Genomic DNA, 56,315 nt, shown 5'->3' on the forward strand with positions numbered 1-56,315 from the left:
GCGATCTTCTGGAATTGCGCGCGGGCGGCGTCGCCTTGCCCGGCTTCACGCAGGGCGCGGCCGTACCAATATGTCCAGACACCGTCCTCGCGCAGGGCGGCGGGCATCGCTTCGATGCCCGTGCGCACGAGATTCCAGTCACCCGCGCGCAGTGCCGCGCGAATCTTCCATTCCTGTGCCGTATTCGAGAGTTTGGCGCTGCCGGCCTGGCGATACCAGCTAATCGCCATCGGGTTCTGCGACAACGCACCGCGCATACCGATGACGCCCCAGCCGATGGCGCGCTCTTCCTGCGACAAACTACCCGCCACGCTCGAGAAGCTGCTCGCGGCAAGCATGGCGTCGCTGCGGGCCATGCGCACGGTGGCGAGCAGCGCCAATTGGCGCGACGCCTCCGAGCCGTCGACGCCACGCGCGAGGATCTGTGCCGGACGCGTTGCCGCCATATCGAGCAGGCTGTCGTCCGGCCGCACGGCGCCGAGCGCATCGGCAATCTGCTTGCCCAGCGACGTGTAGTTTTCCTCGTAGGCCAGGCGAATCTGGTGCCAGACTTCCTTGCGCGGCAACTGACCGCTTGCGGCCAGCGTATTGATCATGTCGACGCAGCCCTCACCGTAGTACTTCGGCGTGGTCAGCAGATCGGTAGCGGCCTGCGTGACGTTCTCGCCACGTGCGGCACGCGACATCATCGAGTAGCACTTGACCTGGGTGTCGTCGTCGAGCGCGAACTTCGGATACTCGGCGTCGAACGTCTGCCAGTCGTGGCGTTTGCCCAGCACCAGCAGCCAGTCGTTGCGCATCCGGTCGGCAATCGCCTGACCGTCATACGTGCGCAAGAAGGCGCGGATATCGTCGTCGGGCGCATCGATGAGCGCCTTACCCGAACGATCGAACATGCGCGGCTTGATCTGGAAGTACTGGACGTACGACGGCACGTCGTAGTCGGTGAGCATCGCGGCGAGCGCGGTGGCGCGCGGTGCGTCGTTCGCGCGGGCGGCTTCGCGCAACTGCACGAAGATGTCGTCGGGCGAGCGCTGCGAGAGCAGGTCGGCAGATGTCGCCGAGCGGCTTGCCGCAGATTGCGCCTTGGGGCGGCCGGTCGCCTGGGTCGTGCTGCAGGCGACAAGCGCGGCAGCGGTCAGGGCCAGCGCAGTGGCGCGATATACTCGGGTCAAACGTTCTGACATCTTCGGGGGAGCGTCGGTTAAAAGGTGAATTCAAGCATAGCACGGGACTCCGCCCTATCGGCGGCCCAAACCACCGGAAATGGGATGGAATCGACCACCGGGAAGACGCGTTTGCGCAAGGCATTACTGGACGTACGTGCGACGCTCGGCGCACGCGAAGCGCGCGACGCCGCACTCGCCGCGCGCCTGCGCGACGAACTGACGCGCCGTGCGCCGCGCTGCGTGGGTTTCTACTGGCCGATTCAAGGCGAATTCGACGCCCGCGAGGTGGTCTCGGCATGGCTCGCACAGGCATCGCCCGAGGCGCTGCGTCTGGCTGCGCTGCCGGTCGTGACCGCGCCGGCGACGCCGCTCGTCTTCCACCACTGGACGCCCGCGACGCCCATGAAGGACGGCCGCTACGGCATTCCCGTCCCGGCCGACGCCGAAGTCCTGGTGCCCGACCTGCTGCTGGTGCCTTGCGTGGGCTTTACCCGCGATGGCCTGCGACTGGGCTATGGCGGCGGCTTCTACGACCGCACCCTGCATTCGATGACCCCTGCCCCGCAAACGCTTGGCATCGCCTACGACGCGCTCGAGATCGAACATCTCGGCGCCGAAGCCCATGATCTGGCGCTCGACGCCATCGTGACGGAATCCGCCACCTTTGCACGCCTTCTCGGCCCCCATTGCTAACCCATGACAACGCTCAAGATTCTGCCGCTCGGCGACAGTGCGCTTGTGTGCGAGGCCGGTGCCACGCCCACGCTTGCCACACAGCGCCGCGTCTGGCACGTGGCGTCTCTCGCGCACGAATGGCCCGACGTGCGCGAAGTCGTGCCGGGCATGAACAACCTCACGCTGCTGTTCGACCCGCTCGCCACCGATATCGAAGTGCTGAGCGAGCGGCTACGCGACGCCTGGCAGACGCCGCCGGCCGCCGGTAACGTCGGACGCGACATCGAAATCCCCGTGCACTACGGCGGCCCGCATGGCCCCGATCTGGCCGAAGTGGCCAAACTTGCGCGTCTGCAGCCAAAAACGGTCGTACAGCGCCATGCCGCGCCGGAGTACATCGTCTACTTCCTCGGCTTCCAGCCGGGCTTCGCCTATCTTGGCGGCCTTGACGAATCGATAGCCACGCCCCGGCGCGCAGAGCCGAGACTGGCGGTGCCTGCCGGATCGGTGGGCATCGGCGGCAGTCAGACCGGCATCTATCCCCTTACCTCGCCCGGCGGCTGGCAGATCATCGGCCACACCGCCAGCGTTCTGTTCGACCCCGCCGCGACCCCGGCCGCCTTGCTTGCCCCAGGCGACCGCGTGCGCTTCACTATCGCGAGTCTCGACCTGTGATCGACATCCAGCGTGCCGGCCTGCTCACCACGGTTCAGGATCTGGGCCGTCCCCGACAACGTGAATTCGGCGTCGCCAGCGGCGGCGCCGTCGACCCGCTCGCCTGCGCCGTTGCCAACCGTCTCGTCGGCAACGACCCGAACACCGCCACCCTCGAAATCACGATGGGGGCGTGCGTGCTGCGCTTCAGCGCCGCCACCCTGGTCGCGCTGACCGGAGCCGACTGCCACGCCGACCTCGACGGCACGCCCGTGTGGTCGTGGTGGCGATTCCCGGTGGCGCGCGGTCAGACGCTGACACTGCGCCCGGCCCGCTTCGGCATGCGCACCTATCTGGCCGTGGCGGGCGGCATCAACGTGCCCGAGACACTTGGCTCGCGCAGCACCGATCTGGCGGCCGGCTTTGGCGGCTTCGAAGGCCGCGCCTTGCGCGACGGCGACCGCATCGCGCTCGGACACGCCAGCGCCGCCATACGCCACGTCGAGCCGTTGGGCGTGCGTCCGCCGCTGTGGCTGCCCGACCCGCTGGCGCAACATATCCGCGTGCTGCCCGGGCCGGAGTACGACGACTTTACCGCCGCCGCGCAGAAGCACTTCTGGGAAAACCCGTGGCAGGTCACACCGAACAGCAACCGCATGGGTTACCGCCTGTCGGGACCGGAGCCGCTCGCGCGCAAGAAGAATCGCAGTCACGATCTGCTCTCGCACGGCGTGCTGCCGGGCGTGATTCAGGTGCCGCCGTCGGGACAGCCGATCATTCTGCTGGCCGACGCCCAGACCACCGGCGGATACCCCAAGATCGGCACCGTCATCACCGCCGACCTGTGGCGGCTCGGACAGGCCCGGCTGGGCAGCACCCTTTATTTTTCGGAGTGCAGCGCCGCCGAGGCACGCGAAGCGCTGCGCGAACAGTTACGCTACCTTGCCCAGATCGAGCGCGCGCTTGCGTGGCACGACCGCGGCATTCTGACGACACCACGGGTGCCGGCCATCACGCGCAAGCGCTAATGCAGCACTAAAGCAGCGTATGCGCGACGGCATGCCCCGGCAGGAGAACATATGATGAAAATCGATCTGAACGTCGACCTAGGTGAAGGCTGCAATTACGACGAGGCACTGCTGGCACTAGTCAGTTCGGCCAATGTCGCCTGTGGCTGGCACGCCGGCGACGCAGGCACCATGCAGCAAGTGGTGCGCTGGGCGCTGGAGAATGGCGTGGCCATTGGCGCGCACCCGAGCTTCCCTGACCGCGAGAATTTCGGTCGCACCGAAATGCAGCTCCCGCTCGACGAGATCCGCGCGGGCATGCTGTATCAGATCGGCGCACTCGCCGCGATGGCCAGGGCGCAAGGCGGCTGGCTCTCGCACGTCAAACCGCACGGGGCACTCTACAATCAGGCGGCGCGCGACCCGGCGCTGGCCGAAACGCTCGTCGAAGCCGTGCGCGCATTCGACACCGATCTCGCCATCTTCGGGCTGGCGGGCGGTGAGCTGGTGAAGGCGGCGCGTGCCGCCGGCATGCATGCGGTGGAGGAAGTCTTCGCCGATCGCGGCTACAACCCGGACGGTTCGCTGGTCAAACGCGGCACCCCCGGCGCCCTCATCGAGCGTGAGGAAGATGCGCTAGCGCAAACGCTGATGATGGTGCGCGAACAGTGCGTACGCGCCATCGATGGCACGCTCGTGCCGATTCAGGCGCAAACCGTGTGTCTGCATGGTGACGGCGAACACGCCCTCGAATTCGCGCAACGCATTCGCAGCTTCCTGCTCGACGAAGGCATCGAAATCGCACCGGTTCGCTGATCGGCGCGCACGGTCCGAGTAAAAAACGCCGTCGGCGGGCTTCCCCGGACGGCGTTTTCATTTTCATTCGAATGCCGGCGCACGCCGGCCGCTTCGCGACGCTTGCCCGCCGGGCATCGCCACGACGAGCGAAGACAACGTTCGCCAAGCGCGGCGGGAGCCCGGCGCACCGAGCGCCCCGCCAGGTGATGTCGCTTACGCGGTCTCGCGAATGGCTTCCGCCACGATACCGAACAGCTCGTCGATTTGCGCTTCGCTCACGATGAGCGGCGGCGAGAACGCGAGGATGTCGCCCGTATAGCGCACCATCGCGCCCTTCTCGAAGCACTTGACGAACACCTCGTGTGCACGCGCGCCCGGTTTGCCGTCGCGGGTAGACATTTCGATACCGCCGACCAGTCCCAGATTACGAATGTCGATGACGTTCGGCAGATCGCGCAGACCGTGGATGGCCTTCTCGAAATACGGCGCGAGTTTCGCGGCACGCTCGAACAGGCCCTCGCTCTTGTACAAGTCGAGCGCCGCGCAAGCGGCGGCGGCGGCCAGCGGGTGACCCGAATACGTGTAACCGTGGAAGAACTCGATGGCGCCCGTGTTACCGGCATCGACGATAGTGTCGTGCACGCTCGTCTTCACCGCGACGGCGCCCATCGGGACTGCCGCGTTGTTCACGCCCTTGGCCATTGTGATGATGTCCGGCGTCACGCCGAAATACTGGGAGGCGAACGGCTTGCCCAGACGGCCGAGCCCGGTGATGACTTCGTCGAAGATCAGCAGAATGCCGTGCTTGTCGCAGATTTCGCGCAGCTTTTGCAGATAGCCCTGCGGCGGCACCAGCACGCCGGTGGAGCCCGCGAGCGGTTCGACGATCACGGCGGCGATGGTCGACGCATCGTGCAGGGTGACCAGGCGTTCGAGTTCGTCGGCCAGATGCGCACCCCACGTCGGCTGGCCCTTCGTGAACGCGGCTTCCTTGATGTTGAGCGTATGCGGCAGGTGGTCGACCGCCGGCAGCAATTGGCCCGAATAGGCCTTGCGATTCGGCGAGATGCCGCCGACCGAAATGCCGCCGAAGCCCACGCCGTGATAGCCGCGCTCGCGACCGATGAGGCGCGTGCGCTGACCTTCGCCGCGGGCGCGGTGATACGCGAGGGCGATCTTCAGCGCGGTGTCGACCGATTCCGACCCCGAGTTCGTGAAGAAGATGCGATCGAGCCCCTCCGGCGTGATGGCGGCGATCTTGCTCGCCGCTTCGAACGCCTTCGGGTGGCCCATCTGGAACGTCGGCGCAAAGTCCATTTCACCGGCTTGCTGACGGATCGCCTCGACGATCTCAGTACGGCAGTGGCCGGCATTCACACACCACAGACCGGCGGTGCCGTCGAGAATCTGGCGATTGTCCGACGACGTGTAGTACATGCCCTCGGCCTTCACCAACAGACGCGGCGAGCTTTTGAACTGACGGTTGTTGGTGAACGGCATCCAGAACGCCGTCATGTCGAGATTCAGGTCTTTCATGTTCATCGCGGGGGCTCCTCAGGTCTTGGCTCGATCAGGATGTCCTGCACACGGCACGACGGATCGCCACGGGTGGATGGGATCGATCCTACGAGAGGTCGACCGGTACAGACATGTACAGTTACCTGGAAAATGTATATTCTGTATCGGTCAATTGCGCCAACTGTATTGGCAACAGCCCATACCCTGCCATCATGGTCCAGCCGCTCGCCTTTTCCCTGAATCGCGCCCAACCGGAAGCCCTCGTCGACCAGATCGTGCGGGAGGTCGAGCATGCGTTGCAGCGCCAGACGCTTCATGCGGGCGTGCGAATGCCGTCGATTCGCTCGCTGGCCAAGGCGCACGGCATCAGCACGTTCACCGTGGTGGAGGCCTACGATCGTCTCGTCGCCAATGGCGTGCTCGTGGCCCGGCGCGGGGCGGGGTTCTTCGTGGCAGGCGCGGCCGACGCGCGAGACGCGGGACCGGCCAGCCCGGGCAGCGGCCTGACAACCGGTGCGGCGGCGAGCGAAGTCACGAACGCGTGGCTGCTTTCCGAAATCTTCGCGGACGACTCCATTGCGGTGAAAAGCGGTTGCGGATGGTTGCCTGACAGTTGGCTCGACGAAGACGGCCTGCATGGCGCGCTGCGCTCGCTCTCGAAAGGACCGGGCGCGCATTTCGCCCATTACGGGCATCCGCACGGGTACGGCCCGTTGCGTCAGTGGCTGGCGCGACGTCTCGGCGAGTTATCCATCGACGCGCCGCCCGAGAACATCGTGCTCACCCACGGCGCGACACAGGCGCTCGATCTGATCGTGCGCACACTGCTCAAGCCGGGCGACACTGTACTGGTCGAGGCCCCGGCGTACTGCAATTTGCTGGCGGTTTTGCGTCTGGCGGGGCTGAATGTCGTAGGCATCGAGCGCACGGAAGCGGGGCTGGATCTCGCCGCGCTGGAGCAGGCGGCCCAGACGCACCGCCCGCGCGCACTGTTCGTGAATCCCGCGTTGCAGAATCCGCTGGGGACATCGCTCTCGCCGGCGTCGGCGCATCGCATTCTTCAGTGCGCCGAGCAGTACGGTTTCTGGATCGTCGAAGACGACATCTATCGAGAGCTGGCCCCCGCCGGCACGCCGTCGCTCGCAGCGATGGACGGTCTGTCGCGAGTGATCTACGTGTCGAGTTTCTCGAAGACGATTTCGCCGTCGGTACGCGTGGGCTATCTGGCATGTTCGCGCGATCTGGCCCACGAGATTGCGCGCAGCAAGATGGTGGCGGGTCTCACGTCGTCGGAAATCAACGAGCGCATCGTGCATGCAATTCTGACCGAGGGGCGTCACCGCAAACACATCGAACGCCTGTCGGACCGGCTGACGCGTTCGCGCGCGCGCCTCATCACGCAGTTGCAATCGCACGGGGTGACACTGCTCGCGCAGCCGGAGGGCGGAATGTTCGTGTGCGGCAGCTTGCCGCAAACGTCACGCCCGGCACGCGAACTGGCCGAGGCCGCATTGCTGGAGAGCATCATGCTCGCGCCGGGGGAATTCTTCCTCGCGCACAACGAGCCCTGTCACTGGTTCCGCTTCAACGTCGCATACTCGGACGACGCACGCCTGTTCCGCTTTCTCGATCGGGCAGCGACGGGGAAGCCGGCGGCATAGGCGACGGAGGTCTAAGGCGCCCACGGCATGTCCTGGCGAGGCGGCACCTCCAACCGCTCGATCATGGCAAACCGATGTCGCTCGTTATCGTGAAACACGATACGGTTGCGCAACACGTCCATGCCAATGGCCCCCAGACTTGCCATGCCGCCGCCGTGCGGCTGCGTTTGCGCTGCCACCGGATGCCGAACGATCCTCCGGCCATTGATTGTCAAATCGACGAGCCGCAGTCGCGCCTCACCCTCAATCCGTTGACCGAGCAAATCGACGGTTCCGCGACGGATCGCACCGGATTCAGCCCCCTGAATCAAAGACGTCGCAAGCGTGGTGGCATCGGCGCCCGAATCGACGACAACGGGAATCCGTCCCCCTTTGAAACCCACGGCAATGGCCATGACTCGATGAACATTGGGCAGTGACGTCCCGTCGGCGATCTCGAATCGTCCGGCAGAAGTCGGATCAAACCGGTCACTGACGAAAAAACAGTCGTCCTTGAAATTCAGCACGGTGACCTTGTCGTCTGCCAGGTATTGCGGACTGACGATGCCGGAAAAGCCCTCGGCCAACAACGGCGTTTCATCGATCACGTAGAAGTCCTGCACAACCTGATGCCCCTCAACGTCATCAACTTCAAGCATCAATCGCTTTGCCGAAGTCGATGAAGCGATGGCACTTAATACGTCGCTCCCCACAGGCGTATCCACCGCCGCCGGCAGCAAACGCGCGTCCCAGATGACATGCCGATTCGCGCCGGTGTCGAGCAACATCCGGGCGGGTTTTCCGCCAATCCTCACCGTGATGAAGGGGTTGGCCTTGCGCGACGGATCGCCATATCGGATGGACGACTCGAACAGCGGTTGTACCGATGGCCAAGGTGCAGCGCATCGCGCTGAACTTGCCTGAGCCAACAACGGCATCGCACAAAGAAAAGAGAGAAACGTCGAAACGATATGTCGTATGACGGGGTTGAAATACATCGTTTGAATTTGTCGATCGAGTGATGGGTGGGAGCCATCAAGTATTGATCGACGACAAACAATTCGAAATCGGCAGATTCCGAAATACGGTTGCCCAGACAGTCACCGCGTCACCTTTGCCAGTGCCCAATAACGTGCCGGGCACCACGCTTACCCCCCGTCCCCCATCCCGAACCGCTCCCGATACGCCACCGGCGTCACGCCGTACTGACGTTGAAACGCGCGGCGCAAGTTTTGTTCGTCGCCGAAGCCTACGCGCGCGGCAATGCGCTTGAGTGGCGCCTCCGAGTCGAGCAACGCGAAACGCGCCGCTTCCAGACGCATGCGCTCGACCGCCTTTGCCGGTGTCGATCCCGTGCGCGCGAGGTAGCTTCTGGCAAACGTGCGCGGACTCATGTTCGCCTGCTCCGCCAGACGCACCACCGACAGGTCGCCGTCCAGCCGCTCCGACATCCACGCGTGCAGATCCCCGAACGGCGCCCCGGCGGCCACTTGCTCCTGCAACGGCGGACTGAACTGCGATTGCCCGCCCGCTCGCTTGAGGAACACCACGAGCCGGCGCGCCGCCTGCAACGCCACGTCCACACCGCAGTCGTCCTCGACCAGCGCCAACCCGAGGTCGATGCCCGCCGTGATCCCGGCCGACGTCCACACCGGTTCGTCGCGTACGTAAATCGGATCGGACTCGACCCGTGCCTCCGGGAAACATGTCTGCAACATCGCCGTATCCAACCAGTGCGTTGTCGCGCGCCGGCCGTTCAACAACCCGGCCGCCCCCAGAATGAACGCCCCCACACACACCGAACACACGCGTCTCACACGCGGGGCATAGCCGCGCAGCCACTCGCCCACCGCATCGGGCACCGCCGGACGATGCGCCACCGCACCACCCACCGCGATCAACGTGTCGACCTGCATCGCTTCAAGTGCGCGCATCGGCTCCGTATGCAACGTGACCCCCGAGCCGGTCTCCACGGGGCCGCCGTGCTCGGACACCACCACGGTGCTATACGGCGCCATCTTTCCCGACTCGGCGACATTGCGGATGACAGCGTGAAACGCGTCGAGCGGCCCGGCAAGATCCAGCAGCACGAACGGCGGCACGATGAGAAAGGCAACGAGACGGGGCTGATTCATGGTCATGGGCAAAGAAGAGCGTCAGGCGGGGGCTTGCACCGGACGGCGTTTCGCATCGAGCGCATACCACACGGTCGCCAGCGCAGCGAGCGCCAGCAGCGGGAAGGTCGCCTGATTGATGGTGGCCCAGCCGAAGCGGGCAAGCAGTTGCCCTGCGAACAGACTGGCGAGGGCCGTGCCGGCGAAGGTGATGAATTCGTTCGCGGCCTGCGCACGCGCACGCTCCGATGGGCGATACGACAAGGTGAGCAGCGTCGTGCCCCCCACGAACATGAAGTTCCAGCCCACGCCGAGGAACGCCAGCGCAGCGTAGAAGTACGGCAGACTCGTCGACATCAGCGCCAGCACACCGCAAAGTGCGCTCATCGCAATACCGGCCAGCAGCACGGGCACCACGCCCCAGCGCTTGACGAGGTGCCCCGCAAAGAACGACGGCGCATACATGCCCACCAGATGCCACTCGATGATGCGAGCCCCATCGTCGATGCTGTGTCCACAAGCCACCGCCGCAATCGGTGTCGCCGTCATCACGAACATCATCACCATGAAGCCGATCAGGTTATTGGCCAATGCCGCCATATAAATAGGCTGACGCATGATCTCGCCCAGCGGACGGGCCGGTAACGCCGCCACGTCGCCCGCGGCACCGCTCGCCGTGTGCACCGGCAAATTGCGCAGGAAGCCGACAAGCAGCAACAGCGAAATGCCGGAGAGCAGCGTGACCACCAGATACGATCCTGCGAACGTCACCGGCGCGAGCCAGTCCTTGCTGCCCGCCGCGAGCGCAGGTCCGATCACCGCCGCCAGCACGCCGCCCGTGAGTACGATGGAAATCGCACGCGGCTTGTCCTCGACGGGCACGACGTCCGCCGCGGCCAGCCGGTAATAACGCGCAAACGCCTGAAACACCCCGACGCACGCCGTGCCCGCACAGAACATCGCGAAGTGCCGCTCGTAGATCGCCATGACCGACACCAGCCCGCCCGCCGTGCCGAACAATGCCCCCAGCGTGAAGCCCGCCCGCTGGCCGAAACGCTGGATCAGCATCGACGCGAAGATCGTCGTGATGGCCGAGGCCACGGTAATCAGCGAGAACGGCAGCGTCGCATAGCCCTTGTCGGACGCCAGCATGTAGCCGACGAGTCCCGTCAAGGTGAGGTCGACGGACAACGCGGCCGTATACAGCGCCTGACACGCCGCCAGCACAGCGGCATATCGGCGGCCCATTCGACGCTGGCGTTCGGCGTGGCCGGGATCGGAGGGGGGCGCGGTGCGCCCGGCAATGGCATCGGTCATGAGTGTGATGTCGAACAAGTCGGGAAGTCGTCGGGAGCCCTAATCTTGCCGTCGGCCAGTTTGGCACGAATGCCAATCATGCATCAAAAAATGCCACTTCGCGCCATCAACGCCATGGACTGGCTGCCGTGAAGCCGACCGGGCACCACGGCGTTGCAATGGACGCTCGCGTCGTCATTCGCGCCAATTCGGTGCGCACCAACTCTGCGCGTCGCCGCACCAACGTGCTTCGCCCATCCTTCGCCCATCAGCCGAAAGGCGGATGCCCGAGACGAACGCCGGCACATACGTCACGCGTCGTCCCAACCCCTCCCAACCCCGTTTCGCCGCCTTGTACACCAGATGAGGGTTCGACTTGTACACCAGTCGACGTCTCGCAGCGGCCTTTTTGCAAGCCCTTCGAGAGCACCGAACCCCGTTGACGCCTCGCCGCTGGCACGACCTTTGCGTAAGTCACCCCATACCGGATCCACCGGTCTAACCAGGAAAGGGGAAGACGTACCATGAAACGACGCACGCTACTCCAGATGGCGGCCCTCTCGGGCGCCGCATCGCTTACCGGCATGGCGCCCAACTTGTTTGCGCAGAGCAAGCAGCCCATCAAGGTCGGCATCCTGCACTCCCTCTCGGGCACGATGGCCATCTCGGAAACGTCGCTCAAGGATGTCGCGCTCATGACCATCGCCGACATCAACGCCAAAGGCGGCGTGATGGGCCGTCCGCTCGAAGCCGTCGTCGTCGACCCGGCCTCGAACTGGCCGCTCTTCGCGGAAAAAGCCCGCCAATTGCTCACCACTGACAAGGTCGCCGCCGTGTTCGGCTGCTGGACGTCGGTGTCGCGCAAGTCGGTGTTGCCCGTCTTCGAAGAACTCAACGGCCTGCTCTTCTACCCCGTGCAGTACGAAGGTGAAGAGATGTCGAAGAACGTCTTCTACACGGGCGCCGCGCCGAACCAGCAAGCGATCCCTGCCGTGGAATACGTGATGAGCAAGGAAGGCGGCGGCGCCAAGCGCTTCTTCCTGCTGGGCACCGACTACGTCTACCCGCGCACGACGAACAAGATCCTGCGCGCCTTCCTGCATTCGAAGGGCGTCGCCGACAAGGACATTCAAGAGGTCTACACGCCGTTCGGCCACAGCGATTACCAGACCATCGTCGCCAACATCAAACAGTTCGCACAAGGCGGCAAGACCTCGGTCATCTCGACCATCAACGGCGACTCGAACGTGCCGTTCTACAAGGAACTCGGCAACCAGGGCCTGAAGGCCACCGACGTGCCGGTCGTGGCGTTCTCGGTAGGCGAAGAGGAACTGCGCGGCATCGATGCGAAGCCGCTCGTGGGACACCTCGCGGCCTGGAACTACTTCATGTCGGTGAAGAACCCGACCAACGACGCGTTCAAAAAGGAGTGGTTCTCCTACGTCAAGGCGAAGGGTCTGCCGGGCGGCGACAAGCGCGTCACGAACGATCCGATGGAAGCCACCTTTGTCGGCATGCATATGTGGAAACAGGCCGTCGAAAAGGCCGGCAGCGTCGATGTCGACAAAGTGCGCACCGCCATGATCGGCCAGACCTTCAAGTCGCCGGACGGCTTCGACATGGTGATGGACGGCAACCACCACCTGCACAAGCCGGTGATGATCGGCGAGATCCGCCCGGACGGTCAGTTCAACGTCGTGTGGAAGACCAAGTCGACGGTGCGCGCGCAGCCGTGGAGCCCGTACATCGCGGGTAATGAAGGCAAGCCCGACAAAGTCTGACCTTCCTTTCACTCCTTGCGCCGGCGCCGCGTGGACGGTCTCCGGCGCACGCAGAGGTTTTGATGATAACGATAAGACGCTGGACTGCTGCCGCCCTTGTCCTGATATCACTGGGCGCCGCGCTGAGCACGCCCTCCACGGCCCGGGCCGCCCAACCGGGCATCACCGACGCCGACCTCACCGCGCTCGCCGGCGACGACTTCGACGCCCGCGCGCAAGCCATCGATCATCTCGCGGCCGACGGTTCACCGCAGGCTGCCGCGCTGCTCAATGCATTGGCCGACGACTCGGCCGTGATCGTGGGCAATCGCCTCGCGATTCAGAACGGCGACAAGTACGTCGATCCGATCACCGGCGCCCCCGTCAAGGCAGACGACGCCGGATCGCTCACGCTCAACAACGTGCTGCGCGCCAAGGTCGCCACCGCCGCTGCGGCCGGCGCTCTGCTCTCAACGGATCACGACGCCCGCGCGCATGCCATCGACACGATGCTGCAAAATCCGTCGCCCGCGTTCAAGACACTCATCGAGCAAGCACGCCAGAAGGAAACCGACCCGGCGCTGCGCAAACGCCTCGATCAGCTCTGGGCGCAATCGGCGTTGCACGATACCGATCCCGCGAAGCGCCGCGAGGCCATCGAGTTGATCGCCACCGCAGGCGACCCGCAGATGCGCGATCTGCTGTTGCCCATCGTCGCCAAGCAAGCGGACGGCACTTACGCCGAACCCGACGCCAACGTGCGCAGCGCTGCCGACATCGCGCTCACGCAACTGGCCTCCGCGCAGCGCCGCAGCGAGTTCTTCGGCACTATATTCGCGGGCCTGTCGCTCGGCAGCGTGTTGCTGCTCGCCGCGCTGGGGCTGGCCATCACGTATGGCCTGATCGGCGTCATCAATATGGCGCACGGCGAATTTTTGATGATCGGGGCGTATGCCACCTACGTGGTGCAAACGCTCTTCCAGCGCTTTCTGCCCGGCGCGTTCGATTTCTATCTCGTTGCGGCCGTGCCCGCCGCGTTCTTCGTTGCGGCACTTCTCGGCCTCGTGCTGGAGCGCACCGTCATCAAGCATCTGTACGGACGGCCGCTCGAAACCCTGCTCACGACCTTCGGCATCAGCCTGCTGCTGATTCAGGGCGTGCGCACACTGTTCGGCGCGCAGAACGTCGAAGTGGTCAATCCGTCGTGGATGAGCGGCGGTATCGCGGTCTTGCCCAACCTGATGCTGCCGTACAACCGCATCGTGATTCTGATATTCGCGCTGGTGGTCGTGGCGCTCACATGGTCGGTGCTCAATCTCACGCGTCTCGGTCTGTTCATTCGCGCCGTGACGCAAAACCGCTCGATGGCCGCCTGCGTCGGTGTCAAGACGGGCCGTGTCGACAGCTACGCCTTCGCGTTCGGTGCGGGCATTGCCGGGCTGGGCGGATGTGCACTCTCGCAAATCGGCAACGTCGGGCCCGATCTCGGTCAGAGCTACATCATCGACTCGTTCATGGCCGTGGTGCTGGGCGGCGTGGGACAACTCGCGGGGACGATCGTCGGCGCGTTCGGTCTGGGCATCGCCAACAAGCTGCTCGAACCGATGTGGGGCGCCGTGCTCGCCAAGATCGCCGTGCTGATCCTGATCGTGCTGTTCATCCAGAAACGCCCGCAGGGCATGTTTGCGCTCAAAGGGCGCAGCGCGGAGGCCTGAATGCAGACGTCGAACTTTTTGCCTGAAGGCACCACACCTTCGATCTCGCTGGATGTGCCCTCGCGCGCCCGCCTCCTGCCGAAGCACGTTGCGCCCTTGCTGCTCGCGTTCGTGATCGCCGTGGCGATTCTGGTGCCGGTGTGCGCGCTGGTGCTGCCCGCCACGCATCCGTTGCATCTGTCGGCCTACGCCATGACGCTCGTCGGCAAGATCATGTGTTACGCGATTGCCGCGCTCGCGCTCGATCTGGTGTGGGGCTACTGCGGCATTCTCAGCCTCGGCCACGGTCTGTTCTTCGCGCTGGGCGGCTATGCGATGGGCATGTACCTGATGCGCGGCATCGGCCGCGATGGCGTGTATCACAGTGACCTGCCGGACTTCATGGTGTTTCTCGACTGGAAGTCGCTGCCCTGGTACTGGACCGGCACCGAACACTTCGCCTGGGCGATGTTTCTCGTCGTGGCGTTGCCCGGCGTGGTCGCATGGATCTTCGGCTATCTGGCCTTCCGTTCGCGCGTGAAGGGGGTGTATCTGTCGATCATTACGCAGGCGCTCACGTTCGCGGCCATGCTGCTCTTCTATCGCAACGAGACGGGCTTCGGCGGCAACAACGGCTTCACCGACTTCAAGCGCATTCTGGGCTACTCGATCACTTCGGCGAACACACGTACGGTGCTCTTTCTCGTGACGTTCGCGGTGCTGGTCGGCGCCTTCCTGCTGTGCCGTGCGCTGGTCGTGTCGAAGTTCGGCCGCGTGGTCACCGCCATTCGCGACGGCGAGTCGCGCGCCATGTTCCTCGGTTACCGGCCGCTGAGCTACAAGCTCTTCGTGTGGACGCTGTCCGCCATGCTGTGCGGTATCGCGGGCGCGCTCTACGTGCCGCAGGTCGGCATCATCAACCCGAGCGAGATGGCGCCGGTCAACTCGATCGAGATGGCGATCTGGGTGGCTATCGGCGGACGCGGCTCGCTCGTCGGCGCGATTGCCGGGGCGTTCCTCGTCAATGGCGCGAAGAGCTTCTTCACCGCGTACTTTGCCGAGTACTGGCTGTTCTTCCTCGGCGCGATGTTCGTGCTCGTGCCGCTGCTGTTGCCGCAGGGCGTGATGGGGCTCGTCACACAATTCTCACGCAAACGCAATCGACACGCCCCCGCCGCCGCCGAGGGCGATGCGCCGCGCCCCGTTACCGGAGACCGCGCATGAACAATTACATGGCCGATATCAGTTGGCAACTCGCAGACGCGCCCGATGCCTCCGTCGCCGTGAACGTCAGCGGCGACACCACCGGCATGTCGCACTTCGTGGTGCCGGGCGAGATCGATACCTCGCACGGCCTCATCCTGTATGTGGAGAACATCTCCGTATCGTTCGACGGCTTTCGTGCCCTGAACGACCTGTCGCTGTCGATCAAGACCGACGAGCTGCGCTGCATCATCGGCCCGAACGGCGCGGGCAAGACGACCATGATGGACGTCATTACCGGCAAGACCCGCCCCGACGCCGGACGCGCGTACCTCGGTCAGACACTCGACCTCACGCGGCTCGACGAGCCTGCCATTGCGCAGGCTGGCGTTGGCCGCAAATTTCAGAAGCCGACGGTGTTCGAGCACCACAGCGTGTGGGAAAACCTCGAACTTGCCTGTGCGGGCGACAAGCGCTGGTTCCGCTCGCTGTGGGCCATGCTCACGCCGGCCATCCGTCATCGCATCGAAGAAGTGCTCGCACTCACGCATCTGGAACATCAGGCGCATGTGCGCGCAGGGCAGTTGTCGCACGGGCAGAAGCAGCGGCTGGAGATCGGCATGTTGCTCATGCAGCAGCCGCAACTTCTGCTGCTCGACGAACCCGCCGCCGGCATGACCGATGAAGAGACCGCGCAGCTCGCCGAGTTACTCAACCGCCTGCGCGGTCATTGCTCGATGATGGTGGTCGAGCACGACATGGCGTTCGTTGCCGCGCTCGCGGGCGAGACAGGTCTCGTCACCGTGATGGCCGAAGGGCGGGTGCTCGCCGAAGGCACGCTCGATGTCGTGCAGCGCGACGAACGCGTGATCGAATCGTATCTGGGACGCTGACCATGCTGGAAATTCACGCACTCAATCAGTACTACAGCGGCAGCCACATCCTGCGCAACGTGGAGTTCACCGTGCCCGACGCGCAACTCACCGTGCTGCTCGGGCGCAACGGCGTTGGCAAAACGACGCTGCTCAAATGCCTCATGGGCGTGGTGCCCGTGAAGTCCGGCAGTATCGCGTGGCGCGGCCATACGCTCACCTCCGCGCCACCGTATGCACGCGTGGCAAGCGGACTCGCCTACGTGCCGCAGGGGCGCGATATCTTCCCCCGGTTGAGCGTCGAAGAGAATCTGCTGATCGGTGCGGCGAGCCGCCCCGCTCGCGAGGCCAAACGCGGTGTGCCCGAACACATCTACGAACTCTTCCCGGTGCTACGCGACATGAAGCAGCGTCGTGGCGGCGATCTGTCCGGCGGGCAGCAGCAGCAACTCGCCATCGGCCGCGCCCTCATGAGCGATCCGCAATTGCTGATTCTCGACGAGCCGACCGAAGGCATTCAACCGTCCATCATCAAGGACATCGGCGCGACGTTGCGCCGGCTGGTCGACGAACGCGGCATGACGGTGCTGCTTGTCGAACAGTATTACGACTTCGCGCTCGAACTCGCCGATCACTATCGCGTGATGAGTCGCGGCGCCATCGTGGCAAGCGGACTCGGCAAGGACATGGAGGCCGACGGCGTGCGGCACATGGTGGCGGTGTGACGCGCGCCCTGCGCGCTGTACTGCCGCACATGCCCGCCGCGTGCTAGATTCGCGGCATCCACGGCCTCCCCTCTTTCATGAATTCCCTGCACGCGTCCCCCACCGGCTGGCATGCCGAGCTGACACTGGGCTTCGCGCGACACGAGGCGCGCACGGTGCTCGCCACGCGTCGCCATCAAGGCCCGCTCGTCGTCCAGAAATCCCTTCATCCGGAAGGCCCGGGCATATGTCATGCCGTAGTCGTGCATCCACCCGGCGGCATTGCGGGCGGCGACACGCTGTCCATCGACGTCGATGTCGGTGACAGCGCGCACGCGGTGCTCACCACACCCGGCGCGACCAAGTGGTACAAGTCGCCGGGCCGCTTCGGCACGCAGGAGGTCACCCTTACCGTGCACGATGGCGCGAAGCTCGATTGGCTGCCGCTCGAGAACATCGTGTTCGAGCAGGCCGACGCCCGCCAGCGCATCACCGTGCGGCTTGGCGACGGCGCGACCGTGATCGGTTGGGACGCCACCTTGCTCGGCCGTCAGGCCGCCGGGGAACAGTGGACGCAAGGCCGCTGGCGTTCGAACTTCGAACTGCGCGACGCGAAAGATCGCCTGCTGTGGGCCGAACAAGCCGTGCTCGGCGCCGGCGACGCGCAACGAACGGGCACCACCGGTCTCGCGGGATTCCCGGTCTTCGCCGCGCTGTGGGCGGTGAGCGACGCGTGCACGCGAGAGCTGGCCGAATCGCTCGCGCAATGGCTGCCGTTCAACGACGACTTGCGCGCAGGCGTCACGTGCTTGCCCGGCAATGTGCTCGTGCTGCGCGTGCTCGGTCACGACATGGAGACGGTGCGGCAGTTGCTGATCTCGCATTGGCTCAGGCTGCGCCCGTTGGTCCATGGCGTGCCCGCCGAACCGTTGCGCCTGTGGTCGACGTGATGGCGATGTCGCGCGCATCCACGCTACGCCGCGTGCACATCGATCGAATGCGATCCGCATAGGGCGGTATCTTTGCGCCATGTCCGAGGACACCTCCCAAAACGCCCCGGTATCTTCTGCGCTTACCCTGCACTCGGCAAGAATTCGATGCACGTCCGCCGGTTTCCGGCGCGCGCATCGCATCGTTCCGAAAAGGGGAGTGTCTCGTGAAATCGAGTTGCAGCACGTCGTCATCGGCTAGCGGGGTTAGCGCTGGCTCGTCCATCTCGTCTCTTGCGCCCCATGCGGATGCCTTCAGAGGCCGGCCGTATCGCTTCGCGCAGGACTTCAGCACGACAAGACAGGTACCTCATTATCAAAGCGTGTTCGGCGTGACGACTGGCGCACACCCGCACGCCATCCAGACGCGCGCAACACCTGCGCCGTTCGGAGAGGCCGCCGGCGACAACGACATCCCCGAGGCCTTCGGCGACAACTTCGTCGATTGGGGACGCGCTCCCGACCTTGGCCCGCCCCCAGTCGCTTCAACCGCGAAAGTCTTCCGTCTCGACGAAGCCATGCGCGAGCCGGTGCCGAACATCGTTAGTTACATCTGGGTCGGCGGGAACCGAATCAGCGGCGCGAATTACAACAATATGCTGCACGCGGCCCGGTTGAATCCGGACGCGACGCTGCTTCTCTATATCGACAGCGAGACGCGGGATATCGAGCTTGAAGCGCTCGCCACGCGCAGCGGTTTCGACGCCGGATGCGCGTTACGCCAATGTCCGAACGTAACACTGGTACGGGTGAGAGACAGTGCGTTTGGCAACGCCTTTTCGATAGCGCACGGCGACACCTATGCCTTTTACGAGCGTTGCATGGCCGCCGGGAAATTCGCCATGGCCTCTGACACCCTGCGCTATCCAGCCGTGTACCGCACCGGCGGTGTGTATTTCGACGCCGACGACGAATTACTGACACCCATCGATTTCCAACGGCTGAATGCAGCCCCCGACGAGATCCTTCATCAGATGCCCTACTCCTTGTCACCCAAACACGGTGAGGGCATCTTCTTCCCCAGTTGCCCATTCGCGGCGCGCGCAGGAAACGAGTTGCTGCTTGAGGTCATCGACCGCTGCGGCGCCAATTACCAAGGCTATGTCCGAATGGAAAAGGGGCACTACAAGCCGCAATTCGCATTCGAGGATTCCATCCCGTACTACGAGATAAATCGCATGTGCGGCCCCGGCGTTTTGACCGACGTCTTGATCGAACACGATCCGAGGTCGGCGCAGCTTTACGAATTGCATGCGAACAAAGAGAAATCGTCCGGCCCGCTTCCGGCGGGAATCAAGCGTCACGTTCCGTTCGCCAACCATGACGTCACCGCATGCGCCTTCCGTTCGGGTTCCGATCACAGTTGGGATATGACGAAAGCCGTCTCCCCTTTCGAACATCTCGCCGTGGAAGAGCCCGAAGGATTACCGCAACCGAACGCCGACGGTGTACGGCTCGACGAGCGAGGCGACGGCTTCGTCCGAGCCGAAGGATTCACGTTCCGGGTCGCCCCGAGAGGCCCCGACAACGTTCGATGCGTCCTTACGCCCTACGGTCAGGTTTCGTCCGTGACAGTCAAACGCAGCGAAAGCGGTATCTGGAGTGCGCAGAACGCCACGCGTCCTCCCACCCCCTGACGCCTGAGCGCGCGCCGGCCGATCGTCGGCCGCACAAAATGATCGAATGCACCAATACAGGGAATGCTTGCGTACCCACTGCTGGATTGCACCAACAAGAGGCCCCCGCTTCGACTCGGCGTCCGCTCAGATCCCCGGCGCACGGCGCAGCAGCCACGCCCTGCCACAGTTATCTCAGCGTGACACCCTCGGGCACGATTCCTGCTACCTCACTGTATCGACCGGTCAGACCAGATGATCCGGCCGCCGGAACACTCCTGTTGCCGGAATACTTCGCCCCCGATACCCGAGGTTGCCGTCATGCTGCCGTTCACCCGTACCGCCGTCTCTCATGAAGCCGTTACCGCTACGCTCGGCGCGCGTGCCCGTGCCCGCCGCGCCTTCACCACGTTGATGCTCGCCGCCAGCGCGATCGCTGCCTTCACGGTGGCGATGCCGCGCGCCGCACACGCCGACGAACTTGACGACATCGTCAAGCGCGGCACCCTGCGCGTGGCCGTGCCGCAGGACTTCCCGCCGTTCGGCTCCATCGGCCCGGACATGAAACCGGCCGGCTATGACATCGACACGGCTGCCCTGCTCGCCAAGGGCATGGGCGTGAAGCTCGAACTGGTTCCCGTGACGAGCGCCAATCGCGTGCCCTACCTCACGACGAACAAAGCCGACCTCGTGATCTCCAGCCTCGGCAAGAACGCCGAGCGCGAGAAGGTCATCGACTTCTCGGAAGCGTACGCGCCGTTCTACAACGGCGTCTTCGGACCGAAGGATCTGGTGGTGACCAAGCCTGCCGACCTCTCGGGCAAGACCATCGGTGTGACGCGCGGCGCCGTCGAAGACCTTGAACTGTCGAAGATCGCGCCGGCCGACGTTACGATCAAACGCTTCGAAGACAACAACGGCACGATCTCGGCCTTCCTCTCGGGTCAGGTGCAACTGGTCGCCACGGGCAACGTCGTGGCCGCCGCGATTCTCGCCAAGCATCCGCCCAAGCTGCCGGAGCCGAAATTCCTGATCAAGAATTCGCCCTGCTTCGTCGGCCTGAACAAGAACCAGCCGCGACTGCTCGCCAAGGTCAACGACATCCTCACGGCGTCGAAGAAGGACGGCTCGCTCGGCAAGATCTCGCAGAAGTGGCTCGGCATGCCGCTGCCGGCCGACCTCTGATCTGCACGCGCTTTCCGGCCCGCCTCACCCCGAGACTCATCACCGGCTTCACATGCATTACGTCCTCGACTTTGCCGATCTGCGGCAATACCTGATGCTCTTCGTGCGCGGCGCCGCACTGACGGTTGCCCTCACGGCCGTGTCCACGGTCGTGGGCGTGGTCGTCGGTGCGCTGTGCGCCGTCGCCCGCGAGGAAGGGCCAACGTGGCTCAAGGCCGTCGCGGGTGTGTACGTCGAACTGATCCGCAACACGCCGTTCATCGTGCAGCTCTTTTTCATCTTCTTCGGGCTGCCCAGCCTCGGCATTCATATCGACGAGACGACTGCCGCCATCGTCGCCATGAGCGTAAACCTCGGCGCGTACGCCACCGAGATCATTCGCGCGGGCATGCGTGCCGTGCCGCGCGGGCTATCCGAAGCCGGGTTGTCGCTCGCCATGACGCGCGGCCAGATCCTGCGTCACGTGATCCTGCCGCAGGCGTTCGCCAAGGTGTTTCCGGCGCTCGCCAGCCAGATCGTGATCGTGATGCTCGGTTCGGCTGTCGTCTCGCAAATCTCCGTACCCGATCTGTCGTACGCCGCCAACTTCGTGCAGTCGCGCACCTTCCGGGCGTTCGAGAGCTATCTGATCGTCACCGCGCTGTATCTCGTGCTCGCGATTGCGCTGCGCCGCGTATTGATGCGCTGCGCGCGCCGCCTCTTTCGCGGCACGGTCAAGGTCAGGGGAGGTGCACGATGACCGAGTTCTCCACGTGGGACATGTTGTACGGCCTGCTGCTGGCCGGACGCTGGACGCTCGCGCTCTCGGCCATCGCCTTCGTCTTCGGCGGGCTGGTGGCGTTGATGCTGCTCGTGGTGCGCGTCGGACGCGTGCAATGGGCGGCGAATGCCGTAGCGCTGTACATCGAAATCTTTCAGGGCACGCCGCTGCTCATGCAGCTGTTTCTGGTGTTCTTCGGCCTGCCGTTGCTCGGCCTGGACGTTTCGCCGTGGGTAGCCGCAGCCGTCTGCCTCACGCTCTACACAAGCGCCTACCTGACGGAAATCTGGCGCGGCTGCGTCGACGCGATTCCGCACGGTCAGTGGGAAGCGTCGTCGAGCCTCGCCATGCGCTACGGCGAGCAACTGCGTCACGTCATCCTGCCGCAGGCGCTGCGCATCGCCATCGCGCCCACGGTCGGCTTCTCGGTGCAGGTGGTCAAGAGCACGGCGCTCGCGTCGATCATCGGCTTCGACGAACTGACCAAGACCGGCACCATGCTGACCAATGCGACCTTCCAGCCATTCACCGTGTACGGCCTCGTCGCTCTGCTCTACTTCGCTGCCTGCTATCCGCTGTCGCTGTGGGCGCGTCATCTTGAAAGGAAACTCCATGTCGCTCATTGAAGTCAGGGGCATGCAAAAGCGCTTCGGCGAGAACCCGGTGCTCAAGGGCATCGACATGGACGTCGAGCGGGGTCAGGTGGTATCGATCATCGGCAAGAGCGGCTCGGGCAAGAGCACGCTGCTGCGCACGCTCAACGGCCTTGAGCGGTTCGACGCGGGCAGCGTCGCCGTCGACGGCGTGCACGTCGGCGCACGCGACACCGACCTGCGCGCCCTGCGCCTGAAGGTCGGCATGGTGTTCCAGCAGTACAACCTGTTTCCGCATCTGTCGGCCGGTGAGAACGTGATGCTCGCGCAGAAGGTCGTGAAAAAGACCTCAAGTGCCGACGCGCGCGAAGTCGCCCGCACCATGCTCGCCAAAGTGGGGCTGGCCGACAAGTTCGACAGCTACCCGTCGCAACTCTCGGGGGGGCAGCAGCAACGCGTGGCGATTGCGCGCTCGCTCGCCATGAACCCTGCGGTGCTGCTGTGTGACGAGATCACCTCGGCGCTCGATCCCGAACTGGTGGCCGAAGTGCTCAAGGTGCTCGAAGACCTCGCCGCCGAGGGCATGACGCTGATTCTCGTCACGCACGAGATGCGCTTCGCCCGTCACGTATCGGATCGCGTGGTGTTCATGCATCAGGGCAAGATCTGGGAGTCAGGCGAACCGGAGCAGCTCTTCACACAGCCGGCGACGCCGGAGTTGCAGCGGTTCATCTGTCAATGAAAACGCCGAAGCATGACGTCGCCCGCGCCCGCGCGCCGCACAAATCTGGTGCGTGCCGGCTCAACCGCAAAACCCGGTGGCGCAGACGTGAGCGCGCGCCTATGATGTGCGGCAGCAGCGTCATCCCACTGAACCCTTGGCATTGAAATTTCTTCGTCACGATGAAGCTCACTCCGCGCGAAAAAGACAAGCTGCTCATCTTCACCGCCGCCCTGCTCGCCGAACGCCGGCGTGCGCGCGGCCTGAAGCTCAACTATCCGGAGGCCGTGGCCTTCATCAGCGCCGCCCTCATGGAAGCCGCACGAGACGGACGCACCGTGGCCGATCTGATGCACTACGGCACCACGCTGCTCACGCGCGAGGACGTCATGGACGGCGTGCCCGAGATGATCCCGGACATTCAGGTCGAAGCCACCTTTCCGGATGGCACCAAGCTCGTCACCGTGCATCACCCGATTCCCTGAGATGCGCCAATGCGAGTCCCTGCCGGCACGCCCCTCGTTGCATTCGCACTCGTGTGCGATCCGGTGTCCGGTGTCGCTTCGTACCCCTTCGTACCCTGTTTCTCCGTCGTCGATAACAACATCCTAAGGACGTCTCATGTCAGTGGACCGCTCCCTCAATGCCCATGACGCCGGCGAAGTGTCCGCCACTTCGCTGAGCGCTTCCGCGCATTCCCCCCGTCGCGCGCATCGCCACCTCGCGCGCGCGGCGACTGGCCTCGCTCTGCTTGCCGCGTCGGGCGTCGCGCTCGCGCACCCCGGTCATCCGGGGCACGACGCCGCGAGCAGCTTCGCCGCCGGCTTTCTGCATCCGCTGACCGGGGCAGATCACCTTTGCGCCATGATCGTTGTCGGCCTGTGGAGTTCGCTGACGTCCAAGCGCGTCTGGCTTGCCCCGGTCGCGTTCGTCGCCATGCTCGCCGCAGGCGGACTGCTCGGCATGTCGCACTGGTTCGCGCTGCCCGGTGTCGAGCCGATGATCGCCGTCTCGCTGCTCGTGCTCGGACTAATGCTCGCCACGCGTGCGAAGCTGCCGGGCTGGGCAGGGGCAGCCATCGTGGGCGCGTTCGCGATCTTCCACGGTTTCGCTCACGGCGCCGAACTGCCGGCTGAGGCGAGCGCAATGCACTACATGGCAGGCTTCCTGATCGCGACCGGCATGCTGCACGGCATCGGTATCGCGGCGGGCGTTGCGCTGCGCCGTCGCACGGCATGGGTACCGCGCTTGCTGGGAGCGGGCGTGCTGGCGTACGGCGTATCGCTGCTCGCCGCAGCGGCCTGAGTCGCAGTCACGCCTTTTCGGAGACGCTCATGATTCCCGGAGAACTGTTGCCCGCCTCGGGTGAGATCACGCTCAACGAAGGTCGCCCGACCCTCAGCGTGACCGTCGCCAACACTGGCGACCGCCCGATCCAGATCGGTTCACACTTCCACTTTTATGAAGTCAACGATGCGCTGCAATTCGACCGCGAAGCGGCGCGTGGCTTTCGTCTGAATATTGCCGCCGGCACGGCAGTGCGCTTCGAGCCGGGGCAGCAACGTACCGTCGAACTCGTCGCGTTGGCGGGAGATCGCCGCGTGTTCGGTTTCGCCGGTCGCGTCATGGGGGCGCTATGAAGATTTCACGCCGCGCTTATGCGGAAATGTTCGGTCCGACGACAGGTGACCGCCTGCGACTAGCGGACACCGAACTCATCATCGAGATCGAGCGCGATTACACGACCTACGGCGAAGAGGTGAAGTTCGGCGGCGGCAAGGTCATTCGCGACGGCATGGGTCAATCGCAGCGCACACGCGCCGATGTGGTCGACACCGTCATTACCAACGCCGTCATCATCGATCACTGGGGCATCGTCAAAGCGGACATCGGGCTCAAGGACGGCCGCATCTGGGGCATCGGCAAAGCCGGCAACCCGGATATCCAGCCCGGCGTGACCATTGCGCTGGGCGGTGCGACGGAAGTGATCGCCGGCGAGGGGATGATCGTCACGGCCGGCGGCATCGACTCGCACATCCACTTCATCTGCCCGCAGCAGATCGAGGAGGCACTCTCGTCCGGTGTGACCACGCTGCTCGGCGGCGGCACCGGCCCCGCCACCGGCACGAACGCCACCACCTGCACGCCCGGGCCGTGGCACATGGAACGCATGCTGCAAGCCGCCGACGGCTGGCCGATCAATCTCGGCTTTCTCGGCAAGGGCAATGTCAGCCAACCCGCCCCGTTGCTCGAACAGATCGAAGCCGGCGCCATCGGTCTGAAACTGCACGAGGACTGGGGCTCCACGCCCGCCGCCATCGACGCCTGCCTGTCGGTTGCCGACGCGACCGACACCCAGGTCGCGATTCACACCGACACGCTCAACGAAGGCGGCTTCGTCGAGGCAACCGTTGCGGCAATCAATGGCCGTACGATCCACACGTATCACACCGAAGGCGCCGGGGGCGGACACGCACCTGACATCCTGAAAGTGTGCGGCGAGCCCAATGTCCTGCCGTCGTCCACGAATCCGACGCGCCCGTACACCATCAACACGCTCGACGAGCATCTCGACATGTTGATGGTCTGTCATCACCTCGATCCGGCCATTGCGGAAGACATCGCCTTCGCCGAATCGCGCATCCGGCGCGAGACGATTGCCGCCGAGGACATCCTGCATGATCTGGGCGCGCTGTCGATGATCTCCTCGGACTCGCAGGCGATGGGGCGCGTAGGCGAAGTCGTCATGCGCACGTGGCAGACCGCCCACAAGATGAAGGTGCAGCGCGGGGCGCTGGGTACCGATACGGCGCAGGCCGATAACTTCCGCGTCAAACGTTACGTCGCGAAGTACACGATCAACCCCGCGATCACGCACGGCATGGCCCACGAAATCGGCTCGGTCGAAGTGGGCAAATGGGCCGATCTGGTGTTGTGGGAACCGGCATTCTTCGGCGTGAAGCCGACGCTGATTCTCAAGGGCGGCATGATTACGACGGCGCTCATGGGCGACCCGAACGCGTCGATCCCGACACCCCAGCCGGTGCACTACCGCGAGATGTTCGGCGCACGCGCCGGGGCGATGGCGCGCACGTGCCTCACGTTCGTGTCGCAGGCGGCGTACGATGGCGATGTGGCTGGCCGTTACGGGCTGACCAAGCGCATCGTGCCGGTGCGCAATATCCGGCAGGTGACCAAGGCCAACATGATCAACAACGACTGGTTGCCGCACATCAGCGTCGACCCCGAGACCTATCAGGTCATCGCGGATGGTCAGTTGCTGACGTGCGAGCCGGCGACCGTGCTGCCGATGGCGCAACGCTACTTCCTTTTCTGATCCATGCCGCAAGATTCCGAATCACCCGCCTCTGCGCAGAACGTGCCGTCGTCGACGCTGCGTCGTGTAGAGAAACGCCTGGAAGCCGGACGTATCGCTGCGCCGCTCGCGCGCCGTGCCCCGGCGCTCGTGTTGCCGTTCGACGCCCGCAGCAAGAGCCGTCTGCGCGCCACGCTGGAAACCGGCGAAGACGTCGCCCTGTTCCTGCCACGCGGCACCGTGTTGCGCGGCGGCGACGTGCTCGTGGCCGACGACGGTGGCCTCATTCGGGTGGAAGCCGCCGCCGAGACGGTGTTGCTGGTGACAGCGGCCACGGCGCTCGCGCTCGCCCGCGCGGCGTACCACCTGGGCAACCGGCATACCCCGGTGGAAGTCGGCGACGGCTATCTCAAGCTCGAATTCGATCCGGTGCTGCGCGACATGCTGCTGCGACTCGATGTCGACGTGGCCGAAGCCCTGATGCCGTTCGAGCCCGAAGCGGGCGCCTATGGCGGCGGACACAAGCACGGTCACGATGCGACTTTTGCCGAAGACTTTGCGATCGCTCAGCAGGTGTTCCACGAGCATCACGGACATTCGCACGATCACGACCACGAGCATGACCATAGTCATGGGCACTCGCATGCTCATTCGCACGGTGACGATCATGGTCACGTTCATGGCCCGGGGTGCAGTCACGATCACATGCCGGATCATGTACATGGCCCCGATTGCGGGCACGACCATTCCCATACGCCGGCCGGTAGTACTGCTGGCGGCGAGGCTTTCCCTGTGAGTCCGACCGATGACGGCAAGTCTGGCCAGCCCTCTCACTGAACCGGTTGCCACCGCGTCGCTGCAATCGCTCGCGGCGCTGCTTCATCTCGCCTCGCCGGCGCTGCCCATTGGCGCCTTCAGCTATTCACAGGGCCTTGAAGCCGCTGTCGAGCACGGCATCGTTCACGACGCCCCGAGTGCCGAGCGCTGGATCGCCAGTCAGCTCGATGGCGTTTTCACGACGGGAGAGATGGCACTGCTCGCCCGGCAGTGGCGTCACTGGCAAGCGAACGACATCGCGTCGCTCACCCGCGTAAACGACTGGCTGCTCGCCACGCGCGAGGCCGCCGAATTACGCGCGGAGACCGAGCAGATGGGCTGGTCGCTCACACAACTCGCGCTCTCGCTCGAATGGGGCGAGCCTGCGCAGCGGGAGCACCTGGCCGCGCTGCGCCCGATGGCGTTGGCGACGGCGTTCGCCTTTGCGGCGTTGACCCATGGCGCCCCGCTGGCCGACACGCTGGTCGCTTACGCGTTCAGTTGGCTGGAGAACCAGGTGGCCGGTGCGCTCAAGGCGGTTCCGCTCGGACAACTCGCGGCGCAACGCGTGATTGTCGCGCTGCGCCCTCGCGTGGTCGAAGCGGCCCGCCGGGCAGCATCGCTGCCTGACGACGAGATCAATACGTTTTCTCCGGCGCTCGCCATTCTCGCGTCGCGTCACGAGACACAGTATTCGCGCCTGTTCCGTTCGTGAGACGCGATACGTCGCGTCTCCTTTTTGCTTTTTCGCCCTTTTCCCTGTTCACCTTTTCCCCGCCACCCACGACATTCGCCATGACGACTTCTGCCAACGCCCGTCGTACCAAGAAGAATCCGCCGCTGCGTGTCGGCATCGGAGGCCCGGTCGGCTCCGGTAAAACCACCCTGACCGAGATGCTCTGCAAAGCCATGCGCGAGCGCTACGATCTCGTCGTCATCACCAACGACATCTACACGAAGGAAGATCAGCGCCTGCTGACGGTGGCCGGTGCGCTTGAGCCCGAACGTATTCTTGGCGTCGAGACGGGCGGCTGCCCGCATACGGCCATTCGCGAAGACGCCTCGATCAATCTGGAAGCCGTCGAGCGCATGCTCGAACGCTTTCCCGACGCCGATGTGGTTTTCATCGAATCGGGCGGCGACAACCTCGCCGCCACGTTCAGTCCTGAACTGTCGGATCTCACGATCTACGTCATCGATGTTGCAGGCGGCGAGAAGATTCCACGCAAGGGAGGGCCGGGCATTACCAAGTCGGACCTCCTCGTCATCAACAAGACCGATCTCGCCCCCTACGTCGGCGCGTCGCTCGACATCATGCGCTCGGATACGCAAAAGATGCGCGGCATGCGCCCTTTCGTCATGGGGAACATGAAGGAAGGCAAAGGCCTTCAGGAGATCATCAGTTTTATCGAGGCGCGGGGAATGCTGGCTTGAGGTGACGCGCCGACGGGCTCAATCGACGTTCCGGGGTACGTCGAGGCCGTTTTGCGCTTTGCCGCGAAATACGTTACTGTGGTGTCCAGCGGTTGCCTTTTGAAGGGTTTCTAGCCCGACGCGGCCGCTGCGGTTAGCTGTGAGCGCAAACCGAAACCCGATCCAGAAACGTTGACTTCTTCTCTCCGGACTATGTACTGCTTCAGCCGTTTCAGCCTGAATAATAATTTGTCGCCTTTGGGTGACAGGAGATTATTTGTCTGTTGAGAATAAGCACCGTCAAGCCAAAGGCACTCATGAACTGAGTGCCTTTTTTTATTTCCGCACACTTTTTATCGAGGTAGAAGCCCATGAGAACCCGGGTCGAAGACGTGAAACACCATGTTGGCGAGGTTGTAACGCTGTATCTGACGCTGGATGTGCTGAGAGATCAAAAGAACTTGCAGTTCCTGCTCGCTCACGACGCGACGGGCAAGCTTCAACTGGTTGTCGACAAATCGTCGGCCGTCGAGCACGCATGCGTGAGCCAATTACTGACAGGGTCGACGTTCGCCGCAACCGGCAAGATAATCGCGGCGGCTCAGAGTAAGACGTTCGGTGTGGAAATGCAGGTACTGTCGGTGGAGGTGTTTTCCAAAGCACAGCCGTTCCCCATCACCGAAGCGAGCAGCGTCGATCTTCGCTTCAACGCCCGGGTAGTGGACTTGAAGGTGCCGAAGTGGCAACTGATGCTGCGCTTGCGTAGCGCGTTCGAATTCGCGTGCCGGGAGTTTGCGCTGGGCAGAGGCCTCACGGAATTGCATACGCCGAAGCTGATGGGTAACGCCAGTGAAAGCGGCGCGCAGGTGTTTCGCGTGGGCTATTTCGACACAGAAGCATATTTGGCGCAATCGCCGCAATTCTACAAACAGATGGGGATTGCCTCGGGCCTTGAAGGCGTCTTCGAAATCGGGCCGGTGTTTCGGGCAGAAGAAAGCCGGAGCAGCCGGCATATGACCGAATTCACGGGGCTGGACGTCGAGCTTGCGTGGGTCTTCGAGACCGCGCACGTGATGACGTTCGAGGAGCAGATGCTCAGATATGCGTTTGCCCAACTCCAGCGTTTTGCCGAGGAGGTGAAAACGCTATTCGGCGTTGACCTGCCGCTGGAGCCAACCGCCACCTATCTGAGCCTGAGCGAGGCCAAACGCATACTCGGCGAACACGGCATGCCACTCGGGCCCGCGCAAGACCTGCCCGATGAAGGTGAAAGCCTGCTATACAAGGTACTCGGCTGCGACCTGATCTTTGTGAGCGACTATCCGATCGCGAAACGCCCGTTTTATCACCAATGGAACCGCGAGCAGGGTGTCACGAAGAGCTTCGATCTGATTTTCAAAGGAATCGAGATTACGACGGGCGCGGTGCGCGAGCATCGCTATGACGTGCTCTGTGAGCAGGCGGTGGAGAAAGGCGTGGATCTTGCGTCGATCACCCACTATCTGGACAACTTCCGTTACGGCTGCGCGCCACACGGCGGGTTTGGGCTTGGCGTCGAGCGGGTCATCATGAAGCTCCTCGGCCTATCGAATGTGAAGGAAGCCGCGTTTGTGCCACGCGATCCTGAACGGCTCGTGCCCTGAAGAGGCGCGCTACGCCGGCGCATTTCCCGGGGGATCCGCCGGATCGCCCGCTACTCCGAGGTGCGCCCCCGGGGCTACCGTTGCGCGACCGAAAATCCGTGCTCGCGCAGCAGTTGCAGCACGCCATGCGGACCACCGAGGTGGAGTGTGCCGATAGCGACGAAGACCGGCTTGCCCGAGTCTGCCAGGAACAGCATGCGCGCCAGAAAACGCCGGTTTCGCGAGTACAGAATGCGCTCGTCGATGGCGTCGGCCAGCGCCACGTTGCGGCGCACTTGCGCAGACTTGCCCTGCGACCAGTCGAATACCAGTTCGGCATCTCCCGCGCGCCACAGGCGATGCAACTCCTCCACCTGTGCCGTCGCCGTCTTGGGCGTGAGCACCAGCTCCTGCGCCAGCAACTCGTTCTGCTGGGCTGCCGTCAGCCCGGTGAAGGCGTCCATTTGTTCCGCAAGCGACTCGAGGCCGACGATACGCCCGCGATAGATGTTCTCCAACTGGTTCTCGGTGCCGTACTCCGTTTGCAGGTCGGCCCCCATCGAATCCAATGTCTCGACGAGCAGCGCCGCCAGCCACGGACGCATATGACGAATCTCGGCAAGCATCGCCGGATTGTTTTTCAGGCGGTCGCGCAACTTACGCCATAACGGCGCCGGAATCATCTTCGGCAAACAGGCACGCGAGCACATGCCGTACTTCTGGACATCGTCCTGCGACATCGTCAGATCGTCGGGCGACAGCTCGAACGCCACCACCGCCGACACGCGCAACGCATCGACCACCACTTTGCGGAACGGATAGTCGTCGGGCTTGCCGACGTGCAGGGTGCCCATCACGTAGATGGTCATGTCGCCCTTGCGGGCTTCGTAGAACGGGAGATTGGCGCCCGGCGGCGCCTCGCCGGGCTCGGGCACCACCAGCGGCAGCGTGCGCGGCGTCATGGCCACCGGCGTCACGCTCGACGCGGCGTCCAACGTGACGGCGAGCGTCATCAGCAGGCAGCCGAGCAGCCAACCGGTCAATGCAACGCCCCGGCGCACCTGCGTCGCGCGTGGTGGTCCACCCAATCTCGTTATCCCTCAATGTCTTCAACCCGATGGCACGCCACCAGACGTCCTTCGAGCTTGCGCAATTGCGGCACTTCCCCGCGGCAACGGTCGATGGCATACGGACAGCGCGGCGCAAACGCACACCCCGGCGGCGGCCGCAACGGCGATGGCAGCTCGCCGATCAGCGGAATCTTCACGCGCCGCTCGGACGGCTTGATCGCCGGCGTCGCCGACATCAGTGCCTTGGTGTACGGATGCAGCGGCTTGCCGAACACGGCGGCCTTGGGACCGTGTTCGACCGCGCGGCCAAGGTACATCACCATGACGTCGTCGGCCACATGCTCGACCACCGCGAGATTATGCGACACGAACACGTAACTCGTCGCGTATCGGTCCTGCAAATCCATGAAAAGATTCAGGATCTGTGCCTGAATTGAGACATCCAGGGCCGAAACGGGCTCGTCGGCCACCACAATGGCCGGCGACATGATCATCGCCCGGGCAATCGCCACCCGCTGCCGCTGCCCCCCCGAGAACATGTGCGGATATCGCGCCACATGCTCCGGGCGCAGCCCGACCGTGCGCATCATCTCGGCAATCTTCTCGCCCCGCTCCGCACGGCTGAGCGAGGTATTGATAGCCAATGGCTCGTCGAGCGCCTGCCCCACGGTCTTACGAGGATTGAGCGAGGCGTATGGGTTCTGGAACACCATCTGAATGCGCGTGCGCAGCGGCGCCAGCGCTCCCGCCGACGCCCCCGTAGTCTCGATGGCATCGATGGCGAGTCTGCCGGACGTCGGGGGTTCGATCAACGTCAACACCCGGGCCAGCGTCGATTTGCCGCACCCCGATTCGCCAACCACCGCCAACGTGCGACCCGCAGCCAGCGTGAACGACACACCATTCAACGCCTTGACGGTGGCCTGTGCGCGCATCAATCCGCGGTTCACCGTGTAGAAGCGCGTCAACTCCTGCGCGGCCAACACCAACGGGCCGCCGTCGCGGCCGCTGCCGCTGTCGTTGGGCACAGGTCCCTCGGGAGCCCCCGGAGGCGTCGCGAAAACGGTCTCACTCATTGCGCCCCTCCTGTCGTCTGTGCGCCTGCCGCCACATGCGGCAGCGGCTTGAAGCACCGCACCAGCGGCGAACCGATGGCCTGCGGCCCGGTATAGGGCTCGAGCGCGGGTGGCACGGTGCGGCAATGGTCGTCGGCGTACGGACAACGCGGCGAGAGCAGACAGCCCACGGGACGGTCGTCCCGGCCCGGCACCACCCCCGGCAGCGTGCGCAGACGGCGCACGCCCCGGTTGTGCTCGGGAATGGCCGAAAGCAAGGCTTCCGTGTACGGATGATGCGGCGCGTCGAACAGCGCCGGCACCTGCTGGACTTCGATCACCTGCCCCGCATACATGACAGCCACCCGGTGCGCGACCTCCGCCACCACGGCAAGGTCGTGCGAAATCAGCACCAGCGCCATGCCGTAGTCCTTCTGCAATTGCAGCAGCAGGGCCATGATCTGCGCCTGAATCGTGACGTCGAGCGCGGTCGTCGGCTCGTCGGCAATCAGCAGCTTCGGACGGCAGGCAATCGCCATGGCGATCATCACGCGCTGGTTCATCCCGCCGGACAGTTGATGCGGATAGGCGCCGAGCCGGTTGGCCGCATCGGGAATCTCGACCTGCTCCAGCAGTTCGACGATGCGATCCTTCAACGCCTTGCCGCGCAGTCCCATGTGACGGCGCAGCACTTCGCCGATCTGGTAGCCGACGGTGTAGCTCGGATTCAGACTCGTGAGCGCGTCCTGAAAGATCATCGACACGTCGCGCCCGACGATGCTTCGCCGCTCGCGCGCCGACGCACCCAGCAAGTCGCGTCCGTCAAAGCGCACTTCGTCGGCACGCACACGGCCGGGCGCATCGATGAGTCCCATGAGCGCGAGCATCGTCACGCTCTTGCCCGAGCCGGATTCCCCGACCACGCCGAGAATCTCGCCCAGGCCGACGTTCAGGTCGATGGCGTCGACGGCACGCGCGCCGTCGAAGTCGACCGATAGGTTTCGAATGGAGAGCAGACTCATGCGATTCGCTTCAGTTTGGGGTCGAGTGCATCGCGCAGGCCGTCGCCGACCAGATTGATCGCGAGCACCGAAATGACGATCGCAAGTCCCGGCAGCGTGACAATCCACCAGGCACTTTCCATGTAGTCGCGGGCTGACGCGAGCATCGAGCCCCACTCCGCGAGCGGCGGTTGCACGCCCAGGCCGAGAAAGCCGAGCGCCGCCGCATCGAGAATGGCCACCGAGAAGCTCAGCGTGGCCTGCACGATGAGCGGCGCCGAACAGTTCGGCAGCACCGTCGAGAACATCAGCCGCAGCGTGCCCGCACCGGCCATGCGCGAAGCCACGACATACTCGCGCTGCAACTCGCCGATGGCCGCCGCACGCGTCAGACGCACGTAGGCAGGTAACGTCACGATGGCAATGGCGATGGTGGTGTTGGCGAGCCCCGGACCGATCACGGCCACGACGGCCACGGCCAGCAGCAGCGACGGCAGCGCCATCATCATGTCCATCAAGCGCATGATCGGCGTATCGAGCCAACGCGGGAAAAACGCCGCGAGCAAACCGAGCAGGATGCCCGGAATCAGCGAAAGCACCACCGACGACAAGCCGATCCAGAACGACAACCGCGCACCGAAAATCAGGCGCGAAAGAATGTCGCGCCCGGCCTCGTCCGTCCCGAGCAGGAACCGGGCGTTGCCGCCTTCGAACCATGCCGGCGGAACCTTCACGAAATCGCGGTATTGCTCGATGGGACTGTGCGGCGCGATCAGCGGCGCAAAAATTGCCGCCGCAAACATCAGCAACAGCACGATGGCCGCAGCCGTCGCGCCACGGTTAGCGGTAAAGCTGCGCAGAAACTCCCGGACCAGATGCGCGCGAGGCGTGGCCGTCACGGCGGCGGGAGGCGGCAGCGTAGCAGGCATGTCACTCATCGTTGACCTCCCTCAGTGCCGAATGCGCGGGTTGACGACGCCATAAAGCACGTCGACCAGCAGGTTGACCAGAATCACGCCCGTCGCGATGAGCAGAATGCCGCCCTGCACCACCGGATAGTCGCGTCGCAGAATGGCATCGATCAGCCATTTGCCGATGCCGGGCCACGAGAACACGTTCTCGGTGAGCACCGCGCCGGCGAGCAAGGTACCGACTTGCAGACCGATCACGGTAATGACGGGAATCAGCGCGTTGCGCAGCGCATGCACCACGATCACACGCCACGGCGAGAGCCCCTTCGCGCGTGCCGTGCGGATGTAGTCCTCGCGAAGCACTTCGAGCATGGCCGAGCGCGTCATGCGGGCAATCACCGCGAGCGGCACGGTGCCGAGCACGATCGTCGGCAGAATCAGATGGCTCACTGCCGAGCCGAAGGCGCCTTCGTCTCCCGAGAGCAATGTGTCGATCAGCATGAAGCCGGTGACGCTGGGCACGTCGTACTCCACGCCGATGCGCCCGGACACCGGCGTCCATTGCAGATCGACGGAGAACAGCATGATGAGCAGCAGGCCCCACCAGAAGATCGGCATGGAGTAGCCCGTGAGCGCCGCGCCCATCGTGGTGTGGTCAAGCATCTTGCCGCGCCTGAGCGAAGCGGCGACACCCGCGGGCAAACCGATCACAAGCGCGAAGATCATCGCGCACAGGGCCAGTTCCAGCGTGGCGGGGAAGCGGGAGAAGAACTCGTGAAGCACACCTTCATTGGTGACGATGGAGCGCCCGAGGTCGCCCTGCGCCGCGTGCTTCAGATAAACGAAATATTGCGTGGTGAGCGGCTGGTCGAGGCCGAGCCGTTTCATTGCTTCCGCGTGCATCACGGGGTCGAGGTTGCGCTCGCCCACGAGGACTTCGATCGGATCGCCAGGAATCAGGTGTATGAGCGCGAACGCCAGGATAGTGATGCCGATGAAAGTCGGGATCACCATGCCCAGTCGTCTCAGGACGAATCTCAGCATAGGAGGGTTCCGTGGGGGCTTCGCGCACCGCCCGGCCCCGGCGCAGGGACGGATGGCGCAGTGCCGCGTTAATCAGTGATAGACGATCTTTTGTCTTGGTGCGGCAGGCAGAGCCGGGCGCGGCGGCCGGGTCTGCCTGCTTGATGCCTATGGATTGCCGTGCTGCGGGACTCGATCAGTCCAGCGACACACCGGCGAAGCTGTTGCGGCTGAACGGGCTGAGCTTGAAGCCCTTCACGTTCGTGGCCATCGGCTTGTACTGCGTGGAGTGCGCGATGGGCGAGAACGGCAGTTGCTGCGCGAAGATCTCCTGCGCTTGCGTGTAGAGCTTCGTACGCGTTGCAACGTCCGTGGTCTGACGTGCCTGCTTGATGAGGTCGTCGAACGGCTTGTAGCACCACTTCGAGAAGTTGTTGCCGTTCATCGAGTCGCAGCCGAGCAGCACGCCGAGCCAGTTGTCCGGATCGCCGTTGTCGCCGGTCCAGCCGATGAGCAGTGCGTCGTGTTCACCCGCCTTGGCACGCTTGATGTACTCGCCCCATTCGTACGTGACGATGTTGGCCTTCACGCCGATCTTCGCCCAGTCGGCCTGAATCATTTCAGCCATGAGCTTGCCGTTCGGATTGTACGGACGTTGCACCGGCATTGCCCACAGCGTGATCTCGATATTCTTCACGCCGGCCTTGTCGAGCAGTGCGCGTGCCTTCTCGGGATCGTAGCTGGCCGACTTGATGTTCTTGTCGTAGGACCATTGCGTGGGCGGCATCGGCGCGCCGTTCGACAATTGTCCGGCCGAGCCGTAGACGGACTGAAGAATCGCCTTCTTGTTGATCGCCATGTCGAGTGCCTGACGCACCTCCACGCGATCGAGCGGTTTCTTCTGCACGTTGTACGCCACGTAGCCGAGGTTGAAGCCCACCTGATCGGGCATCTTCAGCTTCGAGGCCTTGCCTTGTGCCGAGATATCGGCCTTGAGCGCATCGACGTCAGCCGGACGCGGGTAAGTCGCCACCTGACATTCGTTGCGCTTGAGCTTCTGGATACGGACGTTCGCGTCGGTCGTGATCGCGAAGATCAGCTTGCCGACCTTCGGCGGCAGATTCGCATTCCAGTAAGCCTTGTTGCCATCCATGCGCAGCGTGGCGTCCTTCGTGTAGCTGCGGAAGATGAACGGGCCGGTGCCGACCGGCTTGAGCGCGATGTCGCGGGGGTTGTTCGCCGCGAGCAGCTTGTCCGCGTATTCCTTCGAGAGGATCGACGCGAACGACATCGCCAGATTCTGAATGAACGGCGCGTCGACCTTCTTCAGCACGAAACGCACGGTGTACGGGTCGACGATCTCGATGCGGTCGATGTCCGCCTGAAGCCCCATGTCGACGAAATACGGAAACTCGGCCGGATAGGCCTTGCGGAACGGCATCTCCCGATCGCCCATGCGATCGAAAGTGAACTTCACGTCCTCGGCATTGAAGTCGCGCGTGGGCGTGAAGTATTCGGTGGTGTGGAACTTGACGCCGCGGCGCAGATGGAACGTGTAGACCTTGTTGTCCGGCGAGATGTCCCATTTCTCCGCGAGCGACGGCATTACACCGGTTTCTCCCGGTACGAAGGCGATGAGGCGGTTATAGATCGCGTCGGCAGGATCGAAGTCGGTGCCAGTGGTGAGTTGCCCCGGATCGAAACCGGCGGGGCTGCCCTCGGAGCAATACACGAGGGTTTTGTTCGGGAGCTCGACTGCCGCAGCGGGCGGGATCACAGCCGCACCGGCAAGCAAGGTCGCAGCCAAAAGCAAACGCAGGGTGTGAGTCTGTTTCATAGGCTCCTCGGGATCTGAGATGACGCCCGGCGACGATCGGCCGCCGGGCCCACGAGGGATATTACTGAAGCTTCCCTTGCGTCACAACACGCCAAATCCCTAGCAAATCGCCTATTTGTGGTGTTTTTGATTAGGAAATCACTTAATTATGATCAGGATTGACTTCCAATCCACCCGCCTACCAGCCATCGATTGCGTGGCGCCTCACAGACCGAGGCGCTGCCACATCGTTTTGGTCGCCGAAGCAGCGTTGAGGGTATAGAAGTGCAACCCCGGCGCCCCGCCAGCGAGCAAACGCTCACACAGCACCGTCACCACATCGAGCCCGAAGGCGCGGATCGCCTCGCGGTCGTCGCCGAAGCCCTCGAGGCGCTTGGCAATCCAGCGCGGCACTTCAGCACCGCACATTTCCGAGAAACGCATCATCTGCGAATAGTTCGTGATGGGCATGATGCCCGGCACGATCGGCACCGCCACGCCCAGACGCGAAGCGTCGTCGACGAAGCGGAAATAGGCGTCTGCATTGAAGAAGTACTGCGTGATCGCGGCGTTCGCACCGGCTTTCACCTTGTTGGCGAAATGCTCGAGGTCCAGACGCGGCGACTTCGCCTGCGGGTGGTATTCCGGATAGGCCGCCACCTCGATGTGGAACCATTCGCCCGTCTCCGCACGAATGAACTCGACCAGCTCCGACGCATAACGGAACTCGCCGATCTCGCCCATCCCGGACGGCATATCGCCGCGCAACGCCACGATGTGACGGATGCCGTTCGCGCGATACGTCTCAAGGATCTGGCGAATATTTTCCTTGGTCGAACCGACACACGAGAGGTGCGGCGCCGCTTCCACGCCTTCGCGTTGGATTTCGATGACCGTATCGAGCGTACCCTGCTGCGTCGAGCCGCCGGCACCGAACGTCACCGAGACGAATTTGGGGCCCAGCGGGAACAGTTGCTGACGCGTGGCGCGCAGCTTTTCCGCGCCGTCGGCGGTCTTGGGCGGGAAGAATTCGAAACTGAAGGAAGGTTGCGTCATGATCGTCTTGTTATCGAGAGAGCCGCTCATGCCGCGCGCGTCGCATGCACGAAAAACTCCCGGTTGCCGTCACCCCCGGCGATGGGGCTGTCGAGCCACGCGGCTACCGTCAGTCCCAGCGCTTCACAGGCGGTGCGGATTTTTGTCTCCACTTGCGCATACTGCGCGGCATCTTTCACGAGGCCTCCGCGACCGATGTGCTCGCGCCCCACTTCGAACTGCGGCTTGACCAGCATCAGCAGATCGCCCGACGCGGCCAGCAGGGGAGCGAGCGCAGGCAGTATCAGCGTCAGCGAAATAAACGACACGTCTCCGACGATCAGGTCGAAGCCCGCTTCCGGTACGGCGGCGATTGCCGCGACCTGGGTGTTGTGCGTGCCGTCTTCCGCTGCGGGCGGCGCCAGACGTTCGTCGAGCATCTCGCGCGACAGATGCCGGGCATTGATCCCTTCGAGCGAGACGAGACGCGACTCGCCCGCCAGACGTTGATGCAGTTGCCCGTGACCGACGTCCACGCCAACGACCTGCGCGGCGCCCGCCTGCAACAGACAGTCCGCAAAGCCGCCGGTCGACAGGCCCACGTCGAGCGCGACACGGCCTGCAACGTCGAGTCCTGTCTGCGCCAGCGCACCGGCCAGCTTCAACCCGCCGCGCGACACATAGCGGTCCTCGCCGGGCAAACCGTCGGCCGCCGCCCGCACTTCGAGGTCTTCGTCGCCCGCCACGACCTGACTGGCCTTTTTCAGCGCCGTTTCGGTGCCGGTGTAATACACGCGACCGGCATCAATGAGGCGTTGAGCGGCGGTACGAGATGCGGCCAGCCCCCGGGACACGAGGGCCTGATCGGCACGAAGCGCTTGCGACATGACTACGGGTTTCCTGCAAAGCACTGTCGACGGCGATGCGCCGACACTTACACGTTAGTGGCGCGGTCGCCGCCGAACACCAGCGCCGACAGAATCCACGAAATCAAGCTGTACAGCAGCGAACCGAAGAGCGCCGCCCAGAATCCCGAGACTTCGAAGCCCTTCACGACATGCGAGGCGAGCCAGAACAGCAAGGCGTTGATCACGAAGATGAACAACCCCAGCGAGAGCACCGTGACCGGCAACGTCAGTACGACGAGCAGCGGCCGCAGAAACGCGTTGATCAGGCCAAGCACGATCGCAACGATCAGTGCCGTGCCGATGCCCTTGAGCTGAATGCCCGACACGATGTACGGCAGGATGAGAAGCGCAATGGCATTGATGAGCCAAATCAGCAGCAGACGCATGGCAAGCTCCGAAGAACAGACCCGTGCGGGACGTCAGCCCCGGCACCGGCAGTGGTGAAACCCGACGCGGCGGCAACAGGCGCCGCCGCGCCATACCGTGCCCCGTCGCCCATGCGTTCGTCACACACAGGCGCGGGCCCGATACCAATCAATAGCGATAGTGCGCCGGCTTGAACGGACCGTTCTTGTCGACGCTGATGTACTTCGCCTGATCGTCGGTCAGCACGGTCAGGTCGGCACCGATACGGCCCAGGTGCAGACGCGCCACCTTCTCGTCCAGATGCTTCGGCAGCACGTACACGCTGTTCTTGTACTTGGCGCCGTCAACGAACAGTTCGATCTGCGCGAGCGTCTGGTTGGTGAACGAGTTGCTCATCACGAACGACGGGTGGCCCGTGGCGCAGCCCAGATTCACGAGGCGGCCTTCCGCCAGCAGGATGATGCGCTTGCCGTCCGGGAAGATGATGTGATCGACCTGCGGCTTGATGTTTTCCCACTCGTACTTGCGGGTCGACGCCACGTTGATTTCCGAGTCGAAGTGACCGATGTTGCACACGATGGCCTGATGCTTCATGGCGGCCATGTGGTCGTGGTCGATCACGTGGAAGTTGCCCGTGGCCGTCACGAAGATGTCGGCCTTGTCGGCGGCGTATTCCATCGTCACCACGCGGTAGCCTTCCATGGCAGCTTGCAGGGCGCAGATCGGATCGATTTCCGTGACCCACACCGTGGCGCCCAGACCGCGCAGGCTTTGCGCACAGCCCTTGCCCACGTCGCCGTAACCCGCCACGAGGGCGATCTTGCCGGCGATCATCACGTCGGTCGCGCGCTTGATACCGTCGACCAGCGACTCGCGGCAGCCGTACAGGTTGTCGAACTTCGACTTGGTGACCGAGTCGTTCACGTTGATGGCCGGAAACGGCAGCGTGCCGTCTTTTTCCATCTGATACAGACGGTGCACGCCCGTGGTGGTCTCTTCGGTCACGCCCTTGATTTGCGACAGGCGCTTGCTGTACCACTGCGGGTCGCTTTCGATGTGACGCTTGATAGCGGCGTACAGCGCGACTTCTTCTTCGTTGGTCGGGTTGGCAACGACCGACAGATCCTTCTCGGCCTTGCTGCCCAGAATCAGCAGCAGCGTGGCGTCGCCGCCGTCGTCGAGAATCATGTTGGCGAACTCGCCGTTCGGCCATTCGAAGATGCGGTGGCTGTATTCCCAATACTCGTCGAGCGTTTCGCCCTTGAAGGCGAACACGGGAATGCCGGCCGCAGCGATAGCCGCCGCGGCGTGGTCTTGCGTCGAGAAGATGTTGCACGAGGCCCAACGCACTTCGGCACCGAGGGCGACGAGCGTTTCGATGAGCACGCCCGTCTGGATGGTCATGTGCAGCGAACCGGCAATGCGTGCGCCCTTGAGCGGCTGGCTGGCCTTGAACTCGGCACGCGTGGCCATCAGGCCCGGCATTTCGCTCTCGGCGATGGTCAGCTCCTTGCGGCCCCAGCCGGCAAGGTTGATATCGGCAACGTGGAAATCGGTGAATTTCGAATCGACTACGGCGTTCATCACGCCTCCTTTCTCTAAATAATGACTAGATAGTGGGACGTGAGCGCCGTTCTTGAGGCTCACACGCCATGCTATCCGTAGGAAAACCGGCGGCCGGCGCGGCCAATAGGAAGGATCTTGAGCCTGGCAGCACAATGGCTGTCGCAACGCTCCTCAAGATCCGGGCATTGTAGCAAAACTGATGCGCGAGCGGCAGGCGTCAGCCTGGCCTGAAGGGTTATTTTTTGTGAGGATGATGACAGCCGTACGACCTGCGAACCGTCAGATAGGCAGATGCGCGAGCAGCGGCGCGGCGAACACCATCAGAATGCCGTTGATCATCATGACGAGGCTGGCTACCACCCCCTCTTCGCTACCGATCTGGCGAGCCTTGGCGGTGCCGAAACCATGAGCGCCGGCACCGAACGGTGCGCCGCGCGCCATGCGGGTACGTAACGGCAGCCACGAGAGCAACGCCTCGCCGAGCAACATGCCGATGAACCCGGTGATGATGACGAAGAGCCCCACCAGATCGCGCGAGCCGCCGACCTGATCGGACACCGCCAGCGCGAACGGCGTCGAGATCGAGCGGGCAAGCAGACTGCGCGCCATCTCGGGCGGCAGCTCGAACAAGCGGGCGAGCACGAAGGAACTGCCCACGGCCACGATCATCGCGACGAGCACGCCAACGATCAGCGCAAACGCATGCCGGCGAATGATGTCGCGGTGCTCGTAGATCGGTACGGCGAATGCAATCGTCGTGGGGCCGAGCAGCCAAACCAGCCAGCGCGAGTCGGAGATATATGTCGCGTAAGAAATGTCGCCGCCAACCATCACGGCGATGAGCAGGATCGGCGCGAGAATCGCCGGGCCGAGCCACACCTTGCCGAAGCGCGCGTAAAGGCGCTTCGACACGTAATAGAGCACGACCGTGAGAACGAGCAGCAGCAGCGCCGTATGATTCATGGCAAGACCCGGTAAGCGCTATCAAGCGTCATGACGGTAAAAACCGGCTCGCGCAGCATCAGCGTGCGTCGTGCGCATGCGCGCGGCGAACCGCCGGGATGCGAACGAAGGCGCGCTTCATGCGGCGCTCAGCACGGCAAGCCAGATCGACGGCCAGTGCGGTCGACACCATCACGAGCACCGTGCCGACGCCGATCACGGCGAGCAATTGCAAACCTTCGTGACGCAGCAGATCGGTGTATTGCATCACGGCCGCGACCATCGGCACGAAGAAGAGGAGCATCTCGGCCAGAAACCAGTCGGCACCCCGCTTGATCTTCTCGGTCTTCAGCACACCGCTCATGAGCAGTGCCACGACGGCGAGCAAACCCAGCACGCCGCCAGGCAGCGGCAAATGAAAATGACGCGATGCAGCATCGGCCACAAGATAGATGCCCGTGAGCAGCGCGATCTGCCAAACCACGTCGACAATGCGCTTGCTGCGGCTATACAGACGGCTGGCAATCATCTTGGTCATGTCGGGCTCCCGGGTTTGGCATCAGTATGAAATGCAGTATAGGAAGCACCGCAACATAAATATAATGAATTAGTATCATCGGAATGATTCCAAATTGGAATAATTTAAGTATTAACCCTAATAGTGCATGAGAGAGCCTTACGGGATAGGGCTTTCCGCGAAATAGCACCAATTTGGTGCCAACGAGAGAACCAAAATGGAACTGCGCGCGTTGCGAGGATTTGTGGAAGTTGTGCGACAGCAGAGCTTCACGGCGGCGGCCGAAGCGTTGTTCGTCACCCAGCCGACCGTGAGCAAGATGGTCAAGGCGCTGGAAGACGAACTGGGTACGCCGCTGATGTTGCGCGAGGAGCGCGGCATGGGCCGCCGGCTTCAGTTGACCGATGCGGGACGCGTGGTCTTCGAGCGCGGTCAGGACGTGCTCGCCGCGTACGCGCGGCTACGGCAGGAACTGGCCGATCTGGAAACGGTCGCTCGCGGCGAGTTGTCCATCGGCATCCCGCCACTCGGCGGCGATCTGTTCATCCCGGTGATCGGCGCGTTTCATCAACACTATCCGGACATCGAGATGAAGCTCTTCGAAACCGGCTCACGCGCCATCGAGCAGGCGCTGCTCGCGGGCGATATCGAACTCGGCGCAGTGTTGCTGCCGGTCGACCCCACCATTCTCGACGTGCTGCCGGTGTGCCACTACCAGTTGCGTCTGATTGCCCCGCGCGACTCGCGTTGGGAGGGGCGCGCCTGGGTCGGTCTGGGTGAGTTGCGCGATGAGCCGTTCGTCTTTTACGGCGAAGGCTTTGCGTTGTCCGAACTCGTGATTGCCGCGTGCCGCCGAGCGGGCTTCACGCCCAAGATTGCAGGACGCTCGAGCCAATGGGACTTCATCGCGTCGATGGTGGACAACGGCGTGGGCATCGCGCTGCTGCCCGAGCCCTTCTGCGCACGGCTCGATCCGAAACGCTTCGTGATAACGGACGTGCGCGATCCGGAGATCCCGTGGGATCTGGCGATGGCGTGGCGGCGCGACTCGTATCTGTCGCACGCGGCACGACGCTGGCTCGCACTGGCGCGCGACATCCTCGGCCCCGGCGGCGACGGAGACGCGCAGGCGGCCATCGCGGGCGGCGCCCGCCGGACGTAACGGGCCCCTCTTTTCCCCTGTCTTGCCCCTTGTCTTTATGGCAAAACGCAGACCGGCGAGAGGCCACGGGCGGCGAAACCCGCGTCGTCCGACACCGCCTCGCGATTGCGGTATCCTTGCCGCTGACCTTTCTTCCCTCATGCCGCGCGAGCGCGGCGCATCGACACTCATGCGCATCATTACCGCGAATCTGAACGGCGTGCGATCGGCCGCCAAGAAGGGCTTTTTCGAGTGGTTCGGCAATCAGGAAGCCGACATTCTCTGTGTGCAGGAAATCAAGGCGCAGTTGCCCGACATGACGCCGGACTTCCTCAAGCCGCACGACTATCAAGGCTACTTTCACTACGCGGAAAAGAAGGGTTACAGCGGCGCCGGCGTATACGTGCGACGCGAGCCCGACGATGTCGTCATCGGCTGGGGCAACGCCGAATTCGACGCCGAAGGCCGCTACGTCGAAGTGCGCTACGGCAATCTGTCGGTGATCTCCGTGTACATCCCGTCGGGATCGAGCGGCGAGGAACGTCAGGCCGCCAAGTTCCGCTTCATGGCCGACTTCATGCCGCACCTGCTCGCACTCAAGGCGGCGGGGCGCGAAGTCATCCTGTGCGGCGATGTGAACATCGCGCACAAGGAAATCGACATCAAGAACTGGAAGGGCAACCTGAAGAACTCGGGTTTCCTGCCCGAAGAGCGCGCCTGGCTCACGCAGTTATTCGACGACCATGGCTACGTCGACGTCTTCCGCACGCTCGATCCGCGTGCCGACCAGTACACGTGGTGGAGCAACCGCGGACAGGCTTACGCGAAGAACGTCGGCTGGCGCATCGATTATCAGATCGCCACGCAGGCCATCGCGAGCAAGGCCAAGACCACCTCGGTTTTCCGAGACATCAAGTTCAGCGACCACGCGCCACTGACCGTCGACTACGATCACGCGCTGTAACGGATAGCACGATGAAGACGCTGTTGTTTTGCACCAGCTATATGAAAGATGCCGATGCCTGGCAGCAACGGTATCAGCGCTGGCTGGACTATTACCGGAACGGACCGATCAAAGCCGACAAGATCCTCATGATCGACGACGGCTCGCCATATCTGCCCCCTGCGGAAACGATCCAGACGATGCGGGCGGACAGCGACATTTCGGCGCACCAGCCCGTCCACGGCATCGTTCGTTTCGAGAAGAATCTGGGAAGGCAAAGCATGAGTCTGTATCCCGGATGGTGGCGCAGCTTCCTTCATAGCGTGACGATTGCACGCACCATCGGCGCAGACAAGATCGTCCACATCGAATCCGATGCATTTGCGCTGAGCCAGCCACTCGCAAACTTCATCAACGACACGCAGTCGGGCTGGCATGTCATGTGGGCCCAGCGTTACGCGATGCCTGAGACCGCCATTCAGATCATTGGCCAGGATCAATTTGCCGCGCTGGAGAAGCTAAGGGGCGATTACCCGAATCTGGATTTCCCGGACATCGCGGAACGCCTTCTGCCTTTCACGTCGGTGAACCGGCAATTCAAAGGCGATCGGTACAGCGAATTCAAACGCAACCGTGGCATCTTTCGCTCGAGGAAATTCAACTTTCTCCCGATCTTCCAGTGGGACTTCTTCTGGGAGCCGATTCCGCGTGACGCAGACTTCGCCACCCAGGTCGTCACGCGTCAGAAGGTGGCCTTTCGGGGCACCTGAGCCGCACCGCGACACGACAACGGCGCCCGGGACGGGAGGCCCCCGTCTCCGCTCAGCGTGATCCGCTCGTCGCGGGCACGCCGTCGCCACCATCGTCGTCGGCCCCCCAGGGGGCGACCTTCGGCAACAGCAGCATGCCGGGCAGCGCGAGCGCCGTGCAGACGAGGAAGAATGTCAGCCAGCCAACGCCGTCCACAATATAGCCGGTGCCTGCGTTGGCAAACGTGCGCGGCACCGAGGCCAGACTCGTGAACAGCGCGAACTGCGTCGCCGTATAACGCGGGTCTGTCGTGCGGGCGATGTATGCCGTGAACGCTGCGGTGCCCAACCCCGCCGTGAAGGCTTCGAAGGCGATCACCGCACCGAGCCCCGTGACGACCGCGCCGGCTTGCGCGAGCCACGCGAAGCCGAGCACCGACACCAGTTGCAGCACGCCGAAGACCCACAGCCCGCGATTGATGCCGAGCTTGATCAGCCAGATCCCGCCGATGATGCCGCCTGCCACGCTGGCCCAAAGGCTCGTCGCCTTGGCCACGACACCGATTTGCGTCTTCGTGAACCCCAGATCGAGATAGAACGAGGTGGCCAGCGACGTCGCCATCGAATCGCCGAGTTTGTAGAGAAAGATGAACGCGAGCACCAGCAACGCCTGCGACCATCCGCCGCGCGTGACGAACTCGTGAAACGGTTCGACCACGGCCTCGCGCAACGTCTTCGGCGGCGTGCCGCGAATCTCCGGCTCCTTGACGACGAGCGTCATCACGATACCCGGCAGCATGAACGCCGCCGTGGCGAAGAACACCTGCGACCACGGCAGGTGGTCGGCCATGATGAGGGCCAGCGAGCCCGGCACGAGTCCGGCCACCTTGTAAGCGTTCACATGCATGGCCGTGCCCAGCCCCTGTTCGCGGTCGGAGAGCAACTCGCGTCGATAGGCATCCAGACAAATGTCGAGACTCGCGCTGAAGAACGCCAGCGCCGCTGCCAGCGCGGCAATCGTCATCAGATCGCGCTGCGGCGAATAGGTCCCCATCAGCGCCACTGCGCCGGCCACCAGCAATTGCGTGACGAACATCCAGCCGCGCCGCCGCCCCGGCTTCCATCCGAAAACGTTGGGGGCGAAGCGATCCATGAGCGGCGCCCACAGAAACTTCCACGTATAGGGAAACTGGATCAGGGCGAACAGGCCGATCGCCTTGAGATCCACGTGCTCGCTGCGCAGCCATGCCTGCACCAGATTGAGCAGGATGAACAACGGCAAGCCGGAGGTGAAGCCGAGAATCACGCAGATGAGCATCCGCGTGGGGTGGAAGACGCGCCCGTCGGCGGGCGGCAGCGAATCGGTCATGGAAAGGACAGTTGGGGCCAGCCGCCTGCGGTGCGCGGCACCCGGCCCCCGGTGTCTTCAGCCGTCAGGGGCCCGGCGCTTCGCTGCCCCGTTAGCTGCCGCCGGTTCAGGAACGCTTGACGCGATAGACCGCAAGACTACCACGCCAGTTCGCGCCCACGGACACGAGTCGCCCATTGTGAAGCACCGCGCGATCGAGAATCTTCACGCCCACGTCCGGCGCCAGCGCCTCGAAGTCCTTGATGGTCAGCACCCGCACGTTCGGCGTGTTGTGCCACTGGAACGGCAGGCTCTTCGACACCGGCATGCGGCCTCGCAATACCGACAGGCGGTGCGGCCAGTAGCCGAAGTTCGGGAACGACACGATCGCTTCGCGGCCGACGCGCACCGTCTCGCGCAGAATGTCTGCGGTGTGGTGAATGGTCTGCAGCGTCTGCGACAGGATGACCGTATCGAAACTCTGGTCCTCGAAGAGCTTCAACCCGTCTTCCATATTCTGCTGGACGACATTGATGCCACGCTGTGCCGAGGCGAGCACCCCGGCATCGTCGATCTCGATGCCATAGCCGCTCACGTCGAGTTCGTCCATCAACAGGCGCAGCAGCGAGCCGTCGCTGCATCCCAGATCGAGCACCTGCGACGACGGTTCGATCCATCGCGCGATGACCCGGAAATCAGGCCGGTCGGCCAGCGACGCCGAAATGCGGTCACGCGACGCGGCCAGATAAGCCGCCTGCGCGTTCGTGGCCGGTACAGTGGACTGACTCATACCCCGACCTCCCGGGCGATACGTTCGTAATAGGCGCGCACCAGGTTGTGATAGCGCGAATCGGTGAGCAGGAAGGCGTCGTGGCCGTGCGGCGCGTCGATCTCGGCGTAGCTCACGGTGCGGCGCGTATCGAGCAGCGCCTTGACGATCTCACGCGAGCGGGTCGGTGCGAAGCGCCAGTCGGTCGTGAACGACACGATCAGGTACTTGGCCGTGGTGTGCGACAGCGCCTTGGCCAGATTGCCGCCCACGGTTCGCGCAGGATCGAAGTAATCGAGCGCACGCGTAATCAGCAAATAGGTGTTGGCATCGAAATACTCGGCGAACTTGTCGCCCTGATAGCGCAAATACGACTCCACTTCGAACTCCACGTCGAAGCTGAAGCGATAGGCATCGTCCTGCCCGTTGCCGTTGCCATTGCCAGTGCCGTTTTCCTTGCCGGCGGCTTTCACACCGTCGACCAGCGTTTCGGCACGACGCAACGCCCGGCCGAATTTGGTCGCCATGTCCTCGTCGGACAGATAGGTGATGTGACCGATCATGCGCGCCACCCGCAACCCGCGCCGCGGCACCACACCGTGTGCGTAATAGTTGCCGCCGTGGAAATCGGGATCGGAGAGGATGGCGGAGCGCGCCACTTCGTTGAACGCGATGTTCTGTGCCGAGAGCTTCGGCGTGGAGGCGATCACCAGACAGTGACCGACGCGCTCGGGATACATGATGCTCCACGCGAGCGCCTGCATGCCGCCGAGACTGCCGCCCATGACGGCGGCAAACTTTTGAATGCCGAACGCGTCGGCCACGCGGGCCTGCGCGTTGACCCAGTCTTCCACCGTCACGACAGGGAAGCGGGCGCCGTAGGGAGTGCCGGTGGCTTCATCGAGGCTCATCGGTCCGGTCGAGCCGAAGCACGAGCCGAGGTTGTTCACCCCGATGACGAAGAAGCGATCGGTGTCGAGCGGCTTACCCGGCCCGACCATGTTGTCCCACCAGCCGACATCCTTGGGATTGTCGGCAGCAATACCGGCGACGTGATGCGACGCGTTGAGCGCGTGACAAACCAGTACGGCGTTGCTGCGATCGGCATTGAGTTCGCCATAGGTCTCGACCATCAGGTCGTAGCCCGCGAGTGTGCTGCCGTTTTGCAGCGGTAGCGGCTCCGCGAAATGCATCCGCTGCGGCGTGACGATTCCGATTGAAGATTCCATAGATCCCTGTCCGAAACATGCCGTGGCCGGCGTCCCTGTCGACAATGATCGACGGACGGCGTCCTGAAACGTTCTGTGCGGGAAAAGGGGTCGACGGAAAAATGGCGGGGGGCGCGCACGACCTCTTTAGCCGCATTTTTAATGAATGCCAGTGCGCGGGAACCCCCGGCAGTGTCATTCGCGCGCCCGCAAGCGAGTCACCAAATCGGCGCGCCAATCATCGCAACAGGGCCGGCTGGATCTCCGGCGGCCCCGTCACGGGTTGCAAAAGTATAACGTAATCTGCGCCGAGGGCGCAGACCACCCGGTCTTAGCGCAGAAGGGCTGCGACCTGCGGCTCCGCGCCTTCGGCGGGCGAGCGCTTGAAACCGCTCTTCGCGAAACGGTGCCAGCGGCCAAGCACGTAGGACACGAGCAGGTTGGCGCGCGAATTGGCGTCGAAGGTTTCGGGCAGCGCTCCCTGCGCCGTCGCCAGACGCAGCACCTGGCGCAGCGACGCCTCGATGCGGTCGAGCAACTGGTTCATGCGCTCTTGCAGACGCTCATGCTCGCCGACCAGCGCTTCGCCGGTCAGCACACGCGTCATACCCGGGTTCTTTTCGGCGAAACCGAGCAGCATCAGCACGATAGCGCGCGCTTGCGTCACGCCGTCCTGATCCTGAGCAGAGATCTGATTGATCAGGCCGAAGATGGTCTGTTCGATGAACTCGATGAGACCCTCGAACATCTGGGCCTTGCTCGCGAAGTGGCGGTAGAGCGCCGCTTCGGAGACATCGAGGCGTGCGGCGAGCGCGGCCGTGGTGATCTTCTCGCCCTTGGGCGTCTCGAGCATGGCCGCGAGGGTCTGTAACACCTGTACGCGGCGCTCACCCGGCTTGGGGCGGGTTGTCTTGACAGGCGCGGGCGCGGCCTCCAGCGCATCGGCAGCGCCGTACCCGGCACCGCTCGAAGAGTTTTCCTGCTGCATCGTCTGGTCGTTATCGGTAGGGATTTGATTGTCGGACGGCCTGGGCTAGGACCCCGGTCGCTAGGCGCGCCCGTAACTCGCGCAGAGATTGTACTTTGATATCCACGTAGTGTGGGCGCCCACTGCGCGGCATCACGTCGCCATGACTGTTTCTGACCGGTAGATGTCCCGTGATCCAGACCGTCCTGATGCCGAAATGCCGCAGGTGTTTCAGGTGCGAACGGGTGTCCTCGACCAGCCATGTGCGATGCGGTGCGAGCCCCTCGCGCACCAACAGCCGGCGCAGCATGATCGCGTCGGGCTTGGCCCGCCAGGCGCGCCGGTCTGCCATGTCTTCGATGCTCACGCAGCGCTCGAAATAGCGGCGAATGCCCAACGCTTCGACGATCGGCAGCGCGTAGTTTGCAGGCGCGTTGGTCAGGAGAATCTTGCGTCCCGGCAATCCGGCGAGCAGCCGGGCGACGCCCCGTTCCGCCCGCAGCACCTCGACCAGCGGCGGCAGCTCGTGGACACGGGCCAGAAACTCGTGCGGATCGATGGCGTGATGCTTGATGAGACCGAGCAGCACCGCCCCGTACCGCTCCGTATAGGAAAAACGCAGGTGATTGGCCTCATCTTGCGACAACCCCAGCTTCTCGGCGATATAGGCGGTCATCGCGCGGTTGATGCGCGGAAAGATCGCGTGCGACGCGCGATGCAGCGTGTTGTCCAGATCGAACAGCCAGACCGGACCACGCGTGCCGTATTCGGTGCGGGCGCGGGGCGCCCGGCGTCGCCGGCTCAGAACGTGAGAAGAAGGCACGGGGATAGCGAATTCATGCGAGGAGATACGTGAAGGTGGCCACACCGTCCGGGCCTTCGCCCGGCTTGCCGGAGAACGCGATGCAGCCACGGCAAGGCACGATGCTAGCGCGCACCGCCCGCTTTGACAAATCGACTCAACCGGCCGGTTGGGTCATGTGCGAGACTTTGCGACGCGGATTCGGTGGTGAAACACACGAAACGCCGGGAAGGAAATCGCAGGGAATATGGTGTGCGGGGGAAAAAATGCGGCCCGGGAAACCCGTCGCACTTGCGGCGAGGGTCATTGCCCGGGCCGGGCAGGAAAATCGTGCGCAATGACGCAGCTCGGGGAATGTACGGCTGCGCACGGTCATGCCGCACGACGTCTGCCGGATCACTCTCTCGTGGCGCGCGGCACCGCTACCACGTCGCATGCCGCGCAACAGGGAGTGACGCCGCATCGCATCACCCGCGACCCGCCCCCCCGGACGTTTCGCGCGTGTCAGACGCACGCGATGCGACGCTTTCTGGCGTCGTCAGGACACCCGCTCAGAACGTGTGCTGAATGCCCAGCATCGTGCCGAACTGATTGCCGCCCGTGACGACCGAGCCGCCTGCGGCAATGGCCACGGCGCCGTTCTGGCTGTTCGCCACCCAGCCAGCCATGCCATACAGCGACGTGCGCTTGGACAGCGAGTACGTCGCGCGGCCGATGAGCAGCGTGGCGTTGGCGCGGCTCTTCAACTGATAACGAATGGCCTGCGCGTCGAACGCCCAGGTGATGGTCGGCAGATAGGTGACACCGAGGAAGTAGATGTCCGAGCGCAGCGATGCGGCGTCGGCGCTCACGTTGCGGTGAATCCAGCCACCGCCCACGCGCCCCGACGACCACTTGTAGTACGCGTTGACGACCGAGTGCGAGTCGGTGTACTGCGAACGGGTAAGCGGTGCCGCAGCGCCCGTGTTGCCGCGCATCTGGTCGTACGACGCCGAGATACCGAAGTTCTCGTAGTCGTAGCCGATCAGGCCGGTGAATTGTTTACATGCCTGGTAATTGCCCGCCACGTTGCCCGCACAGTTGGTGGCCGACGGGCCACCGGCGGCGGAGCCATCGCGTCCGAAGCTGTACGTCGCGCCGAGCGTCACGCCGGAGAACTTGCCCATATAGCCGACGGCGCTGTCGCTACGTGCGTTGGCGATGTACGGATCGATACTGGCCAGCGAGAAGAGCGACGGTCCGATCACGTCGGCGTTGCCCGTCACGTAGAACGTCATGTTGTTCTGACGGCCGATGAGGAACGTACCCCACGGCCCCGACAGCCCCACATTCGCCTGACGGCCGAACAGACGTCCGCCGTAGTTCAGGTTACCGGTGCCCGGCTGGAAGCCGTTTTCCAATGTGAAGACGGCCTTCAGACCTCCGCCCAGATCTTCGACACCCTTGAAGCCGAAGCGCGACGGCACCTTGCCCGTGAGATTCGGTTCACCAACAAAGCTGCCGCCCCCGGCTGCGTTGTTGTAGAAGGCGATGCCGGTATCGACGATCCCGTACAGCGTCACGTTGCTTTGCGCGTGAGCCAGTCCTGCACTCAACAGCAGGCCAGCGGCCAATGCATGTTTCACTTTCACTTCTGTCCCCTTGTTTTTGAAATACACAGCTACGAGGGTCTGCTCACCCTCACGACGCCAACCTCCGGACCGGTGGCAATGTCGCCGGCCCAACCTTCTTCACTGCTTTCACTGCCCTTACTGCCATGCCGGGTGATCGCTGCCGCCTCCTGAACTGCGCTTTCGGCATCGATCCCCGGTCATTTTTTTGCGCGACGTGCGGTGCTGTTTTTTCCTCACGCCTCGCGGATGAAAGTGAAACGCGCTTCTCGGCGGGCGATGCGCCAGCCCTGCGCGGTGCGAACAAACGTGTCTTCGAATTCCCCCATGACCTGACGGCCTTGCGCCGGGCGGCCGAACGGCCCCGGCGTGTCTTGCGCCGACCCGCTCCAGAGCAGCACGGTGCTGCTGCCGATGGCGCTCGTGGGCGACGTCACGTCGATCAGCACGTTGCCGACGAGATGCCGCGTGAGCCGGTCCGCCGGCCGGTCGGCATAAGCGGCGGCAATGGCGGCCGGCCCGGCGAGCGTGTCGCCGTTGGGCCGCACCAGTACGCCGTTCTCGGCAAACAGGGCGGCGAGTCCCTGCGGGTCGCGCCGGTCGTTGCAGGCGACGAAGCGCATCACGAGGTCATGGCACGCCTGTTTGGCGAGCAGGGCTTCGAGCGTTTCCGGTTCGACGCCGGCGGTCATGTCGTGGTGGACGATGTCGTGTGTCATACCGGCCGAGCCTGTGAGGAGGGTGTGGGAGATGACGGGCGCGCGAGCCACGCCTGCATGGCATCGGCCACGTCTTGCGCACGCTCCATCGGGCTCATATGACCGCTGCCTTCGATAACGCTCAATACGGCATTGGGCATCAGTCCGGCCATGACCTCGTGGCGCGCGAGCGGGCTCCAGGTGTCCTGACGTCCGCAAAGCACGAGCGTCGGACAATGCACCTCGCTCAACAGCGACGTCGCATCCGGGCGGCCAAGCAACGCGTGGATCTGTGCGGCAAATTGATCGGGACGGCTGCGCTCGATCATGTCGAGAATTGCGTCGAAGAGCGGCGTGCCGATTTGGTCGGGATGCACCATGCCGGTTGCCCACACCTGGCCCATCGCACGCATACCGGCCTCACGCGCACGCGCGAGCAACACCGCCCGCCCGCTGCGCTCTTTCTCCGCAGCTTCGCCTTCGGGCAATGCCTGATAACCGGTGTCGAGCAACGCGAGATGCGTCACGCGCTGCGGTGCGCGACGCACGACTTCGAGCGCCACACGTCCGCCCATCGAGTGCCCCGCGAGCGCGAAGTGCGGCTCGGGCGTACTCGCCAGCACGTGATCGGCCATCGCCCCGATGCTGTCGAGTGCGCCCCACGCGGGCACACGGCAATCGTATTGCGGCAAAAGCGCCGCGGTCGCCGCCCATGCCACCTGGTCGCAAAGCAAGCCGGGAAGCATGAGCAGCGGGAGACGTCCGGTACTCATGGCTTCCCTCCCTGCGCCCAGACACGAGCGGGTATGCAGACCTCGCCGTCGAACAGCCAGCGTGCCGTGCGCAGCAGACCGGCGCTCGTGACGTCCGGCGTGCCGTCGGCATCGGTGCCAAGCGCCAGACGTACGGTGAACTCGCCCGTCGGATGCTCGATGGCGAGCAGCGGCGCATCACCCTCGGGCACCTCCGCCATCTCATGACAGACGGTGCCCGGCAGTGCTGCGGCCGTCGCCACACTCACCGCCGCGAGCACGCCGATGGACGAGTGGCAACGGTGGGGAATGAAACAACGCGTCGCGAGAGCCCCCCCGGCTTGCGGCGGTGCCACGAGACACATCTTGGGCACTGTGCGCGAGCGCACGTCACCGAGATTCATGCGGGGACCGACGGCCAGACGAATCGCCTCGATCCGGTCGCGTATCGCCTGAAACACTGCGTCCGTCTCGAGCTGCTCGCAGGACTCCGCGCCGGTACACCCCAAGTCCGCCGCGCGCATGAGCACAAGCGGCATGCCGTTATCGATGCACGTCACCGTGACACCTTCCACGACATCCTGACGCTGTCCGGTCGGGAACAGTGCGCCGCAGGACGCGCCGGCGGTGTCGCGAAACATCAGCGGTATCGGGGCGGCCGTGCCCGGCACGCCATCGATGGCAACGTCGCCGTCGTACTTCACGACGCCAGCCGGGGTCTGCACGGTGGCCACCGCCACCTGTCCCGTGTTGACCATGTGAATGCCGACCTCGGTCACGTCGCCCGCTGCGGTAACGAGCCCGCGCTCGATCGCAAACGGCCCCACGCCGGCGAGAAGGTTGCCGCAGTTCTGTCCGTAGTCGACACGCGCTTCATCGACCACGACCTGTGCAAAGAGATAGTCGACATCGGCATCGGCGCGCGTCGCGCGCGACACGATGGCGACCTTGCTCGTGAGCGGATTCGCACCGCCCATCCCGTCGATCTGACGCGCATCTGGCGACCCCATTGCGGCGAGCAGCACAGCGTCGCGCGTGGCGGCGTCCGCAGGCAGATCGTCAGCAAGAAAGTACAGCCCCTTCGAAGTGCCTCCGCGCATCACGGCAGCGCGGATACGCGTTTGGGAATGCATCATGTCGGTCAAGTCGCTGCCCTCACTCGCCCTGCAACTCGTCGAGCGAGTCGACATAACGTAAGCCCTTCGCGGCAAGACGCTCGCGCATCTTGTAATAGTCCAGCCCCAACATGCCGCCTGCGAGCACACCGCGCTTGTACGCCTCGTCGGCACCGCGTGCGGCGGCGGCCCTGGCTACGGCTTGCGCGGTAGCGAACGGCACCACGACCACACCGTCGTCGTCGGCCACGATCACGTCGCCGGGGTTCACGATCTGATTGGCGCACACGACCGGCACGTTCACCGAGCCGAGCGTCTCCTTCACCGTGCCCTGCGACGAGATGGCTTTCGACCACACCGGGAACTGCATCTCGGTGAGCGTGCCGATGTCGCGGCACCCGGCGTCGATGACAAGACCGGCCACGCCGCGCGCTTTCATCGACGTGGCGAGCAGATCGCCGAAATAGCCGTCGTCGCAAGGCGACGTCACACCGACCACCACGATATCGCCCGGATGCGCCTGTTCTACCGCCACGTGCAGCATCCAGTTGTCCGACGGGGGCGCAAGCACGGTCACGGCACTGCCCGCGACAACGGCACCGGCATAGATCGGACGCAGGTAAGTCGCCATCAGGCCGAGGCGGCTTTGCGCTTCGTGTACCGTGGCGCTGCCTGCACTGCGCAGAATGTCGAGCGTAGCGGCATCGACACGGGGAATTTGACGAACGACGACGCCGCGAATCATGACAGTTGCTCCGTGACCACCGGCGTGAGGCGCATCAGCCCTTCGGCGTATTTGATGTCTCGCGCGGCCGTGATGCCGATGTTGCGTTTGGCCTGCACACCGCGTTGCAACGCCACGCGCGTGTAGTAATCCCACAGGTGTTCCTGACCGGCCATGCACTCGATGGCGGCACGCTTCTTGTCCCACACCGGCGTGATATCCACGAAGGTGTTCGGAATCCACTCGCACTGCTCGGTCTGATGCGGCTCGAACGCGAGTACCGCCGGGGCGCCGATGATCGTCTCGCCCGGCTTGTGACCTTCTGCCTGCGCGATCACGCGGGCCTCCTGCGTGACGTGCATCGCCAACGGGTGATCGAAGTTGTACGGGTCTTTCTCCGAATGGCTCAGCACAAACGACGGCTGCACATCGCGATAGATGTCGACGAGTCGAAACAGCGTCTCGTCGGACACCCGCATCGGGTAGTCGCCGATGTCGAGGAATTCGATTTCTGCGCCGAGAATGTCGGCGGCCCGCTGTGCCTCTTCGCGGCGCGCGGCCTTGACCTTCGCTTCGGTCATCTCTGCGCCCTTGCGCCAGAGCTTGGCCGACTCGCCGCGCTCGCCGAACGACAGGCAGACGATCTTCATGCGATAGCCCTGCGCAATGTGCGTGGCAATCGTGCCGGCAGCGCGCCAGACGAAGTCCGCCGAATGGGCGCTGACGACGAGGCCCGCCAATGCGCGGGGGGAAGTGTTCTGTGATGTGCTCATGTGTTTGACGTCAATTCGTGTTGTGCGCCGCGTGTTCAGGCGCTTTCCAGTCCGACCAGCGTGGCGAGCAATTCCGGCGACGCCGCAAGTTCGCTGCTGCGCCCCGCCCAGACCTCACGGCCCCGGTCGAGCACCAGCGCCCGGTCGGTCAACTCCAGCCCCAGTTCCGCGTGCTGCTCCACCAGCACCACGCCCATGCCGCCGTTGGCGCGCAACGTCCAGAAGGCGTCGACCAGTTGATCGACGATCACCGGCGCGAGCCCTTCGAACGGCTCGTCGAACAGAATCACGCGAGGATTGCCGATGAGCGCACGGCCGATGGCGAGCATCTGCTGCTCGCCGCCCGAGAGCTGGTTGCCGAGGTTGCGGCG

At 63.9% G+C, this 56,315-nt stretch carries 55 protein-coding genes, 1 pseudogene and 1 riboswitch (2 of these 57 running past the window's edge); of the genes and pseudogenes, 27 read left to right on the forward strand and 29 right to left on the reverse strand.

Features of this window, described 5'->3' with window-relative positions; genetic code table 11:
- On the reverse strand, positions 1–1,187 hold the 5' portion of the coding sequence (locus tag PCO31110_RS03465; protein ID WP_150689625.1) for a lytic transglycosylase domain-containing protein. The gene continues 820 nt to the left of window position 1, outside the view; only the first 1,187 of its 2,007 coding nucleotides appear in the window; the start codon lies at positions 1,185–1,187; the stop codon falls past the left edge of the window.
- An 84-nt stretch (positions 1,188–1,271) separates the two neighbouring features.
- Between PCO31110_RS03465 and PCO31110_RS03470 the strand changes: the two genes are divergently transcribed.
- The 4 genes from PCO31110_RS03470 to pxpA are packed head-to-tail and all read left to right on the forward strand — an operon-like array spanning position 1,272 to position 4,321.
- Positions 1,272–1,862 (forward strand): 5-formyltetrahydrofolate cyclo-ligase, encoded by a 591-nt coding sequence (locus PCO31110_RS03470; protein WP_246189708.1) that lies wholly within the window; start codon positions 1,272–1,274, stop codon positions 1,860–1,862.
- A gap of 3 nt (positions 1,863–1,865) precedes the next feature.
- Positions 1,866–2,519, forward strand: a complete 654-nt coding sequence (pxpB, locus tag PCO31110_RS03475; protein ID WP_010805532.1) for a 5-oxoprolinase subunit PxpB — start codon at positions 1,866–1,868, stop codon at positions 2,517–2,519.
- The gene (locus tag PCO31110_RS03480; protein WP_150689626.1) at positions 2,516–3,526 is read left to right on the forward strand and encodes a 5-oxoprolinase subunit C family protein; all 1,011 of its coding nucleotides are present in this window, start codon (positions 2,516–2,518) and stop codon (positions 3,524–3,526) included. The genes pxpB and PCO31110_RS03480 overlap by 4 nt, the downstream gene beginning before the upstream one ends.
- A 54-nt stretch (positions 3,527–3,580) precedes the next feature.
- The gene (gene pxpA / locus PCO31110_RS03485; protein WP_174979344.1) at positions 3,581–4,321 is read left to right on the forward strand and encodes a 5-oxoprolinase subunit PxpA; all 741 of its coding nucleotides are present in this window, start codon (positions 3,581–3,583) and stop codon (positions 4,319–4,321) included.
- A 195-nt stretch (positions 4,322–4,516) separates the two neighbouring features.
- Here the strand turns inward: pxpA and aptA are convergent, their stop codons facing one another.
- The gene (aptA, locus tag PCO31110_RS03490) at positions 4,517–5,845 is read right to left on the reverse strand and encodes an omega-aminotransferase AptA (RefSeq protein WP_150689628.1); all 1,329 of its coding nucleotides are present in this window, start codon (positions 5,843–5,845) and stop codon (positions 4,517–4,519) included.
- Positions 5,846–6,033: 188 nt separating this feature from the next.
- Between aptA and PCO31110_RS03495 the strand changes: the two genes are divergently transcribed.
- A complete protein-coding gene (locus tag PCO31110_RS03495) occupies positions 6,034–7,482 on the forward strand; it encodes an aminotransferase-like domain-containing protein (RefSeq protein WP_150689629.1) in 1,449 nt (482 codons plus the stop codon).
- An 11-nt stretch (positions 7,483–7,493) separates the two neighbouring features.
- On the opposite strand, the gene PCO31110_RS03500 is transcribed toward PCO31110_RS03495, so the two are convergent.
- From PCO31110_RS03500 to PCO31110_RS03510, 3 genes are all read right to left on the reverse strand, one after another.
- On the reverse strand, positions 7,494–8,459 hold the full coding sequence (locus tag PCO31110_RS03500) for a pepsin/retropepsin-like aspartic protease family protein (protein ID WP_150689630.1): 966 nt from the start codon (positions 8,457–8,459) through the stop codon (positions 7,494–7,496).
- 150 nt (positions 8,460–8,609) lie between these two features.
- A complete protein-coding gene (locus PCO31110_RS03505; RefSeq protein ID WP_150689631.1) occupies positions 8,610–9,596 on the reverse strand; it encodes a GlxA family transcriptional regulator in 987 nt (328 codons plus the stop codon).
- A gap of 21 nt (positions 9,597–9,617) precedes the next feature.
- Complete coding sequence (locus PCO31110_RS03510; protein WP_010805539.1) at positions 9,618–10,910, reverse strand: MFS transporter; 1,293 nt, start codon at positions 10,908–10,910, stop codon at positions 9,618–9,620.
- Between the two features lie 545 nt (positions 10,911–11,455).
- On the opposite strand from PCO31110_RS03510, the gene urtA reads away from it, so the two are divergent.
- The 19 genes and pseudogenes from urtA (at position 11,456) to aspS (ending at position 30,156) form a co-directional block, all read left to right on the forward strand.
- Positions 11,456–12,652 carry an urea ABC transporter substrate-binding protein gene (urtA, locus tag PCO31110_RS03515; protein ID WP_370855812.1) on the forward strand — a complete coding sequence of 399 codons (1,197 nt, stop codon included), beginning with the start codon at positions 11,456–11,458 and terminating at the stop codon, positions 12,650–12,652.
- Positions 12,653–12,714: 62 nt separating this feature from the next.
- Positions 12,715–14,346 carry an urea ABC transporter permease subunit UrtB gene (gene urtB / locus PCO31110_RS03520; protein WP_150689633.1) on the forward strand — a complete coding sequence of 544 codons (1,632 nt, stop codon included), beginning with the start codon at positions 12,715–12,717 and terminating at the stop codon, positions 14,344–14,346.
- Positions 14,347–15,549: an urea ABC transporter permease subunit UrtC gene (gene urtC, locus PCO31110_RS03525; protein WP_010805542.1), complete on the forward strand. Its 1,203-nt coding sequence runs from the start codon at positions 14,347–14,349 to the stop codon at positions 15,547–15,549.
- Positions 15,550–15,557: 8 nt separating this feature from the next.
- Positions 15,558–16,421 carry an urea ABC transporter ATP-binding protein UrtD gene (urtD, locus tag PCO31110_RS03530; RefSeq protein WP_036663885.1) on the forward strand — a complete coding sequence of 288 codons (864 nt, stop codon included), beginning with the start codon at positions 15,558–15,560 and terminating at the stop codon, positions 16,419–16,421.
- Between the two features lie 2 nt (positions 16,422–16,423).
- On the forward strand, positions 16,424–17,125 hold the full coding sequence (gene urtE / locus PCO31110_RS03535; protein ID WP_010805544.1) for an urea ABC transporter ATP-binding subunit UrtE: 702 nt from the start codon (positions 16,424–16,426) through the stop codon (positions 17,123–17,125).
- A 77-nt stretch (positions 17,126–17,202) separates the two neighbouring features.
- Positions 17,203–18,054 carry an urease accessory protein UreD gene (locus PCO31110_RS03540; RefSeq protein WP_150689634.1) on the forward strand — a complete coding sequence of 284 codons (852 nt, stop codon included), beginning with the start codon at positions 17,203–17,205 and terminating at the stop codon, positions 18,052–18,054.
- 557 nt (positions 18,055–18,611) lie between these two features.
- Positions 18,612–19,730, forward strand: a complete 1,119-nt coding sequence (locus PCO31110_RS03545; protein WP_150689635.1) for a glycosyltransferase — start codon at positions 18,612–18,614, stop codon at positions 19,728–19,730.
- A gap of 393 nt (positions 19,731–20,123) precedes the next feature.
- Positions 20,124–20,894 carry a transporter substrate-binding domain-containing protein gene (locus PCO31110_RS03550; protein ID WP_036663892.1) on the forward strand — a complete coding sequence of 257 codons (771 nt, stop codon included), beginning with the start codon at positions 20,124–20,126 and terminating at the stop codon, positions 20,892–20,894.
- A 52-nt stretch (positions 20,895–20,946) separates the two neighbouring features.
- Positions 20,947–21,633: an amino acid ABC transporter permease gene (locus PCO31110_RS03555; RefSeq protein WP_150689636.1), complete on the forward strand. Its 687-nt coding sequence runs from the start codon at positions 20,947–20,949 to the stop codon at positions 21,631–21,633.
- Positions 21,630–22,280 carry an amino acid ABC transporter permease gene (locus tag PCO31110_RS03560; RefSeq protein WP_010805549.1) on the forward strand — a complete coding sequence of 217 codons (651 nt, stop codon included), beginning with the start codon at positions 21,630–21,632 and terminating at the stop codon, positions 22,278–22,280. The genes PCO31110_RS03555 and PCO31110_RS03560 overlap by 4 nt, the downstream gene beginning before the upstream one ends.
- The gene (locus PCO31110_RS03565; RefSeq protein WP_010805550.1) at positions 22,267–22,989 is read left to right on the forward strand and encodes an amino acid ABC transporter ATP-binding protein; all 723 of its coding nucleotides are present in this window, start codon (positions 22,267–22,269) and stop codon (positions 22,987–22,989) included. The genes PCO31110_RS03560 and PCO31110_RS03565 overlap by 14 nt, the downstream gene beginning before the upstream one ends.
- A gap of 161 nt (positions 22,990–23,150) precedes the next feature.
- Positions 23,151–23,453 carry an urease subunit gamma gene (locus tag PCO31110_RS03570; protein WP_010805551.1) on the forward strand — a complete coding sequence of 101 codons (303 nt, stop codon included), beginning with the start codon at positions 23,151–23,153 and terminating at the stop codon, positions 23,451–23,453.
- A 136-nt stretch (positions 23,454–23,589) separates the two neighbouring features.
- Positions 23,590–24,273: a HupE/UreJ family protein gene (locus PCO31110_RS03575; RefSeq protein ID WP_150689637.1), complete on the forward strand. Its 684-nt coding sequence runs from the start codon at positions 23,590–23,592 to the stop codon at positions 24,271–24,273.
- A gap of 29 nt (positions 24,274–24,302) precedes the next feature.
- Positions 24,303–24,608 carry an urease subunit beta gene (locus tag PCO31110_RS03580; protein ID WP_010805553.1) on the forward strand — a complete coding sequence of 102 codons (306 nt, stop codon included), beginning with the start codon at positions 24,303–24,305 and terminating at the stop codon, positions 24,606–24,608.
- Positions 24,605–26,305, forward strand: coding sequence for an urease subunit alpha (gene ureC / locus PCO31110_RS03585; protein ID WP_010805554.1), 1,701 nt, complete (start codon positions 24,605–24,607; stop codon positions 26,303–26,305). Before PCO31110_RS03580 ends, ureC begins: the two co-directional genes overlap by 4 nt.
- Positions 26,306–26,362: 57 nt before the next feature.
- Positions 26,363–27,001: pseudogene (gene ureE / locus PCO31110_RS03590) on the forward strand (urease accessory protein UreE); the annotation flags it as partial.
- Between the two features lie 88 nt (positions 27,002–27,089).
- Complete coding sequence (locus tag PCO31110_RS03595; protein WP_150618895.1) at positions 27,090–27,815, forward strand: urease accessory protein UreF; 726 nt, start codon at positions 27,090–27,092, stop codon at positions 27,813–27,815.
- An 80-nt stretch (positions 27,816–27,895) separates the two neighbouring features.
- A complete protein-coding gene (gene ureG / locus PCO31110_RS03600; protein ID WP_150689638.1) occupies positions 27,896–28,534 on the forward strand; it encodes an urease accessory protein UreG in 639 nt (212 codons plus the stop codon).
- 350 nt (positions 28,535–28,884) lie between these two features.
- Positions 28,885–30,156, forward strand: coding sequence for an aspartate--tRNA(Asn) ligase (gene aspS, locus PCO31110_RS03605; RefSeq protein WP_150689639.1), 1,272 nt, complete (start codon positions 28,885–28,887; stop codon positions 30,154–30,156).
- A gap of 74 nt (positions 30,157–30,230) precedes the next feature.
- Here aspS and PCO31110_RS03610 read toward each other — a convergent pair whose 3' ends face one another.
- The 12 genes from PCO31110_RS03610 to PCO31110_RS03665 form a co-directional block, all read right to left on the reverse strand.
- Positions 30,231–31,223 carry a TraB/GumN family protein gene (locus tag PCO31110_RS03610; RefSeq protein WP_010805558.1) on the reverse strand — a complete coding sequence of 331 codons (993 nt, stop codon included), beginning with the start codon at positions 31,221–31,223 and terminating at the stop codon, positions 30,231–30,233.
- A gap of 5 nt (positions 31,224–31,228) precedes the next feature.
- On the reverse strand, positions 31,229–32,281 hold the full coding sequence (locus PCO31110_RS03615) for a peptide ABC transporter ATP-binding protein (RefSeq protein WP_246189709.1): 1,053 nt from the start codon (positions 32,279–32,281) through the stop codon (positions 31,229–31,231).
- A complete protein-coding gene (locus PCO31110_RS03620; protein WP_150689640.1) occupies positions 32,278–33,282 on the reverse strand; it encodes an ABC transporter ATP-binding protein in 1,005 nt (334 codons plus the stop codon). The genes PCO31110_RS03615 and PCO31110_RS03620 overlap by 4 nt, the downstream gene beginning before the upstream one ends.
- The gene (locus PCO31110_RS03625; RefSeq protein ID WP_010805561.1) at positions 33,279–34,199 is read right to left on the reverse strand and encodes an ABC transporter permease subunit; all 921 of its coding nucleotides are present in this window, start codon (positions 34,197–34,199) and stop codon (positions 33,279–33,281) included. Before PCO31110_RS03625 ends, PCO31110_RS03620 begins: the two co-directional genes overlap by 4 nt.
- Before the next feature lie 12 nt (positions 34,200–34,211).
- Entirely contained in the window at positions 34,212–35,216 is a 1,005-nt protein-coding gene (locus tag PCO31110_RS03630) for an ABC transporter permease subunit (protein WP_010805562.1), read from the reverse strand.
- 175 nt (positions 35,217–35,391) lie between these two features.
- Complete coding sequence (locus PCO31110_RS03635; RefSeq protein ID WP_150689641.1) at positions 35,392–37,032, reverse strand: ABC transporter substrate-binding protein; 1,641 nt, start codon at positions 37,030–37,032, stop codon at positions 35,392–35,394.
- Between the two features lie 204 nt (positions 37,033–37,236).
- Positions 37,237–38,067, reverse strand: coding sequence for a methylenetetrahydrofolate reductase [NAD(P)H] (gene metF, locus PCO31110_RS03640; RefSeq protein WP_150689642.1), 831 nt, complete (start codon positions 38,065–38,067; stop codon positions 37,237–37,239).
- A gap of 26 nt (positions 38,068–38,093) precedes the next feature.
- The gene (locus PCO31110_RS03645; protein ID WP_150689643.1) at positions 38,094–38,933 is read right to left on the reverse strand and encodes a TlyA family RNA methyltransferase; all 840 of its coding nucleotides are present in this window, start codon (positions 38,931–38,933) and stop codon (positions 38,094–38,096) included.
- Positions 38,934–38,980: 47 nt separating this feature from the next.
- Positions 38,981–39,340, reverse strand: a complete 360-nt coding sequence (locus PCO31110_RS03650; protein ID WP_010805566.1) for a phage holin family protein — start codon at positions 39,338–39,340, stop codon at positions 38,981–38,983.
- A 148-nt stretch (positions 39,341–39,488) separates the two neighbouring features.
- On the reverse strand, positions 39,489–40,904 hold the full coding sequence (gene ahcY / locus PCO31110_RS03655; RefSeq protein WP_150689644.1) for an adenosylhomocysteinase: 1,416 nt from the start codon (positions 40,902–40,904) through the stop codon (positions 39,489–39,491).
- Positions 40,905–40,938: 34 nt separating this feature from the next.
- Positions 40,939–41,065, reverse strand: a riboswitch (S-adenosyl-L-homocysteine riboswitch).
- A gap of 100 nt (positions 41,066–41,165) precedes the next feature.
- Complete coding sequence (locus PCO31110_RS03660; protein WP_010805568.1) at positions 41,166–41,849, reverse strand: LrgB family protein; 684 nt, start codon at positions 41,847–41,849, stop codon at positions 41,166–41,168.
- 58 nt (positions 41,850–41,907) lie between these two features.
- On the reverse strand, positions 41,908–42,366 hold the full coding sequence (locus PCO31110_RS03665; RefSeq protein ID WP_010805569.1) for a CidA/LrgA family protein: 459 nt from the start codon (positions 42,364–42,366) through the stop codon (positions 41,908–41,910).
- Positions 42,367–42,562: 196 nt separating this feature from the next.
- On the opposite strand from PCO31110_RS03665, the gene PCO31110_RS03670 reads away from it, so the two are divergent.
- From PCO31110_RS03670 to PCO31110_RS03680, 3 genes are all read left to right on the forward strand, one after another.
- Positions 42,563–43,507 (forward strand): LysR family transcriptional regulator, encoded by a 945-nt coding sequence (locus PCO31110_RS03670; RefSeq protein WP_010805570.1) that lies wholly within the window; start codon positions 42,563–42,565, stop codon positions 43,505–43,507.
- Between the two features lie 139 nt (positions 43,508–43,646).
- Positions 43,647–44,450 carry an exodeoxyribonuclease III gene (locus tag PCO31110_RS03675; protein ID WP_036663490.1) on the forward strand — a complete coding sequence of 268 codons (804 nt, stop codon included), beginning with the start codon at positions 43,647–43,649 and terminating at the stop codon, positions 44,448–44,450.
- Positions 44,451–44,461: 11 nt separating this feature from the next.
- Entirely contained in the window at positions 44,462–45,199 is a 738-nt protein-coding gene (locus PCO31110_RS03680) for a hypothetical protein (protein ID WP_010805572.1), read from the forward strand.
- 52 nt (positions 45,200–45,251) lie between these two features.
- Here PCO31110_RS03680 and PCO31110_RS03685 read toward each other — a convergent pair whose 3' ends face one another.
- The 12 genes from PCO31110_RS03685 to PCO31110_RS03740 all read right to left on the reverse strand — a co-directional run.
- Complete coding sequence (locus tag PCO31110_RS03685; protein WP_150689645.1) at positions 45,252–46,547, reverse strand: AmpG family muropeptide MFS transporter; 1,296 nt, start codon at positions 46,545–46,547, stop codon at positions 45,252–45,254.
- A 106-nt stretch (positions 46,548–46,653) separates the two neighbouring features.
- On the reverse strand, positions 46,654–47,316 hold the full coding sequence (metW, locus tag PCO31110_RS03690; protein WP_010805574.1) for a methionine biosynthesis protein MetW: 663 nt from the start codon (positions 47,314–47,316) through the stop codon (positions 46,654–46,656).
- Positions 47,313–48,524 carry a homoserine O-acetyltransferase MetX gene (gene metX / locus PCO31110_RS03695; RefSeq protein ID WP_150689646.1) on the reverse strand — a complete coding sequence of 404 codons (1,212 nt, stop codon included), beginning with the start codon at positions 48,522–48,524 and terminating at the stop codon, positions 47,313–47,315. Before metX ends, metW begins: the two co-directional genes overlap by 4 nt.
- A 310-nt stretch (positions 48,525–48,834) precedes the next feature.
- On the reverse strand, positions 48,835–49,491 hold the full coding sequence (gene slmA, locus PCO31110_RS03700; protein WP_010805576.1) for a nucleoid occlusion factor SlmA: 657 nt from the start codon (positions 49,489–49,491) through the stop codon (positions 48,835–48,837).
- A 10-nt stretch (positions 49,492–49,501) separates the two neighbouring features.
- Positions 49,502–50,293 (reverse strand): HAD-IA family hydrolase, encoded by a 792-nt coding sequence (locus PCO31110_RS03705; RefSeq protein ID WP_010805577.1) that lies wholly within the window; start codon positions 50,291–50,293, stop codon positions 49,502–49,504.
- A 530-nt stretch (positions 50,294–50,823) separates the two neighbouring features.
- Complete coding sequence (locus tag PCO31110_RS03710; RefSeq protein ID WP_370855804.1) at positions 50,824–51,903, reverse strand: porin; 1,080 nt, start codon at positions 51,901–51,903, stop codon at positions 50,824–50,826.
- Positions 51,904–52,118: 215 nt separating this feature from the next.
- Positions 52,119–52,601: a nuclear transport factor 2 family protein gene (locus PCO31110_RS03715; RefSeq protein ID WP_150689647.1), complete on the reverse strand. Its 483-nt coding sequence runs from the start codon at positions 52,599–52,601 to the stop codon at positions 52,119–52,121.
- On the reverse strand, positions 52,598–53,353 hold the full coding sequence (locus PCO31110_RS03720) for an alpha/beta fold hydrolase (protein ID WP_150689648.1): 756 nt from the start codon (positions 53,351–53,353) through the stop codon (positions 52,598–52,600). Before PCO31110_RS03720 ends, PCO31110_RS03715 begins: the two co-directional genes overlap by 4 nt.
- Positions 53,350–54,468 carry a 4-oxalomesaconate tautomerase gene (locus tag PCO31110_RS03725; protein WP_150689649.1) on the reverse strand — a complete coding sequence of 373 codons (1,119 nt, stop codon included), beginning with the start codon at positions 54,466–54,468 and terminating at the stop codon, positions 53,350–53,352. The genes PCO31110_RS03720 and PCO31110_RS03725 overlap by 4 nt, the downstream gene beginning before the upstream one ends.
- A 19-nt stretch (positions 54,469–54,487) precedes the next feature.
- Positions 54,488–55,192: a 4-carboxy-4-hydroxy-2-oxoadipate aldolase/oxaloacetate decarboxylase gene (locus tag PCO31110_RS03730; RefSeq protein ID WP_174979295.1), complete on the reverse strand. Its 705-nt coding sequence runs from the start codon at positions 55,190–55,192 to the stop codon at positions 54,488–54,490.
- Positions 55,189–55,944: a PIG-L deacetylase family protein gene (locus PCO31110_RS03735; RefSeq protein WP_036663495.1), complete on the reverse strand. Its 756-nt coding sequence runs from the start codon at positions 55,942–55,944 to the stop codon at positions 55,189–55,191. Before PCO31110_RS03735 ends, PCO31110_RS03730 begins: the two co-directional genes overlap by 4 nt.
- Positions 55,945–55,979: 35 nt before the next feature.
- Positions 55,980–56,315, reverse strand: partial view of an ABC transporter ATP-binding protein gene (locus PCO31110_RS03740; protein ID WP_010805584.1) — the 3' portion only. The gene runs 396 nt beyond the window's last position; 336 of the gene's 732 nt are visible here — the last part of the coding sequence; its start codon lies beyond the right edge, outside the window — the gene reads right to left on this strand; it ends in the stop codon at positions 55,980–55,982.

The sequence above is a fragment of the Pandoraea communis genome, assembly GCF_902459745.1.
Lineage (GTDB): Bacteria > Pseudomonadota > Gammaproteobacteria > Burkholderiales > Burkholderiaceae > Pandoraea > Pandoraea communis.

What these genes read in the sequence shown, in the direction of transcription:
- urtC (WP_010805542.1), top strand. Translation starts at nt 14,347, where the DNA reads ATGCAGACGTCGAACTTTTTGCCTGAAGGCACCACACCTTCGATCTCG.
- PCO31110_RS03540 (WP_150689634.1), top strand. Translation starts at nt 17,203, where the DNA reads ATGAATTCCCTGCACGCGTCCCCCACCGGCTGGCATGCCGAGCTGACA.
- PCO31110_RS03685 (WP_150689645.1), bottom strand. Translation starts at nt 46,547, where the DNA reads ATGACCGATTCGCTGCCGCCCGCCGACGGGCGCGTCTTCCACCCCACG.
- ahcY (WP_150689644.1), bottom strand. Translation starts at nt 40,904, where the DNA reads ATGAACGCCGTAGTCGATTCGAAATTCACCGATTTCCACGTTGCCGAT.
- PCO31110_RS03630 (WP_010805562.1), bottom strand. Translation starts at nt 35,216, where the DNA reads ATGCTGAGATTCGTCCTGAGACGACTGGGCATGGTGATCCCGACTTTC.
- PCO31110_RS03500 (WP_150689630.1), bottom strand. Translation starts at nt 8,459, where the DNA reads ATGTATTTCAACCCCGTCATACGACATATCGTTTCGACGTTTCTCTCT.
- PCO31110_RS03735 (WP_036663495.1), bottom strand. Translation starts at nt 55,944, where the DNA reads ATGAGCACATCACAGAACACTTCCCCCCGCGCATTGGCGGGCCTCGTC.
- metF (WP_150689642.1), bottom strand. Translation starts at nt 38,067, where the DNA reads ATGACGCAACCTTCCTTCAGTTTCGAATTCTTCCCGCCCAAGACCGCC.
- ureC (WP_010805554.1), top strand. Translation starts at nt 24,605, where the DNA reads ATGAAGATTTCACGCCGCGCTTATGCGGAAATGTTCGGTCCGACGACA.
- PCO31110_RS03680 (WP_010805572.1), top strand. Translation starts at nt 44,462, where the DNA reads ATGAAGACGCTGTTGTTTTGCACCAGCTATATGAAAGATGCCGATGCC.
- PCO31110_RS03725 (WP_150689649.1), bottom strand. Translation starts at nt 54,468, where the DNA reads ATGATGCATTCCCAAACGCGTATCCGCGCTGCCGTGATGCGCGGAGGC.
- PCO31110_RS03595 (WP_150618895.1), top strand. Translation starts at nt 27,090, where the DNA reads ATGACGGCAAGTCTGGCCAGCCCTCTCACTGAACCGGTTGCCACCGCG.
- PCO31110_RS03580 (WP_010805553.1), top strand. Translation starts at nt 24,303, where the DNA reads ATGATTCCCGGAGAACTGTTGCCCGCCTCGGGTGAGATCACGCTCAAC.
- slmA (WP_010805576.1), bottom strand. Translation starts at nt 49,491, where the DNA reads ATGCAGCAGGAAAACTCTTCGAGCGGTGCCGGGTACGGCGCTGCCGAT.
- pxpB (WP_010805532.1), top strand. Translation starts at nt 1,866, where the DNA reads ATGACAACGCTCAAGATTCTGCCGCTCGGCGACAGTGCGCTTGTGTGC.
- PCO31110_RS03645 (WP_150689643.1), bottom strand. Translation starts at nt 38,933, where the DNA reads ATGTCGCAAGCGCTTCGTGCCGATCAGGCCCTCGTGTCCCGGGGGCTG.
- PCO31110_RS03660 (WP_010805568.1), bottom strand. Translation starts at nt 41,849, where the DNA reads ATGAATCATACGGCGCTGCTGCTGCTCGTTCTCACGGTCGTGCTCTAT.
- PCO31110_RS03560 (WP_010805549.1), top strand. Translation starts at nt 21,630, where the DNA reads ATGACCGAGTTCTCCACGTGGGACATGTTGTACGGCCTGCTGCTGGCC.
- pxpA (WP_174979344.1), top strand. Translation starts at nt 3,581, where the DNA reads ATGAAAATCGATCTGAACGTCGACCTAGGTGAAGGCTGCAATTACGAC.
- PCO31110_RS03615 (WP_246189709.1), bottom strand. Translation starts at nt 32,281, where the DNA reads ATGAGTGAGACCGTTTTCGCGACGCCTCCGGGGGCTCCCGAGGGACCT.
- PCO31110_RS03545 (WP_150689635.1), top strand. Translation starts at nt 18,612, where the DNA reads ATGCGCGAGCCGGTGCCGAACATCGTTAGTTACATCTGGGTCGGCGGG.
- PCO31110_RS03675 (WP_036663490.1), top strand. Translation starts at nt 43,647, where the DNA reads ATGCCGCGCGAGCGCGGCGCATCGACACTCATGCGCATCATTACCGCG.
- PCO31110_RS03635 (WP_150689641.1), bottom strand. Translation starts at nt 37,032, where the DNA reads ATGAAACAGACTCACACCCTGCGTTTGCTTTTGGCTGCGACCTTGCTT.
- PCO31110_RS03495 (WP_150689629.1), top strand. Translation starts at nt 6,034, where the DNA reads ATGGTCCAGCCGCTCGCCTTTTCCCTGAATCGCGCCCAACCGGAAGCC.
- PCO31110_RS03565 (WP_010805550.1), top strand. Translation starts at nt 22,267, where the DNA reads ATGTCGCTCATTGAAGTCAGGGGCATGCAAAAGCGCTTCGGCGAGAAC.
- metW (WP_010805574.1), bottom strand. Translation starts at nt 47,316, where the DNA reads ATGAGTCAGTCCACTGTACCGGCCACGAACGCGCAGGCGGCTTATCTG.
- metX (WP_150689646.1), bottom strand. Translation starts at nt 48,524, where the DNA reads ATGGAATCTTCAATCGGAATCGTCACGCCGCAGCGGATGCATTTCGCG.
- PCO31110_RS03720 (WP_150689648.1), bottom strand. Translation starts at nt 53,353, where the DNA reads ATGAGTACCGGACGTCTCCCGCTGCTCATGCTTCCCGGCTTGCTTTGC.
- PCO31110_RS03670 (WP_010805570.1), top strand. Translation starts at nt 42,563, where the DNA reads ATGGAACTGCGCGCGTTGCGAGGATTTGTGGAAGTTGTGCGACAGCAG.
- urtB (WP_150689633.1), top strand. Translation starts at nt 12,715, where the DNA reads ATGATAACGATAAGACGCTGGACTGCTGCCGCCCTTGTCCTGATATCA.
- PCO31110_RS03665 (WP_010805569.1), bottom strand. Translation starts at nt 42,366, where the DNA reads ATGACCAAGATGATTGCCAGCCGTCTGTATAGCCGCAGCAAGCGCATT.
- PCO31110_RS03715 (WP_150689647.1), bottom strand. Translation starts at nt 52,601, where the DNA reads ATGACACACGACATCGTCCACCACGACATGACCGCCGGCGTCGAACCG.
- urtA (WP_370855812.1), top strand. Translation starts at nt 11,456, where the DNA reads ATGGCGCCCAACTTGTTTGCGCAGAGCAAGCAGCCCATCAAGGTCGGC.
- PCO31110_RS03625 (WP_010805561.1), bottom strand. Translation starts at nt 34,199, where the DNA reads ATGAGTGACATGCCTGCTACGCTGCCGCCTCCCGCCGCCGTGACGGCC.
- PCO31110_RS03570 (WP_010805551.1), top strand. Translation starts at nt 23,151, where the DNA reads ATGAAGCTCACTCCGCGCGAAAAAGACAAGCTGCTCATCTTCACCGCC.
- urtD (WP_036663885.1), top strand. Translation starts at nt 15,558, where the DNA reads ATGGCCGATATCAGTTGGCAACTCGCAGACGCGCCCGATGCCTCCGTC.
- PCO31110_RS03575 (WP_150689637.1), top strand. Translation starts at nt 23,590, where the DNA reads ATGTCAGTGGACCGCTCCCTCAATGCCCATGACGCCGGCGAAGTGTCC.
- PCO31110_RS03505 (WP_150689631.1), bottom strand. Translation starts at nt 9,596, where the DNA reads ATGAATCAGCCCCGTCTCGTTGCCTTTCTCATCGTGCCGCCGTTCGTG.
- PCO31110_RS03550 (WP_036663892.1), top strand. Translation starts at nt 20,124, where the DNA reads ATGCTCGCCGCCAGCGCGATCGCTGCCTTCACGGTGGCGATGCCGCGC.
- ureG (WP_150689638.1), top strand. Translation starts at nt 27,896, where the DNA reads ATGACGACTTCTGCCAACGCCCGTCGTACCAAGAAGAATCCGCCGCTG.
- PCO31110_RS03650 (WP_010805566.1), bottom strand. Translation starts at nt 39,340, where the DNA reads ATGCGTCTGCTGCTGATTTGGCTCATCAATGCCATTGCGCTTCTCATC.
- PCO31110_RS03555 (WP_150689636.1), top strand. Translation starts at nt 20,947, where the DNA reads ATGCATTACGTCCTCGACTTTGCCGATCTGCGGCAATACCTGATGCTC.
- PCO31110_RS03730 (WP_174979295.1), bottom strand. Translation starts at nt 55,192, where the DNA reads ATGATTCGCGGCGTCGTCGTTCGTCAAATTCCCCGTGTCGATGCCGCT.
- PCO31110_RS03620 (WP_150689640.1), bottom strand. Translation starts at nt 33,282, where the DNA reads ATGAGTCTGCTCTCCATTCGAAACCTATCGGTCGACTTCGACGGCGCG.
- urtE (WP_010805544.1), top strand. Translation starts at nt 16,424, where the DNA reads ATGCTGGAAATTCACGCACTCAATCAGTACTACAGCGGCAGCCACATC.
- aptA (WP_150689628.1), bottom strand. Translation starts at nt 5,845, where the DNA reads ATGAACATGAAAGACCTGAATCTCGACATGACGGCGTTCTGGATGCCG.
- PCO31110_RS03470 (WP_246189708.1), top strand. Translation starts at nt 1,272, where the DNA reads ATGGAATCGACCACCGGGAAGACGCGTTTGCGCAAGGCATTACTGGAC.
- aspS (WP_150689639.1), top strand. Translation starts at nt 28,885, where the DNA reads ATGAGAACCCGGGTCGAAGACGTGAAACACCATGTTGGCGAGGTTGTA.